Genomic DNA, 56,171 nt, shown 5'->3' on the forward strand with positions numbered 1-56,171 from the left:
ATTCAAATTGTTAAAGAGCGTGGCGCTTGTCGCGCTGAGGTGGCGTATAATACCTTCCTCACTTCGAAAGTCAAGCGCTTGTTTTCGCTTTTCTTTCGGCGCTAGCTTCACGAGGAAGCGAGCTCATCAGGTTGGCGTGTTCTGCCGTGCTGGTGAGGGCGCATTATAGGGAGCGGCGTTTCGATGACAAGACTTTTTTTGAAGAAAATCACGAAAATTTCAAATCTTTCAATTAGAAACAACTTATTCAGTGTATATATACAAGGTTATCCACAAAACAGCGGTTCCACGCCCTTTTAAGCGTCATTTCTGACAACGCAAAGGGCTCCCGGAATGCCATACTGACGTCGATAACCTCTCCCTAGTGGTCCGTGGTAGCGCCAATCAGGAAAGCTGGTTACCATGGAGGTGAATATAGTGTTGCACCTTTTTTGCTTTCATTTACAAAAGGTCTTTTAAGATGAATTTATCCAAATTTCCCGTCTATGTGCAGGCCGCCATCCTTGCACTGGTATTGGCAGTTATCGGTTATCTGGTTGCTCAAGCCCTGCAGTTTTCTTTGAAGGCGGAAGTTATTTTTGCCGTGGGCCTGGCTATCGGTGGTTTTATCGTCCCGCTCTGCCTGAAACGTTCCCCGGCCAATGCCGTAGATGCGGTCGCCAATCAGGAGACATGCACCTTATATGTAGGCAACCTGCCATATCGGGCCAACGAGATCGCCGTGCGCGAATTGTTTGCCGAGCAAGGCCAGGTGATTTCCGTTCGCCTGATGAAAGACAAGGCGACCGGCAAGCGCAGAGGATTTGGCTTTGTGGAGATGCCCGCCGCCGATGCTGCCAAGGCGATTGCAGCCTTGAATGACAAGGAGTATCAACAGCGCACCCTGAAGGTACGTGAAGCCAACGACAAGCGGGATAAAGAAGAGAAGGAAGGTGGCGAGGCTGACGCCTGACCTGAGCGTCGGAATACCTCAGTAACGTACCTCTTCCAGTGATGACAGCCCCCATGCTTGCAAGGGGGCTGTCAGTTTTTGAGCCTCCCCATCCAGCCGGGTGCAATAAGCCCGAGCAATCACCTCATCGCAGTGAATCTGGCCGGAAGCGGCATGGCCCCCGTTGGCCAGCAACCAGGCCACCCGTTTGGCCACCGCGCAACCCGAATCGACGAGCCGGCACCCTGGCATCAGTTGCTGGATCTCCTCATTCAATAACGGGAAGTGAGTACAACCCAGCACCAGCGTATCCGGCATGCACTCCCCTTCCAGCCACTCGGCCAGGACTTCGCGCAACAGCGGCATGTTGACCGGCAGTCCGGCCAGCTTGTGCTCGGCCTCGATGACCAGCTCTGTCGTGCCTTTGAGCAGCACCCGCTTGCCGGGGGCAAACTGGGCGATCAACTCCTGGGTATAGTGGCGGCTGACCGTGCCGGGCGTTGCCAGAAGACCGATGCAACCATTGCGGGTCAGGGCGGCTGCCGGCTTGATGGCGGGCACGACTCCCACGACCGGAATGGCCAGTGCGGCACGCAGCGCGGGCAACGCTATGGTGCTCGCTGTGTTGCAGGCGATCACCACCAGGTCGATGGCATGTACTGTCACCATGTGACTGACGAGACCGGTACAGACCGCGATCAGATCGGGTTCGCTCAGTTCGCCGTAGGGGAAGTTGGCGTTGTCGAAACAGTAGAAATAGTTGTGGGCCGGCAGGACGCGGCGGATCTCGCGATAGATGGTGAGGCCACCCATACCGGAATCAAACACGAGAATATTGGCCACTTGAGCTCCCCCTTTGGTGCAAGGGGGCGATCATACTCCCGGCTGCGGCCAATAGAAAAGGCCCTGCCAATGGCAGGGCCCCGGTTTTTTCCGATCAGACGGATACAGCTTACAGGGAGTAATCCATGGTGATGTAGTAAGCGCGCTCATCAGCCGGATAGCCGACCGCGGTCTGATACTCCTTGTCCAGCAGGTTGTTGATCTTGCCGGACACCTTCAGCGCCGGCGTCACCTTGTAACCCACCGCCAGATTCCACACGCTGTAACCACCCAGCTCGGTGGTGTTGGCCGCGTTGCCATAGCGCTCGCCCTGGTAAATCCAGCTCAGGGAGCCGTCAAACTGCTGCCACTGCGCCTCTGTCACCCACTTGGCGCCCTTGCGGGATATCAGCTGCAGCTGTTTGTCGGTGATCCTGTCTTTGGGATCCTTGTATTCGGCAGAGACCCGATGGCTCAACCAGCCGGTGTCAAACTCCCCTTCCAGCTCGACCCCTTCGATCCGTGCCTTGCCCACGTTTTGCGGCGTCCACATCCCCTGGCTATCGGGAGCCCACTGGATCATCTGCTCGAAATCGTTGCGATAGCCAGTCAGGCGCCACTCCACCCCGGCGGTCTGACCATCCAGCATCAATTCGCTGCTCTTCGACTCTTCCGGCTTCAGCTTGCTGTTGCCGGAGCCCGGATAGTAGAGATCGTTGAAAGTCGGTGCACGGAAGCCGGTGCCGTAACGGGCACTGAGACGGTAATCCTCTGCGAAACGCCAGCCCGCTCCGGTCTGCCAAGTGTTGTGACGGCCAAACTGTTCGTTGTCGTCGCTGCGTCCGCTCAACTCGGCCTGCCAGGTCTGGTTGTCAAACTGGGCGAGGGCATAGAGGCCGGTGTTGTCACGTTCTTTGGCGTCAGCCGGATAGGTGGCGCCGGAGGAGCGGGAGCGATCATCCAGCATGTCGCGCTGCCAGTCGGCCCCGCCACCCAGGGTCCAGAACTCGTTCACCTTGAAGCTGTTGACCCAGTTCAGGCTGTACTGGCGGGTATAGGTGCGGTTAACAGCCTGATCGCGACCGCTGTTGTCCGGATAGTCGTAAGCGTCCTGCTTGGAAAAGGCACCGCGCAGCTCGCTCAGGTAACGATCATCGTGATAGCGGGAACCGAGCTGGTAGCTCTGGTTCTCGGTCCAGGTTTCGTTACGCTGATGATTCGCCGGCCCCCAGGCGGAAGCAGCGGACGAACTGTCGTACTGGGCAACGTTGCGGAACCAGCGGGTCGTCCCGAACAGATCCCAGTTGCCAGTGAGCGCCTGCTGATAGTCCAGCATGGCGTTATAACCGCGGTGGCCATGACGATCGCCATCATTGATACCGGGCAGAGGATGTACGTTGTAGCCGGACTCGTCGTCAAAGCCGCCGGCGACTTTGAGCTGACCCGCCTCGCCCACCTGGCTGGCGCTGCTGAACGCCGCCTGGCGCTGTTGATTGGAACCAGCCCCCAGGTTGAACTTGTGCTGGTTGGTGCCCTGCTCGGGGCGCGTGATGATGTTGATCACCCCGCCGATGGCATCGGAGCCATAGATGGATGCACGCGGGCCGCGAATATATTCGATCCGCTCGACCTGATTGAGCGGCAGGTTGTTGAGTTCGGTCATGCCGGCGGTCAGGGAGGCGCTGCGCACGCCGTCTACCAGCACCAGCGTCTGGGAAGAGGTACCGCCGCGCACCCGCAGCGAGCTCAGTTGACCGCGGCCACCATTGCTGACCACTTCCACGCCGGGCAGGGTCTTGACCACATCGGTCACAGTCTGGGCTTGCAGGCGATCGATCTCGTCCCGGCTGATCACATTGACGGGAGCCAGTACGCTGGAGGCGGGTTGGGCGACGCGAGTGGCGGTCACCACCATGGTAGGATTGACAGGAATGGTCAGCTGCTGGGCAAATGCCGCCGTCGGCAACAGGGCAGCCGCCAATAATTTCTTGGACATGAGAGATCCTTAAGTTCGCGTAAGCATCTACTTCGTGGCCGGTTTCTCTCGGCCCGAAATACGAACTCTGGCAGGTCTTCGGGCTGGGGGGCTGATGACCTACGGCGACGGCTTCCCACCTGACGGCAGTGCCCTGATGTCGCTTCGTTCCCCCTTACCGCTGCGCGCCAGCTCCGGATTTTCACCGGATTCCCTATTAAGCATGATGCGCCAAAGCGGGGGGGATTATAGGCAGACGCATATCGGATGTATAGCCATCCAGATTTCTATTTTTTATTTTCCAGTGCCGCCAATCGCTGGCCGGCCCCCTCCATCACCGCCTTCACGCCGGGGTGGGAGAGATGACGACCAGCCGAGACAAGATAGTAGGAGAGGGTGACCTCGGGCAGGGTGGCAATCCACTCGACACCATAGACGCGGGTTATCTCCTCCCCCATGGCGAGCGGAGCCGGAAAGATCCCCATCCCCGCCTTGCCAAACGACTTCATCAGGGCGGAGTCATCGAACTGGCCGACCAGGTGGGGATGGATACCCTGCTGGTGATACCAGGCCAGCAAGCGATCATGGGTCACCGACTTTTCACCCGGGATCAGCACGGGCAACCCCTCCAGCGCGGCGGGAAACCCCTTGCGGGCCTGCGCCGCCAGCGCCGGGCTGGCAAACAGGGCCAGCGGGCTGCGCCCCAGCTCGTGGTTATAGCCGCGGATGCCGCTGTCGGGGGGCAGCGGGCGGTCGGTCAGCACCATGTCCAATTTGTGTCTGGCCAGCTCGCTGAAGAGCTGGTCTGGCCGTTCCTCATGACAGATCAGCCGAAGCGGGGTCGCCAGTGCCATGGCCGGCGCCAGCAGTTCGAACGCCAGGGTGCGGGGGACTGACGCGGTAATCCCCACCTGCATGGTCAGCTCCTGGCTGGCGTGGCGCAAGGAGTGCTCCAGCTCGGCACCGAGCGAGAAGATGGCCCCGGCCTGTTCGAGCGCCTGGCGCCCGGCCGCCGTCAGCACGAGCCGCCTGCCGACCCTGTTGAACAGCGCCACGCCGAGGGATTGCTCCAGCTCGGCCACCTGGCCGCTGATGGTCTGCGGGGTCAGATGCAACTGCTGCGCCGCCCGCGTCACGCCACCGCTGCGGGCCACATGCCAGAAGTAGTAGAGCTGTTTGTAGTTGAGCATCGGACCCCTTATCAGTTTTTACCGAACAACCATCAATCAAAATCTGATTTTATCGAAGCATCATGCACTCTAGCATGCAACCACCCTGTGGACTGCTCCCGCGAGTCATCATGTTGGATGTTGTTGTTCTCTTTTTCCTGTTTGGCCTGCTGGCCGGTTTGGTGCGTTCCGAGCTCAAACTACCGCCCGCCCTCTACGATACCCTTTCTCTCTTTTTGCTGCTGGCCATCGGCCTCAAGGGCGGCGTCGGGCTGGCCCAGCAATCCCTGCTCCCCCTGCTGCCCCAGCTGGCGCTGGTGATCCTGCTCGGCGTGGTGCAGACCCTGCTCGGCTTTGTCCTGCTGCGCATTAAGATGAACCGGATCGATGCTGCCGCCACCGCCGCCCACTACGGTTCGGTCAGCGTGGCCACCTTCGCGGTCGGGGTGAACTGGCTCACCGAGCGCGGCATCGACTTCGAATCCCAGCTCTCCATCTTCCTGGCGGTGATGGAGATCCCGGCCATCCTGGTCGGCATAGTGTTGGCGCGTGGTGTGAGTCGCCAGACCCGCTGGCGGATGCTGGCCCACGAGACTTTCCTCGGCAAGGGGGTCACCCTGCTGCTCGGCGGCATGGCCATCGGCTATCTGGCCGGCCCGGAAGGGGTCGCTCCCCTCAAACCGCTCTTTGTCGACCTTTTCAAGGGAGCGCTGGCCCTGCTCCTGCTGGAAATGGGCCTCATTGTCGCGCGCCAGTGCCAGGACCTGCGCCGTCACGGTCTGTTCCTGCTCGGCTTCGCTCTGCTGATGCCGCTCGCTTCGGCCGGACTGGGATTGGCCGTCGGCAAGCTGATGGGGCTCTCCCTCGGCGGACTGACCCTGCTTGCCATCCTGGCCGCCAGCGCTTCTTATATTGCCGTGCCCGCCACCCTGCGCATCGCCCTGCCCCAGGCCAATCCCGGACTGTCGCTAAGCGCCGTGCTGGGGGTCACCTTCCCGTTCAACATCATGCTGGGGATCCCGCTCTACCACAGCTGGGCCCGCCACTTCATGGAGTAGCCATATGCAGACCGAGACCCGCACCCTGCTGACCATAGTGACAGAGGCCACCCTGGAACCCACCCTGCTGCGCACCCTGACCCGAGAAGGGTTGCGCGGCTACACCATCACGGACGCCCGGGGCCGGGGAGACCATGGCGAACGCAACGCCAGCTGGAGCGAAAGCGGCAATATCAGGCTGGAGGCGATCTGCACTCGCGAGCAGGCCGAGCGATTGATGGAACATATTAAGATCCGTTACTACCCCGATTACGCTATGATTGCGTTCCTGCAAACGGTCGAAATAGTGCGACCCGAGAAATTCTGAGCCGGCATGCCGGCTTGTTTTGCCAACCAGAGACAAACGTTTGACTGCAAGGAGTAGTAATGAGCACCCCTCCCCTGATCGGCCTGGTAATGGGCTCTGACTCTGACTGGCCCGTCATGCAAGCGGCCGCCCGCATCCTCAAGGAGCACGGGGTTCCCTACGAAGCGCGCGTGGTATCGGCCCACCGCACCCCGGATCTGCTGTTCGAATACGCCGCCAGCGCCCGCGAACGCGGCCTGCGCGCCATCATCGCCGGTGCCGGCGGTGCCGCCCACCTACCGGGCATGCTGGCCGCCAAGACCACGATTCCGGTGCTGGGCGTGCCGATCCCGACCCGCCAGCTCAAGGGGATGGACTCCCTGCTCTCCATCGTGCAGATGCCCAAGGGCGTACCGGTCGCCACCTTCGCCATCGGCGAGGCGGGTGCCGCCAACGCCGGCCTGTTTGCAGTCTCCCTGCTCTCCGTCGCTCAGGACGGCGACGCTCCCCGTTATCATCAGCAGCTCGACGGCTTTCGCGCCAAGGAGCGCGATCGGGTGCTGGCCCTCACCCTGGAGGAGCCGGCATGATACTGCCTCCCGCTACCCTGGGCATGCTCGGCGGCGGCCAGCTCGGCCGCTACTTCGTGATGTCTGCCCACCGCCTTGGCTATCAGGTCATCGTGCTGGATCCGGATCCCGCCAGCATCGCCGGCGCCGCTGCCGACGATCAGATCATCGCAGCCTATGACGACGCCGATGCCCTGGCCGAACTTGCCCGCCGCTGCGATGCCATCACCTGCGAGTTCGAGAACGTGCCGGCCACCTCCCTGGCACTGCTGGAGCAGCACAAGCCGGTGCGCCCGGCCGCGAGCGCGGTGCGCGTCTGTCAGGATCGTCGTGAAGAGAAAGCTTTCCTGGCTCGCGCCGGCGTACCCGTCGCGCCGAACCTGACCCTGCTGCCCCACGAGCCGCTGCCCGAGCTGCCGGATCACCTCTTCCCCGCCATCCTCAAGACCGCCCGCGAGGGTTATGACGGCAAGGGGCAGTGGACCATTCACCAGGCCAGCGAGCTGCCGGCGGCTCTGGCCGCCAGCGGCGTACCCTGCGTGCTGGAAAAACGCCTGCCACTGGAAGGGGAGTTTGCCCTGACGCTGGCGCGCAGCCCGAGCGGTGCCATCAGCGCCCTGCCCCTGGTGCAGAACTGGCACAGCGGCGGCATCCTGGATCAGACCCGCTCCCCGGCCAACGTGCCGGCCCTGGAGGCCGAGGCCCAACGCATCGCCGAGCACATCATCGCCGCCCTCGACTACGTGGGCGTACTGACGGTGGAGTTCTTCCTGGTCGGCGGCCAGCTGCTGGTCAACGAGATGGCACCCCGCCCTCACAACTCGGGTCATCCCAGCATCGACAACGCCGGCTGCAGCCAGTTCGAGCTGCAGGTGCGCGCCCTGTGCGATCTGCCACTGCCGGCACAGGCTGACGTTCAGCCTGCCATCCTGCTCAACCTGCTCGGGGATTTGTGGCAAGACGGCACCCCGGACTGGGCCGGCGCCCTGGCCCTGCCCGGGGTGCACCTGCACCTCTACGGCAAGGGCGAGGCCCGTCCCGGCCGCAAGATGGGCCACGTCACCGTCACCGGCCGCGACTGGCCGGCGGTCGAGGCCACCGCGCATCAGCTGCGCGCCCTGCTGGGCCTGCCGCCGCGCTAAGCGTCGCTGGTACCAACGAAAAGACCCGGGCCTTGGCCCGGGTCTTTTTTATGGTGCTGCCTTCAGACTAGGGATCAGGCCCGTTCGGCAGAGACAGTGACGGGAGCCGGCAGGCGGATGGTGAGGGAGAGCACCAGGGCCACCACCAGCAACACCAGGATCAGGTTGAAGGTCGCCATGAAGCCGCCGAACAGGGAAGCCACGATGGAGCCGATGATGCTGCCCAGACCAAAGCCCAGATAGATGACACCGTAGTTCTTGGTCAGGTTGTTGAGACCGAAGAAGTCGCTCACCAGGGAGGGGTAGACGGTGATGGTGCCGCCGAAGCTGAACGCCACGCAGGCCACCGCCACGAAGAACAGGTTGGCGTTGAGCGGCACGAACAACAGCAGCGCCATGCCGGCCAGGGTAATCAGCTGGGCAATGGTGATGACCCGGATACGGGACATCTTGTCGGAGAGGATACCCAGCACCAGCCGGCCACCCAGGTTGGCCATGGCGATGATGGCGACGGCGTTGGCAGCGACCACGGCCGGCAGGCCCACCATGTTCTCGCCGATGTCCTTGGCCACGCCGATGACGTAGAGACCGCTCATGCAGGCAGTGAGGAACATCAGCGCCAGCATCCAGTACTGCGGCTTGCGCATCGCCTCGGCCAGGGTGAAGTCGCGGCTCTCGCTCTGCTGCACGGCAGCGGCCTGCTTGGGCGCATCCTTCATCAGCATGCCGCCCACCAGCACCATGGACATGGCGATCAGCCCCCACAGCTGGAAGGTGGTCTCCAGCCCGTTGCTGGAGAGCAGCAGCAGGTTGATGTACTTGAAGCCCAGGCTGCCGAGGCCGTAGGCACCGATAGAGCAGGCGGAGATCAACCCCTTGCGCTCCGGGAACCACTTCACGCAGTTAGAGAGGGTCATCAGGTAGCCGGTACCGTCGGCAAAACCGACCAGGATGCCGGCGCAGAGGTAGAGCATCGCCAGATTGCTGGCGTGGGCGGTGAGGAAGAAGCCGATGCCGAGCAGCACGCCGGCACCCAGGGTGACGTTGCGCACCCCGAACCGCTCCTGCAGCTTGCCCGCCAGGGAGGAGGCCACCGCCAGGGAGAGGCTGAGCAGGCCGAAGGCGAAGGCGACCTGGCTGACCGGCTCGTCCAGCTTGTCGGAGAGCTGGGCGTTGAACAGGCTCCAGGTGTAAACGGATCCCAGCGCGAACTGGGTGATGATGGTCCCCAACAGGGTGAGGTAGCGGGTGCGATTCATCTCTTTGGTCATGATACGTCTCGGTCAATGGCCTTAAGGAAACTGGGGCCACTATAGGCAAGACGCCACTCCCGCCGACCGATTAAGGCATGAAATGCAGATCGGCGGGAATGAATGACAATCAGAGCCGCATCAGCTGACGGAACGCTTTGATGTTGCTGCGGCTGACCGGCACCTCGAACGGCAGGTCATGGAGCCGGATGAGATAGGTGCTGTTGAACCAGGGCACTATCTCACGGATCTTGTTGATATTGACGCAGTAGGAGCGGTGGCAGCGGAAGAACCCCTCGGCAGGCAGCCGGCTGACGAACTCGCTGAGGGTCATGGTCATCACGTAACGGTCATCGCGGGTGTAGACATGGGTCAGCTTTTCGTCGGCTTCCGCGTAGTAGATCTGCTCGCAGGGGGTGACGATGATGCGCTCCCCCTTCACCAGGTTGACGGTGCGATTGTGCGGCGTGCCTGGCTCGCTCCCCTGCCCCGCCTGCGACTTACCCGCCAGCTCGAGCTTTTGCAGCAGGCTGATGAGACGCGGCTCGTTGTAGGGTTTGAGGATGTAGTCGAACGCCTCCAGCTCGAACGCCTCCACCGCAAACTCCTTGTAGGCGGTGACGAAGACGATGTGGGGCGGATGGCTCGACTTGTGCAGATTCTTGGCCAGCAGCAGACCATCGATGGCGGGGATCTGGATATCCAGAAACACCACGTCCACCTCGTGATCCTGCAGGTATTTGAACGCCTCCAATCCATCCTCGAAGCTTGCCACTATCTCGATGGTGCTGTGCTGCTCCACCAGAAAGGCCAGCTCCTCGCGAGCCAGGTATTCGTCTTCGACAATAATGGCTTTCAACATGACAACGCCTCACTAGTCAGACACTTAACTTCCACAATGATGGCCTTCAACATGGCATCGCCTCCTGATCCGGCAGATAGAAACTCACTTCGGTACCCGGCTCCAGCCGCGTGAGGCGCAGGCCGTCCCCGTAGAGCAGCTTGACTCGCTGATGCACGTTCATCAGGCCGATGCTGCGGCTCTCCACCCGGCCAGCGGCGACCCCGTCGATCACCGCCTGGCTGATGCCGAACCCCGTGTCCCGCACCGCCACCCGGATGCCACCCGCCAGCTGTTTCACCTCGATGGTGACCTGGCCCGGCGCGCTGCGGGGCTGGATGCCGTGCAGGATGGCGTTTTCCACCAGCGGCTGCAACAGCAGGCTCGGCACCTGGATATGCACGTCATCCACCTCGAACACCACCTCCAGCTTGTCGCCGAAGCGGGCCTGCTCGATGGCCACGTAGTCGCGCACCTGCTGCAACTCCTCCTGGATGTCGATGAGGGTGTCCCCCTTGTTGAGGTTGTAACGCAGGTAGTCCGCCAGGTTGGCGATGAGCTGGCGCGCCTGCTGGGGACGGATGCGGATCAGCGACGAGATGGCGTTGAGGGCGTTGAACAGGAAGTGCGGATTGATCTTGCTCTGCAGCGCGGTGAACTCCGCCTTGCGGGTCATCTCTTTGAGTTGCTCGATGCGCGACACCTCCATCTGGGTGGAGATGAGCTGGGAGAGGCCCACCGCCATCTCCCGCAACGAGCTGGTGATGCTGTGGGTGCGGCGGTAATAGATCTTGAGAGTACCGCTGACGGCGCCATTTTCCCGTAGCGGAATAATGATGACCGAGTGGAAATCGGCCAGGTGATACTGGCGCAGATCGTTGTTGATGATGATCTGGTCCAGCAGCACCGCCTTGCGGGTCATGCCGCTGATGGCGTGATGCTCGTCCAGCGCGTAGTAATCCTTGCCCACCCCCACATAAGCCAGCACGTCATGGGTATCGGTGATGGCCACCGCATCGGCGCTGATCTCGCGCCGGATGACGTCACACACCTGGCTCAGGGAGTGGCGGTCGATGTTCTGGAAAAACGGCAGGGTCTGGTTGGCGATATCCAGCGCCAGCTTGGCCTGCTTGGCGGCGATCAGCTCCTTCTCGTCATCCAGATCCTGCACCAGCTTGATGATGAGGCCGATGCAGAGCGTCCCGGCGATCATCGGATAGGCGATGTGGTTGACGATCTCCACCCCCACCGCATGGGGCTCGGTCAGCTGCCAGATGAGCAGCATGGTCAGCCCCTCGCAGGCCATCCCCGCCAGAATGCCGTAGAGCCAGAGCCGCGACTTGCGGCAGCGCAGGTGCAGCCAGGTGGCCAGCAGACCTGCGATGATGCTGGCGATAAGGCAGGGGATGGAAGTGTGACCATCCATGTCGATGAGGTAGCGGTGCAGACCGGAGATGACCCCGGCCGGAATGCCGACCCAGGGGCCGAACAGGATGCCGCCCGAGATGATGGCGATGATCCGCACGTTGATGAGCGCCCCCTCTATGGGGATGCCGGTGTAGGTGCTGAACACCGCAAACAGGCAGAAGATGGCGGCGACCAGCACCAGTTCGGCCGGGGTGTGATCCCGCTTCTGAAACAGCCGCTGGAACGGCCGGGTACGAGTCAGGAAGAACAGGGTCATCAGCATCAGGGCGGCCCGTTCGAACACCGCTAGCAGCATCATCTGATTTTCAAGCATGGATACCTCAAGAGCGCGACAGGTGGGAGCCCACTATAGGGATTGTGAGCCCGGCCACCGCTGACCGGGATCAAGGAGAGAGGGCGAGTCACCGCGCCAGAAACGAAAAAGCCCCGCGCCAACACGCGGGGCCTGACAAACAATCCTCATCAGGAGAGGGTGGCCAACCTGGCCGCAAACCCCATAAAGAAGAGGCCGATGAGACCGTTGCCCAGCTTGGCGAGGCGCACCTTGCGCGCAAAGAAACGGGCCATCAGAGTACCGCCGAAGATCAGCAGGCTCAGATAGACGAAGCTCATCGCCTCCAGCATGCCCGCCAGCACCAGATAGGAGAGCCAGGTGTGGGCATAGTTGAAGTCAATGAACTGCACGAAAAAGGAGACATAGAACAGGATCGCCTTGGGGTTGGTGAGGCTTAAGGTCAGGGCCTTGCTGAAATAGCGCTCTCCCGCGTCTATCTCGGACTCCTCTCCTTCCCGTCTGGCGATGAAGTTGGCGTGCAGTATCTTCACCCCCAGGTAGAGCAGATAGATGGCGCCGAGGTAGCGCACCAGGGTGAACAGCAGGGGCGTGGTGCGAATGAGGGAGGCAACCCCCAGATAGGCACAGAAGATCAGGATGGCATCGCCGACGAATACCCCGAGAGCGGCACGATATCCCGGCCCTATGCCACGGCTGGCACCGGTGCGCAGCACGTAAAACGAGTTGGGGCCCGGTGCTATGATGATGAAGAAGAGACCCACCAGATAGGTCCAGACGTTGATGACCCCCAGGCTCTCAAACATCGGCCACCTCCGTTCTTGTCATCGACCAGGCCGCGACATCAATGCCATCCAAGCGTTCGTACATGTTGCCCCCGAGAGACGGAGGACACCTGTGCAGAGGCGCCCTCCCGGATGAAAGAGTGAACAACCACTCTATACCAATCTCTGGCAGGTCGGAAACCGTCGCATAAAAAAGCGGCAAACATGCCCTATTCCGTTAGTAAACCGGCGGCAATCACAACGCCGCCGGCGATCAGCAGTATTGACCGGCCACCCAGCCGGAAGACCAGGCCCACTGGAAGTTGTAGCCGCCGAGCCAGCCGGTCACGTCCACCACCTCGCCGATGAAGTAGAGGCCGGGCACCTTGCGTGCCTCCATGGTCTTGGAGGAGAGCTCGTTGGTGTCGACGCCCCCCAGGGTTACCTCGGCGGTGCGATACCCCTCGGTGCCGTTGGGCAGGATCTGCCAGTCTCCCAGCAGGGTGGCGATAGCCTCCAACTCACGCTCGTTGTACTGGCGCATCGGCTTGCTGTCGAGCTGGCCCATCTCCACCAGCTTGTCGACGAAGCGTTTGGGCAGCTCGCGCCCCAGCACGGTTTTCAGCTCCTGGGCCGGATGGGCCTGGGCCCACTCCCGCAGGGCGGCCGCAATATCGAGCTCCGGCAGCAGGTTGATGTGGATCTTCTCGCCGGCGTGCCAGTAAGAGGAGATCTGCAGGATGACGGGGCCGGAGAGGCCGCGGTGGGTGAACAGCATGGCCTCCTTGAAGCGGGTGCCATCCTCGGCGGTCACCGCCACCGGCAGGCTGATGCCCGCCAGATCGGCAAAGGCCTCTTTTTCGGCCTGATGCAGGGTGAAGGGCACCAGACCGGCACGGGTCGGCAGCACCTTGAGGCCAAACTGCTCCGCCAGCTTGAAGCCATAAGGGGTGGCGCCGAGCTTGGGCATGGAGAGGCCGCCGGTGGCCACCACCAGCGAGTGGCAACGCACCTCTCCCTTGCTGGTCGCCAGCACGAAGCCCTCGTCACCCTTGCTGACGGAGAGGATCTCGGTCTGACACTGCAGGGTCACCCCGGCCCAGTCGCACTCGGTGAGCAGCACGTCGACGATATCCTTGGCGCTCTCGAGGCAGAACAGCTGCCCCAGGGTGCGCTCGTGATAGTTGACCCCGTGGCGGTCCACCAGATCGATGAAATCCTGCTGGGTGTAACGGGCCAGCGCCGACTTGCTGAAGTGGGGATTGGCGGAGAGGTAGGCGTGGGCCCCCGCCTGATGGTTGGTGAAGTTGCAGCGGCCACCGCCGCTGATGAGGATCTTGCGGCCCGGTTTCTTGGCATTGTCGAGCACCAGCACGGAGCGGCCCCGATAGCCCGCCTGCGCCGCACACATCAGCCCGGCCGCACCGGCCCCGATCACCACCACATCCACTTGCATCATCACAGCCTTACTCATCAAACGACCAACCAACACGGCCCGGAAAAATACAGCAGGGTCGCCATTGTGCCTGGCGGCCACCACCACTGCGGTTTTCGCCCCGAGACAATAGAAAACGGCCCGTAAAAGGGCCGTCATTGTACTGGCTGAACACTAAGTGTCCACGACTATCAGGCGTTGCTATCCATGATGCTGGCCGGCGCGCCCTTGGCCAACTCGGCCAGCTCCTTGTCGATGAAGTAAAGACCCTTGCCATCCTCGCCCACCAGACCCAGACGATCGACGATGCTCTTGAACAGCTTCTCCTCTTCATGCTGCTCGGCCACATACCACTGCAGGAAGTTGAAGGTAGAGTAGTCCTGGGTGGTGAAGGCCACATGAGCCAGGCCGTTGATGCACTTGGTGATGTGGTATTCATGCTCCAGGGTGGTGCGGAACACGTCACCCAGCGACTTGAACTCGTGGGGAGGCGCATCGATGGCACCCAGCTTGGGCATGGCACCGGTCTCGCTCACATAGGTGAACAGACGCTCCATATGCTGGCGCTCCTCGACCGCGTGCTGGCGCAGGAAGGTGGCGGCCCCTTCGAAGCCCTTGTCTTCGCACCAGGCGCTCATCTGCAGATAGAGATTGGAGGAGTAGAACTCCAGGTTAATCTGTTCGTTCAACTTTTCGATCATGGGTTGGGCCAACATACTGATTCTCCACTGTGATTTGGTATCGATTGTCGCCACAGTCAGGTTGCGAATCAACCCGCCAACGGGAGGGAGATCCCATTTCCTGCTCGCTTAAGGGATCAGCTCGGTCAGCGAGGCGACATCCACGGGCGCACCATAATCCACGCCTGTCAGCTCGAAACCGTTGAGCTGCATGAAATCCCGGCGCAGGCCGACGAAATCCCCCAGGGCGTGGAAGTTGTCCGGCGTTACCTTGGGCCAGAGCGCCGAGACGGCGGCCTGAATGGCCGGATCCAGCTCGTGATCATCCATCCGGATCAGCCGGTTGCCATCGGCCACCACCCCATTGGGGCCATACATCTTGGCGGCAAACAGCCGCTGCATCTGCTCGATGCAGCCCTCGTGCACTCCGCGCTCCTTCATCACCCCCATCAGCAGGCCGAGATAAACCGGCAGCACCGGAATATAGGCACTCGCCTTGGTCACCAGCGCCTTGCACACCGACACCCAGGCGTGGCCACCGATTTGTGCCAGTTGCAGGTTGATGGTCTCGGCGGTGGCATGCAGATGCTCCTTGGCATAGCCGATGGTGCCATCCCGATAGAGGGGATAGGTCGACTCGGGGCCGATATAGGAGTAGGCCACCGTCTGGGCTCCGGGCGCCAGGCAATCCGCCTGCTGCAGCGCCTGCAACCAGAGCTGCCAATCCTCGCCCCCCATCACGGTGACGGTATCGCGGATCTCCTCCGGGGTGGCAGTTGCCAGGGATTGCTGCACCAGGGCATCGCGCTCCAAATCCAGCCCCCAGCCGCTGAAGGGCTGGCCCGTGCTCTTGAGCACGGAGCGCACCTGAGTGCCATCTGCCAGCACCCGGATGCCGCTCGCCAGCGAGTAGATCACCAGATCCACCTGCCCGAGCTGCTGGCGAATGGTCTCGATGGCCTGCTGGCGCATGGTGTCGGAAAAAGCGTCCCCGATCAGGTTGATGGCGATGCGCCCGGCCTGCTCCGCCGCCTGCCGAAACCAGATGTTGTTGTACCAGCCGGCGCTGCCAAGTCCCTTGTCGGAGGGGCCGCGCTCGAACGAGATACCTATGGTATCGGCTCCGGCGCCGAAGGTGAGCGCGATGCGCGACGCCAGCCCGAAGCCGGACGAAGCCCCCAGCACCAGCACTCGTTTGGGCCCGTTGAACGGGCCTGCGGCCCTGACGCTGGCGATCTGCTGCTGCACGGCGGTCCGGCAGCCAAGGGGGTGACAGTTGCGGGCGACGCAACCCTGGATCTGGGGAGTAATGATCATGACGGAGCCTCCAAGGGAATTGGCTACAGCATAACCAAGCGCAGGGAGATTACCTTGATGCCGGACGGATTCCGGAGAAGAAAAACGACAGAAAAACAAAAGGGAGCCGAGGCTCCCCAAAGCGGTATTCAAATGCTTTTTGTTGTTTTGTGTTCATTGCGAAGCACGGGCACATCCTATGCCTCTCCCTGCCGCCGAGCAAGCCGGGGGATGTGACCCGCGTCAAACTATTGTTTATTTAATGTACAAACAATGCTGTTGCTGCGAGCAAGCGCACGCTCCCGGCAACCATTCAAGCCCGTTCAAATCCCTAAACTGTGCCCTCGGCACCATTTTAGTTTCAGCGGAGATTGGTATAGTGGGCTCAGGATCAGTGAGGAGATATCCCATGAGTGGAACCTATTACAAACACATTCTGGCCGCGATCGATCTGTCGGAAGACAACCGCAAGGTGATCGAGAAGGCGGTCGATCGGGCCCGCTCCAACGGCGCCAAGTTGTCGGTGATCCATGTCGATGTGGACCTCAAGGACCTCTACACCGAGATGATCGACATCGACATCGACAACGTGCAGGATCAGGTGATTGCCGAGGCGAAGGAGAAGCTGGAGACCTTCCTGGCCTCGGTGGACTACCCCATCGAGAAGAAGCTGGTGATCTGCGGCGACCTCAGCGAACGGGTCAACCAGGCGGTCAAGGATTACCAGATCGACCTGCTGGTGTGCGGCCATCGCCAGAGCTTCTGGAGCCTGCTCACCTCCAGCGCCCGCCAGCTGATGAATACGGTGCCCTGCGATCTGCTGGTGGTGCCCTTGCAGAAGTGATCAAACAGGCGTAGCTTGATTTGCCATGAATATGACCATCTTCACTCACAACTACTGGTGGTGCTGCTTCTAAACAGGCGGCACTGCTTTTCTATGTGAAATTTTCCCGAAGAAAACACCGTGACCGCCGAGAGGCGGTCAACTGTTTTTACTCCCTTGTCGCCTCCCGGCCCACCCCCAACTGGAGAGAGTGACATGCAAAACCCCGTTATCCTGACCGGCGATCGCCCCACCGGCAAACTGCACATCGGCCATTACGTTGGCTCGCTGCGCCAGCGCGTCGAGGCCCAGCACCATTACCGCCAGTTCGTGATGATCGCAGATCTGCAGGCGCTGACCGACAATGGCCACAACCCGGCCAAGGTGACCGATCACGTGCTGGAAGTGATGGCCGACTATCTGGCGGCCGGTCTCGACCCCGCCAAGACCACTTTCTGCCTGCAAAGTGCCCTGCCCGCCCTCGCCGAGCTCACCAGCTATTACCTCAATTTGGTCAGCGTCGCCCGGCTGGAGCGCAACCCCACCGTCAAGGCGGAGATCCAGCAAAAAGGGTTCGAGCGCAGCCTGCCGGCCGGTTTTCTGGTCTACCCGGTCAGCCAGGCCGCCGACATCACCGCCTTTCGCGCCACCCATGTACCAGTGGGGGAAGATCAGCTACCCATGCTGGAGCAGACCAACGAGATAGTGCGCCGCTTCAATACCCTGGTGGGCAGGGAGGTACTGACCGAATGCCAGCCGATCCTGAGCGACACTGGCCGCCTGCCCGGCATAGACGGCAAGGCCAAGATGTCCAAGTCCCTCGGCAACACCATAGAGCTCGGCATGTCGAGCGACGAGATCAAACAGGCGGTGTTCGCCATGTATACCGACCCGGACCACCTCAGGGTGAGCGATCCGGGGCGGGTGGAGGGCAATATTGTGTTCGTCTATCTGGATGCCTTCCATCCCGACAAGACGCTGGTAGCCGAGATGAAGGCCCACTACCAGCGCGGTGGCTTGGGAGACATACGCTGCAAGCAGGTGCTCAACGACTGCCTGCAAACCCTGCTCGCCCCCATGCGGGAGCGGCGCCAGGCCGCCATCGCCGACAAAGATAGCCTGCTGGCGTTGCTCTATCAGGGCACGGAGCAAGCCCGCCTTCTCACCGGCGAGGTGCTGGCCGAGGTGAAGGGCGCCTTGGGACTCGACTACTTCACCAGGCTACGCTGAGCGGGAGAGCCCAGCGCATCGTCGCCATAGAGGTCGAAGGCTATCCGGTGCAGCAGACTCTTGAACCAGCCGATCGCCTCGTCGTGGGCGGTGAGCGGGTGGCCCGCCATCAGATAGACGATGGGGATGGCGGGATCCAGCTGATGGAGGCGCAGCGGATAGTAGCGGCAGAAGTGGCGCCCGATCATCTCGGGCACCACAACAAGATAGCGGCCGGTCGCCATCAGCGGCGGCACCGCCATAAAGCTCGGCAACCTGACCCCCAGTTCACGCTCCACCCCGAACCGGGCCAGCCAGAGCTCCACCATGGCCTGGCTGTGACCCCAGCTGGAGGTGTGGATATGGGGTCGGCTGACCAGCTCGCGCGGGCCCAGCGCATCGGGCAGTTCACTGCCCAGCGGTGACAGGCAGACCAGCGGGTTGTTGAACCAGTCCTCGCGCCACAGCCGGGGCGAGAGGTGGTTGGCGCCGGCAAACCCGATCACCAGATCCAGCTCTCCCTTCTCCAGCTCCCGTTCGTAGTCGCTGTCCGCCAGCTCGCACACCTCCAGCCGACAGTGAGGCGCCTGCCGGTACAACCGGTCCACCAGCACGGGGACCAGACCATGCTCTACCGATCCCGGGGTGGCGATGCGAAAGATCCGTCGTGCGCTGGCGGGATCGAACCCCTTGGCCTGACGCAACCCCTGCTCCAGCATGGCGAGCGCCTGACGCACCGGCCCGGCCAGCGCCTTGGCCCGCTCGGTCGGCATCATCTCGCGACGGCTCATGACAAACAGGGGATCGTCGAGCGCCGTTCGCAACCGCCCCAGGGCGTGGCTGACGGTGGACTGGGAGAGGTGCAGCCGCTCGGCGGCACGGGTGACGTTGCGCTCCTGCATCAGCATGTCGAACACGGTGAGCAGGTTAAGGTCGAGGCGGGAGAGGGAGGTTTCCATCGATAATGACCATAGTTGAATGCCAACAATTCATTTTTGACATAGTAACAGATTGCCTAGAATGCGCAGGCTCAATACATCGGAGATTAAAATGCGTAGCTATTTGTTATTGCTGGCCATTGGCCTGCTGTGGGGTTCCCAGTTCATCTTCATGCACCAGGCCGTTGCCGAGTTGCCCCCCATACTGGTGGCTGCCGGTCGTGCCCTGTGCGGCAGCCTGACCCTGGGTCTGCTCTGCCTGTTCATGCGTCTCAAGAGCGAGCACACCCCGTGGCGTACCTACATGCTGATCGCCCTGCTGGATGCCACCATCCCCTTCATCATGGTGGCCTGGGGCCAGCAGTATGTGGATAGCGCCATCGCCGCCGTGGTGATGGGTTGTATCCCGTTTGTCACCATCCTGATGGCACCGCTGTTTATTTCTGGTGAAAGAATCACCAAGAGCGGCCTGCTCTCCGTGGTCATCGGCTTTGCCGGTGTGCTCACCCTGTTCTGGCCGAAACTCTCCCAGGGCATGAACGCCGGCCTGCTCGGCTCCATGGCCATTCTGTTCGGCGCCAGCTGCTTCGCCATCGGCCTGCTGATGATCAAGCGCTTTGCCAAAGACCATCCGGTCGTGGTGGCCCGCAACATCCTGATCTCCTCTGCCACCCAGCTGCTGATTGCCGCACCCTTCGTCGCCGATCTGAGCAGCCTGGCCATGCCGAGCAGCCAGGCCATCAACGCCATCGCCGTACTGGGCATCTTCTGTACCGGTCTGGTCTACTTCCTCTACATGGCGCTGATCCAGAAGGCAGGCCCGACCTTCGCCTCCTTCAGCAACTATCTGGTGCCGCTGTTCGGCGTCATGCTGGGTGCCCTGTTCCTCGGCGAGCAGATCCAGTCCACCACGGGTGTCGCACTGGCGTTGATCCTGGGTTCCGTCGCCATGAACCAGTGGGCCCAGCAACGCCGGGTGCAGCGTGAGGCACAGCTATGTCAGGCATCCTGACAACCCTGTGCGGCGGCCTGGTGTTGATTGCCAGCTGGCAATATCGCCAGCGGCTGGCCGGGGTGGTGGGTCTCTTGATGGTGCTGCTGCCCTGGTTCTTCGACAGCAAGCTGCAGGCGATGCTGAGCTATGCGCTAAGTGCCTGAGCTGACCTGAATGTGTGACGAGAGTGTGTCTCTCCTGTTTGTGGGACCGTTTTAAATAAAAAACCTCCGATTTGTCCCCGCTACCGGCGCCTTGCGCCGGTTTTTTTATACCTCTTTTCTTGCCGTCGCCGGCACTCATATCCGGTAGCGATAGCTCAGCCCCTCGTTCTTGCGCGGGCCGGTGATCTGCCAGGTGAGCAGAAAGCCGTTGTCGGTCGGCGTCAGCTCGGCACGGTAGTGATCCTGACCGCACAGGTGGGGCTCGGCGGTGAACCAGCGGCCATCTGCCCCCGGCCTCAGCTCGAACAATTCGACCGGTTTCTCGTGACGCAGGTGGGAGAGACGCACTCCCTGTTCGGTGCGCTGCCACCAGAAGCGATTGTGCATAGCCAAAACCCGGCCATGGGGCGTGGTATAGCGGCCCGTTTCGACAAACAACCAGCCATCATGATGATCGGTCACCTGCACCTCCCCCTCCCCGCGACCATTCCAGTCGGTCGCAGAGCCCACTCCGTTGTTCGCCGCAAAGGCAAATGCTCCGATCTGTGGCAACTGGCACCATAAACGCTGGATCACGGCTTCCATCTCGGCCATCATAGCCCCCTTTCAAATTGACAACTGACGACAAATCAACCACATGAACTACTTGATAGGGGTTACCCTGCTCTGGTCATTCTCCTTTAGCCTGATTGGGGTCTACCTCGCCGGCCAGGTGGATGCCTACTTCTCGGTGCTGACCCGCATCGCCCTCGCCAGCCTGGTGTTTCTCCCCTTCCTGCGCCGCCGCTGGCTGCGACCCGAACTGGTGCTAAAGCTGATGGCACTCGGCGCCATCCAGCTCGGCATCATGTATCTCTTCTATTACCACTCCTTCCTGCTGCTGACGGTACCGGAAGTACTGGTGTTCACCATCTTCACCCCCATCTACGTCACCCTGATCCACGATCTGCTGGAGCGGCGCTTCAAGCCTGCCTATCTGTGGGGTGCCCTGCTGGCAGTAGCCGGCGCTGCCATCATCCGTTTCGACGGGCTGACCGAAAGCTACATCCTGGGATTCCTGGTGGTACAGGGGGCCAACATCTGCTTCGCCCTGGGCCAGGTCGGCTACAAGGTCGTGCTGGCCCGGGAGGCGGAGCAGCCGCCGCAACAGGCGATCTTCGGCAGCTTCTATCTGGGGGCCCTGGCCGTCGCCCTGCCCGCCTGGTGGCTACTGGGCAAACCCCAGTATCCGACCAGCGAACTGCAGTGGGGCATATTGCTGTGGCTGGGGATTGGCGCCTCGGGACTTGGCTACTTCCTGTGGAACAAGGGGGCGACGCTGGTCAGCAGCGGCGTGCTGGCGATCATGAACAACGCGCTGATCCCGGCGGGCCTGCTGGTCAACCTGCTGCTCTGGGGCAAGGATACCGATCTGGTGCGGCTGGCCCTTGGCGGCCTCTTGATGCTGGCCTCCCTCAAGGTGTGCCAGCGCCACGCAACCACCTCCTCCTGACGACCGTCAGCCGACGACTGTGTTGTGTTCCCGTCTGGCCTGACCATGGCAGCTCGCCAGACGGGCCAGCAGGTGATCAAGCATCTCGCCTGGCTGGCTCTGCACCAATCCGACACTGACGGTAACCGGCCGCTGGGGTAGCAAACTGGCATCGGCTATCTCGAGGCGCAGCCGCTCGGCGATCTCCAGGCCGCTCGCCCGCTCGGTCTGGGAGAGCATCAGGATAAAACCGTCTTCGTCCCAACGGGCGAAGGGATCTTCCCGGCGCAACTCGTGACGCACGATACGCGCCAGCTTGGCCAGCATGGCATCGCAGGCCGCCTCGCCAAACAGCTGCTGGATCTTGGTCATGTGATCGACGGAAAACTGCATCAGGCTGAAACTGCCGCTATCGGTCGCCAAACGATCCTCCAACAGCAATTCGAAGCTGTTGCGGCTCTCCAGCCCGGTGAGGGGATCCGTGCCGTGACGCTCTTCAACCGGCTCCTCGACCGAATCAAGATGGCGCACCGCCCCCAGCAGATGGCCGCGCTCGTCACGACGAATGCGCTCTTCCAGCCGGATGTAGTGGCCGTGGTGATGAAGGATGCGGTACTCGAGGCGCAGAGTGGCACTGCGGCCACTCTGGCAGGCGAGCAGCGCTTCCTCCAGCCGGGAGACATCGTCGGGATGCACCCGATCCAGCCAGCCCATGTCATCCGGCCAGCTATCCCCCAGCCCCAACAGATGCAGGCAGCTGGGGTCCCGGCGCAGTCCCTGCTGCACAGACCAGGTCCAAAGCCCCGCCTCCAGCAGATTCATGGCGTCAGACAAGAGACCCGGGTCAAGCCGGGTCGTCACATCCACCAAAGGTGTCTTGAGTGTTTCCATGGGGCACCTCGAAACCAGATCTAAATAGCAGCAGCTCAATAAGTAACATTGGCTCCGGCGGCGAGCAACAGGGTCAGAGCGCTTTTCCCTGATAGCCCTTCATCAGGGTTTGCCAGTTCTCCGGTACGAAGTGGAAACTGGTATGCAATTGGGCCTCTTTATTGAAGGAGCGCAGCAGCCGCTCCAGATTGGCCTTCTGCCACTCCCCCGGTGCGCGGATGGCGCCCTTGTCAAAGTCGATCACCCACACCTTGCCCGCCTTGTCGATCAACAGGTTGTGGCTGTTGAGATCGGCGTGATAGACGCCTGCGTCGTGCAGCTGGCGCACCGTCTGGCCGGCCTTGTGCCAGAGCTCTGGCGCAATCGGTCCCTGTTTGAGCAGGGCGACCATGTCTTTGGCACCGCGGATGCGCTCGATCAGGATGTCGGCACGATAGAAGGGCCCCTGCTTGACCATGCGGGCACCAAACGGACGTGGCACCGGCAGCCCCAGCTCGCTCAACTTGGCGAGCAGGGTGTATTCGGCCATGGCGCGGCTCGATTCCACTCCTTCGAACCAGAAGCGATCCCGTACCACCTTGCCTACCATGCCGCCACGATAGTAGTGGCGCAGCACCAGATGGCGGGATTCATCCTTGACGAACCAGGTCACTCCGCGACCCAGAGAGGTCCCCACCACCTGTCGATTGCTCTGCCACCAGGCAGGATCGAATAACTGGGGAGAGGGGTCTCGAAAGGCCCCTTCGGCATACCAGCAGATTTGGTTGTGTTCGGTCTGTATTCGCATCATGAGCTCCCGCTCGGTGGGTCATTGCTCGCTAGATTTGCAACTGCGATGGGGCTGTCGTGGCAACCGCCTGCAATATGGTCAATATCCTGTGCCGGCACAGGTCAGCCACAACCGGGAGGTCATGGCGAAACCGGGCTGACGATTGCGCGCAATTTTACAATCCACAGGGGAGTTTGCATAATGCCATCCACCCTTTTTGCCAGCCGTGCCGCACATCATGCCGCTATTTCAAACGCCTCCCTCTTCCATCTGCATCCTGCGGCTCTCCGCCATCGGCGATTGTTGCCACGCACTGGCGCTGGTTCGCGTTATTCAACGGGAGTGGCCGCAGACCCGCATCACCTGGATCACCGGTAAAATCGAGGCCACCCTGTTCGCCGATCTGCCCGGGGTGGAGGTCATTGCCTTCGACAAGAGCAAGGGTTGGCGTGGCTATCACGATCTGTGGCGCACCCTCAAGGGGCGCAAGTTCGATGCCCTGCTCCATCTGCAGGCTGCCATGCGAGCCAGCATCGCCACCCTCGGCATCAGGGCAAACATCAAACTCGGTTTCGACAAGGAGCGGGCCAACGACGGCCAGTGGCTGTTCACCAATCACAGGGTGCCCTCGCCTGCCTCTCCCCATGTGCTGGACGGCTTTCTCGCCTTCGCCAGGGAACTCGGCATCCGGGATCTGACGCCGGACTGGCAGTTGCCCATCTGCGCCGAGCACCAGGCCTGGGCCCGGGAGAAGATTGCTGGCAAGCCGACCCTGCTCATCTGCGCCGCCGCCAGCAAGCCTTTCAAGAATTGGACCGCCGCAGGCTATGCTGCGCTGGCGGATCACGCTGCGAGCAAGGGATTCCAAGTCTATCTATGCGGCGGACCGGCCAAACTGGAGCGGGATCTGGCCGCCGACATCCAGCGACTGAGCCACAGCAAGCCGGTGGATCTGGTGGGTCAGACCAACCTCAAACAGCTACTGGCACTGATTGGTGAGGCCAGTCTGGTGCTGGCGCCCGATACCGGCCCCACCCACATGGCGACCCTGGTGGGCACGCCGGTGATCGGTCTCTATGCCCATCACAACCCGGATCGCACCGGCCCCTATCTGTGCCGCGATTATGTGGTCAGCGTCTATCAGGAACTGATTGAGCAGGAGACCGGCAAGCCGCTAGCCGAACTGGGTTGGCGCACCCGCCTCAAGGATCCGGATGCCATGGGCAAGATCAGCAGCGAGCGGGTCATTGCCGCCTTTGACAAGCTGTGTGCCGATAAACATCTGCTCGGGCAATTCGAAAATCCCGAGCAATAAGGCAGGGATAACCTGATGGCCCCGCCCCAATAGCCACGGCAAAATGGCAACCAATGTGGGTTACGCTCCCGCAGCAAGCTACGAATCCTTTGATCGGCTGGAATATGATTCCGGCCGTTTTTTTATTCGCCACCTTCTGTTAAAATTCGCCGCCTTTACATCCCCCTGATTCTGAATTTTTCCGCGTTTTGCGTTGGGCTGTCTCCCTTTCGGGCACAAGACGGCGGCCTCTGCTACAACCAAAAACACGGTTATCGATTAAAGGTAATAACATGGCGCAACAAGGCACTCTCTATATCATCTCCTCCCCGAGCGGTGCGGGTAAATCCAGCCTGCTCAATGCCTTGCTGACTCACCATAACGCGGCTGGCAAGATGCAGCTGTCGGTCTCCCACACCACTCGCGCCACCCGCCCCGGTGAAGAAAATGGCGTTCACTACCATTTCGTCCCGGTGGAAGAGTTCAAGGCGCTGATCGAGCGCGGTGATTTTCTGGAGTGGGCCGAAGTGTTCGGCAACTACTACGGCACCTCTCGCGCCGCCATCGAGGCCTGCCTGGCCCAGGGCATCGACGTCTTCCTCGATATCGACTGGCAGGGTGCCCGCCAGATCCGTGAACTGATGCCGACCAAATCCATCTTCATCCTGCCTCCCAGCCGCGAAGAGCTGGAACGCCGCCTGATTGGCCGCGGCCAAGACAGCGCCGAGGTGATCAAGGGCCGAATGGAGAAAGCCATTGCCGAAATGGTGCACTATGACGAATATGACTATGTCATTATCAATGAAGACTTTGAGCTGGCACTGTTCCAGCTGAGGGCCATTATTGAGTGCCAACGGCTGGAAATGCGTCAGCAACAGCAGGCACAACAAAACTTGCTGCAACAGTTACTGGCAGAGTAAGCCAAAAACGAGTAAACTTTTGCGTCATTTTTAAACACCGCTTTTCTAAACACAGAAAGCCCACATACTGGAGTCCTGCATGGCACGCGTTACTGTAGAAGATGCTGTAAAACAGGTTGGTAACCGTTTTGACCTGGTGCTGGTCGCCGCACGCCGCGCCCGTCAAATCGCGGTTCAAGGCAAAGATCCCCTGGTTGAAGAAGAGAACGACAAGCCGACCGTGATCGCCCTGCGTGAGATCGAGCTGGGTCTGGTAAACAACCAGGTGATGGACACCCAGGACCGTTACGAGCAGCAAGAGCAGGAAGCCGCTGAGCTGGCTGCCGTTGCTGCCATCGCCGAAGGCCGCGGTTAAGTCATTCTTTCGGTTGGCACCCGCCCGGGTGCCGACTGTTCATCCCCATTTACAACCGCTCCAAAACCTCGCAAACTCAGGGCTATACCCTCGATTCCACGAATTGCCGTTTCACCGCAGCGGGGACTGTCTTGTATTTATTTGAAAATCTTAAAGAAATAGCCAGTTCCTACCTGCCGGCAGAGCAGGTCGAGAAGCTCAGGCAAGCCTATGTGGTGGCCCGTGATGCTCACCAGGGTCAGCTGCGTTCCAGCGGTGAACCCTATATCACCCACCCGGTCGCCGTGGCCCGCATCCTGGGCGACATGCGCCTCGATCATGAAACCCTGATGGCCGCCGTGCTGCACGACGTCATCGAAGATACCCCCGTTACCAAAGACGACCTGGCTGAGCAGTTCGGCGACGCCGTGGCCGAGCTGGTTTCCGGCGTATCCAAGCTCGACAAGCTGAAGTTTCGCGATCGAAAGGAGGCCCAGGCCGAGAACTTTCGCAAGATGGTGATGGCCATGACCCAGGATATCCGGGTCATCCTGATCAAGCTCGCCGACCGCACCCACAACATGCGCACCCTGGGTTCACTACGCCCGGACAAGCGCCGCCGCATCGCCCGCGAGACCCTCGAGATCTTCGCCCCCATCGCCAACCGCCTCGGCATCCACACCATGAAGAACGAGCTGGAAGAGCTGGGCTTCGAGGCGCTCTATCCGATGCGCTCCCGGGTGCTGCGCGAATCGGTGCGCCGTGCCCGCGGCAATCGCCGCGAGATCATCGACTCCATCCAGAGCGAAATCAGTGGCCGGTTGCGGGAGGCGGGTATCGAGGCCCAGGTGAGCGGCCGCGAGAAGAACCTCTTCTCCATCTACAACAAGATGGAAAAGAAGGAGCTGCAGTTTCATGAGGTGATGGATATCTACGCCTTCCGGGTCAAGGTGAAGGATATCGATACCTGCTACCGGGTACTTGGCCAGATGCACAGCCTCTACAAGCCGCGCCCCGGTCGCTTCAAGGATTACATCGCCATCCCCAAGACCAACGGCTACCAGTCGCTGCACACCTCCCTGGTGGGACCGCACGGGGTGCCGGTGGAGGTGCAGATCCGCACCGAGTTCATGGACCAGATGGCCGACAAGGGGGTTGCCGCCCACTGGGCCTACAAGCAGGATGGTGACAGCTCGGGCACCACGGCCCAGATCCGCGCCCAGCGCTGGATGCAGAGCCTGCTCGAGCTGCAGCAGAGCGCCGGCAGCTCCTTTGAATTCATCGAAGGGGTCAAGACCGATCTCTTCCCGGACGAGATCTACGTGTTCACACCGGAAGGGCGCATCATGGAGCTTCCTGCCGGCGCCACCCCGGTGGATTTCGCCTACACGGTACACACCGACATCGGTCACGCCTGCGTCGGCTCCCGGGTCGACCGCCACCCCTATCCCCTGAGCAGCCCGCTGCACTCGGGCCAGACGGTGGAAATCATCACGGCCCCCGGCGCCCGCCCGAACGCGGCCTGGCTCAACTTCGTGGTGACCACCAAGGCGCGCTCCAAGATCCGCCAGTTCCTCAAGAACCTGCGCACCGAAGAGTCGGTGGTGTTGGGCCGTCGCCTGCTCAACCATGCGCTGGGCGCCAAGAACATCGAAGACATCCCCGAGCCACGCATCAAGCAGGTGCTGGCCGATACCAAGCACGAGAACCTGCAGGGGCTGCTGGCCGACGTGGGTCTTGGCAACGCCATGAGCGTCATGGTGGCGCGCCGCATGCTGGGTGACGAACTGCCGCCGGAAGATCAACCCAAGTCCAGCAGCAAGAAGATGCCGATCAAGGGTGCCGACGGCATGCTGGTCACCTTCGCCAACTGCTGCCGCCCGATCCCCGGGGACGCCATCATCGCCCATATCAGCCCGGGCAAGGGGCTGGTGATCCACCAGGAAGCCTGCCGTAACATCAAGGGCTACAGCAAGGAACCGGACAAGTACTTGCCGGTCCAGTGGGAAGTGGACAAGGAGCAGGAACAGGAGTTCCGCACTGGCATCAGCATCGAGATCATCAACCATCAGGGTGCCCTGGCCGAGCTGGCCAACGTGATCGCCGCCACTGGCGCCAACATCCACGCCATCAGCACCGAAGAGAAAGATGGCCGGGTTTATCAGGTCAGCTTGCTCATTACCACCAAGAGCCGTATCCACTTGGCCAACATCATGCGCAAGATCCGCGTGATGCCCAACGTGCTCAAGGTGAGCCGGCAGAAGAACTGAACACAGGCGGCGCAAGCCGCCTGCTGTTTTACAGAGACAATGGAATGGCCCACTGCGCTGCCAGCGCGCCACCGGCATGCCAGCCCGATATGACCATCTGCAGCACCAGCCTCATCGCATAGAAACTGATATGACACCTGAACGCTTTAAACGGATTTCCGACATGCTGGCCCAGCGCCAACTCGATTTGACCGTCTGCATGGAAGAGGTGCACAAGCCTCACAACCTGGCCGCCATCGTGCGCACCGCCGATGCCATCGGCATCCACCGGGTACACGCCGTCTGGCCCAAGACCTGGATCCACAAGCGCAAGGGCACCGCCCGCGGCAGCCAGAACTGGGTGGACGTGAAGCTGCACCCGGACATCGGCAGCGCAGTGGCCGAGCTCAAAGCCAGCGGCATGCAGATCCTGGCGACCCACCTCTCCGACAGCTCGGTGGATTTTCGCGCCATTGACTACACCAAACCCACCGCCATCCTGGTGGGCCAGGAGAAGCACGGCATCGGCGAAGAGGCGCTGGCCCTGGCCGATCACCATATCGTCATCCCCATGGTGGGCATGGTGCAGTCTCTCAACGTCTCGGTGGCGGCCGCCGCCATTCTCTACGAAGCCCAACGCCAGCGCGAGCTGGCCGGCTGCTATCAACGCGGCTGCCCGCTCAGCCTGGAAGAGCAGAACAGCATACTGTTCGAGGGGGGTTACCCCGTCTATGCCCAACTCTGCAAAGAGAAAGAGATGCCCTATCCCCAGCTCGGCCCGGCCGGCGAGATCCTGGCGGACGAGCGCTGGTGGCAGCAGATGCAGCTGACCCGCAAGGGCTGGGCTGCCCAGCAGGAAGAGGATGAATGGCAGGAGCAATGATGGAAAATCCATTCGGTAGCTGGCTGGAATCCCAAGTAATACGGGATCACCTGACCAATCCCAATATCGAGGCCGGGGAGTACAGCTACTACTCCGGCTACTACCACGGCAAATCATTCGAAGATCACTGTGTGCGCTACCTGCTCGGCGATGGGTCGACCCGCGCCACCTGGGAGAGTGGCATTTGGGGTGACGTAGATCGCCTCATCATCGGCAAGTTCTGCTCCATCGGCTCGGGGGCCACCTTCTTGCTGGCGGGCAACCAGGGTCATCGCATGGAGTGGGCCTCCACCTTCCCGTTCGATCCGGGCACCTTTGGTGAGGGGGTTCGCAACGGCTTCCAGCGCAAGGGCGACACCCGGGTTGGCAACGACGTCTGGATCGGCTCGGAAGCCATGATCATGCCGGGCATCACCATAGGCGATGGCGCCGTCATCGCCACCCGCGCCGTGGTCACCCGGGATGTTGCCCCCTACACCATAGTCGGCGGCAACCCGGCCCAGCCTATCCGCCGCCGCTTCGACGAGGAGCAGATCGCCATGCTGCAAGCCATGCAGTGGTGGGACTGGCCACTGCCCCGTTTGCAGGCCGCCATGCCCCTGATCTGCTCGAGCGACATAGCGGCGCTCTACCACCATTGGCGAGAGGAGCTTGCCCGATGACATATTTCTCTCTTCCCTTGCTGGCCCTGACCCTGTTTTCTGCCGGAGCCCTTGCCGTGAACAACCCCTATCAGCTGACCACTGAAGCCGACGTACCCACCCTCTATCAACAGACCCTGCCCGACTTCTGGCGCGAGCATGCGGTGGAAGGGGAGTTCAAGGGCAAGGACGGGATCAGCATCCGCTATGCGGCCCTGCGTCAGCTTAAGGTCGATCGCGCCATCCTCATCGTCAACGGCCGGGTAGAGAGCTACCTCAAGTATCAGGAGCTGGCCTGGGATCTGTGGCGCCAGGGCTACAGCCTCTACCTCATAGACCACCGCGGTCAGGGAATGTCGGATCGCATGCTGAGCGATCGGGAGAAGGGATATGTCGACCAGTTCGACGATTATGTGGTCGATCTCAAACAGTTTCATGATGAGGTGATCATGGCGGACAAGCCCGCCAAGCTGTTTCTGCTGGCCCACTCCATGGGCGGCGCCATCTCGGCCCGCTATCTGGAACGCTGGCCGGATGACATCAAGGCCGCCGTGCTCTCCTCCCCCATGATGGGCATCAACCTCGGCGGCCTGCCCAAGTGGCTGGCCAAGGGGCTGGCTGCCACCATGGGTACCGTCGGTGGCTGGTTTGGTGAGGCCCCTTACGGCCCGGGTCAGGGCCCCTATCAGGATCAGGGCTTCGCCGACAACGAGCTGACCCACAGCACGGCGCGCTATCAGGCCTTCCGCCAGATCTACGAGCAGCATCCCCAGGTCAAGCTGGGCGGGGCCACCGCCCACTGGATCCATCAGGGCATTACCGGGGCGGATGCGGCAATTGCCGATGCCGGCGCCATCAGGACGCCGCTGTTGCTGCTGCAGGCCGGTGAGGACAGCGTGGTGGACAACGCCGCCCAGGATGCCTTCTGCGCCATGGCCAACTGTGAAGGGGGCAAGCCGTTGCGTATCGAGGGGGCCTGGCACGAGCTCTTCATCGAGGCGGATCCCCAGCGTCAGGCCGCGCTCAATGCGACCCTGGCCTTCTTCGCGCGCTACTAAAACTGGTTATTTTTTGGATCCCAAAAGAAATGGGGTGACACACGACGCTGGGGTACACTGCGCCAGCGTTCAATAGATGGTGAGGTAATGATGTTCAAGGTAGTTGTATCCGATCTCGATGGCACCCTGCTCAACAAGCAGCACCAGATCTCCCCCCGCACCCGTGACACCCTGCACCGTCTGGTGGAACAGGGCGTGAAGTTCGTGGTGGCCACCGGCCGGCACCATGTGGATGTGCGCAGCATCCGCGATACCCTGGGGCTGGACATCTACCTCATCACCTCCAATGGCGCCGTCGTGCACGACAAGCAGGATCAGCTGGTCTACAACCAGGCGCTGCCGGATACGGTAGCGGCAGAGCTGATCGCGCTGGAGCGGGATCCCTCCATCCACCTCAATGTCTACTATGGCGACGAGTGGCTGGTGGAAGAGGAGCTGCCCTGGCTGCTGCAATTCCATCACGACTCCGGCTTCACCTACCGCCTGACCGATCTCGCCAGCCATCCCATGGACAAGATCAACAAGGTGTTCTACATCGGCGAGCACGAGAAGCTGCTGAAGATCGAGGCGCACCTGAACCAGCAATATGGTGATCGACTCAACGTCACCTTCTCCCTGCCGGATTGTCTCGAGGTGATGCACGCCGGGGTGCACAAGGGCAATGCCGTGCGCGCCGTGCTGGAACAGCACGGGCTGGAGATGTCCCAGGCGGTGGCCTTCGGCGATGGCATGAACGACTTCGAGATGCTGAGCATGGTGGGTCGCGGCGTGGTGATGGGCAACGCCCATGACCGTCTCAAGCTGGCACTGGCGAATCACGAGCAGACCCTGAGTTCGGATGAGGATGGCGTCGCCGTCTATCTGGAGCAGCTGTTCGCCCTCGAGAAGGTCAACGCGGCCTGATCCCCTCACCATGGATACCACACCGGGTGGTATCCATGGGCTCGCCTGTCAACGCTCGAAGCTGTGACCGCACCCCTGGCAGCGGTATTGCCGGGAGATCTGGCGATCCAGGGTGCGGCCAAGCCACAACCCCGCTCCACCGCCGGTCGCCCCACCCAGCAGGGCGCCGCCCAGCGCACCGGCGATGGCGCCGAGAGGCACACCTATCCCCCCCAGAGCGGCCCCCATGCCGGCTCCCACCTTGGCGAAACTGGCAGCACAGGCAAAGCCGCCTGCGGCGCCGAATCCCATGGCACAGGCCCGCCCCACCCGTTCATCCAATGCCTTATCAACCCCCTCTTTCAGACACCTCGGACATCTCATGATGCACCCCCTTGGCCGGCAGAATTGAATTCCCTGTTCATTCCCTGAACAGTTTCGCTCTTATCGGCATTGGCTGCACTCGATTATGTGCCGGTAATAACTCAATTTTTTCCTGATCCCACCCGATAGCGTGATCCTCGTCTGAACCCCTGACACATCCGAAGCCCGATAATGGAACGTCATTCATCGCCTCAGCGAGACTCATCGTCATGACACTTCTCAATCGCTTGTCCCTCACGACCAAAACCCGTCTGCCCGTGGTGATTGTGCTACTCATCATGTCCAGCGTGGTCGCCGTCGCCTACACCAGTTTCACCGAGCAACAACGCGTCAACCGCACCGTCGTCGAGCAGATACTGCCGGTACAAAATTCACTGGAAGATGCCTATCGCGATCTCTATCAGGTCATTGCCGCCGGTCAGGGGCTCATCGTGGGTGGCCTCACCACCGACAACGTGGCGCATCAGAAGGCGGAGTTTCTTGATAATGGCAACAAGGCGAGAGACAGGATGAGCCAGGTGCAGACCCTGATCGATGCGGGCCTCATCGGCAAGCAACACCAGACCACCCTGGACCTGATGCTGGGAGAATTTGACGACTGGCTCGCCCACTATCAGGCCGTCTTTGCCGATCCCCATGAGAGCAGCCATCTGCTCTCCAGCCAGTTCCAGGCCTCGCAGCAGCAGTTCACTACCATCCGCCAGCAGCTCAACCAGCTCAAAGATGCCATCGAGCAGTCCCAGCAGGAGCTCAGACTGGAGGTTCAGGATTCGAGCCAGCACGCGCAGCAGGTTCTGAGCCTGGGCACCCTGATCGCCATTGCGCTGGCCCTGGCGCTCACCTGGGTTGTCACCCGACTCACCCTCAAGCCCCTCAACCAGATGCAACAGGCCCTTGAAGATATTGCCCAGGGCGAAGGTGATCTTACCCGTCGTATCACCATCACCTCCCGCGACGAGATTGGCACCCTCGGCGCCACCTTCAACCGCTTCATCGATCAGGTGCACAGGATCGTCAGCGACGTCAGCCAGACTGCCAGCACGGTGCAATCGGCATCACGCCAACTGTACTCCCTGATGGAGGGGATGGTGACCAACGCAGAGGAGCAGCAGCGCCAGAGCGATCAGATTGCCGCCGCCGTAGAGGAACAGAGTGCCACCAGCGCCCTCATGGTGGCGCACGCCAGCCAGACCGAGAACGCCTCGGCCGAGGCGGCCAGCCAGGTACAGAGCGCCACGACGGATCTGATGAATACAGTCACGGCGATGGAGGCACTGGCGCGGGACATTCACGTGTCGGAGCAGGGGATCCAGCGGCTGGAGCAGGACGTCGGACACATCTCTTCCGTGCTGGAGGTGATCCGCGGCATCGCCGATCAGACCAACCTGCTGGCGCTCAACGCCGCCATCGAGGCGGCCCGGGCCGGAGAGCAGGGGCGCGGTTTCGCCGTGGTAGCCGACGAGGTGCGCACCCTGGCCAGCAAGACCCAGCACAGCACGGGTGAAATCCAGCAGATGATCGAGCGGTTGCAGCAGGGCAGCCAGGAGGCGGTGCAAAAGATGGGGGCCAGCAGCCACAGCGGCACCCAGGCTGTCGCCCAGGCCCACCTGACCCGGGAGAGCCTGGGTCAAATGACCCGGGCTATCACCATCATCAACGAGATGAACGGCCAGATAAGGGACGCCGCCCATGAACAGAGCGGCGTCAGCACCGAAATCAACCACAACCTGAGCGTCGTCGCGGGCAATGGTCGCGCCATGCTGGAGAATCTGGAGAGCATTCGCCAGACCTGTGGCCAGCTGGAGGCCCAGAGCCGGCAACTGGCCACCCGGGTGCAGCAGTTCAAGCTCTGAGGGCTCAGCCGGCGGGCTTGAACTGATCCTTGTCGAGGTTGTGCTTCTTCATGCGCAGATAGAGCTTCTTGCGCGGGATGCCGAGGTACTGGGCTGCCTCGGTCACCCGGCCGGAGAACAGAAACAGGGTATCCTCGATCACTCGCCGCTCAAACTCTTCCACCAGATCGTCCAGCGGCTCCTTGGCATTGGCGAGCGGCATGGCCCGCTCTACCCCGGCCAGCTTGACGATACCCACCGCATAGAGCTCGGCCACGTTGCGAAGCTCCCTCAGGTTGCCTGGCCACTGGTGGCGCTTGAGGGTCTCCAGATAGGCGCGGTCCACCGCCGGCACCGGCTTGCCAATCCGCTTGCACCCCTGGCGCAGGAAGGCACGAAACAGGGGGATGATGTCGCAGCTGCGCTCGACCAGGCGGGGCAGTTTGAGCCGCACCTGGGAGAGGAAGTAGTAGAGCTCGGGCATCAGCTGCTGCTGTTCCACCAGCCCTTCCGGTGACTCCTCGAACAACGCTATGGTGCGCAGCGACTTGCCCCCTCTGCGCTCCTGCTCCAGCAGATGGTTGCCGAGCCAGCGCTGGCACTCGGCCGTCAGCCGGGCCGGCGATTGCAGTACCAGAGTCCCCTGTTCGGCCTGTGCCAGGCTCTCCTGCACTTCGGCCAGCGAACTTGCCGACGCGCAGTCGTGCAGGTGGAAGGCCTGCTCCCGGCGGGCGCTGATCTTGTGCAGCAACAACGCCAGGGTGTGGCGTCCCGAGCCGGCCGACCCCTCCAGCATCAGATCCTTGTCGGTCTGCGCCAGCTGGTTGATCTGGTTGCGGATGGCGACGATCTGCGGGCTGGTGCCGATCAGCTCGTCGTCGATCGTTTCCTGGATCTCGTTGCGCCGCGCCAGCACCTCGCAGCGCTGCTTGCAGGCCCGCTCCAGCAGCCCCAGCAGGGCCTGCGGGTTGAGCGGTTTCTCCAGGAAGTCGAACGCCCCCTGCTTCACCGCCTTCACCGCCAGGGGGATGTCGCCATGGCCGGTGATCATGATGACCGGGATCTCGGCATCTATCTCGTGAACCCGGGTCAACAGCTCCATGCCATTCATGGCGGGCATGTAAATATCGGAGACCACCACACCGGGCCACTGGCTGGCCAGCAGGTCCAGCGCCTCGTGGGGGGAGGTGGTCGCCTTGGGCTGATAGCCGGAAAGCCTCAGCAGGTGACAATAGGACTCCAGCACGTCCTCATCGTCATCCACCAGCAACACGTTGGCCGGGCGGCTACGGGGTAACAACATCGACTGACTTCTCCTCATTCAAATACGCTTCGGATTTGGCGCCCTCCTGCGACCGGGCCGACGGGGGCTCGCCAAACTCCAGGATCACCATGGCCCCTCCCCCCAAGTCGGAGCCCAGCAAGATCCCGGCATCACAGCGGGCCAGCAGGGAGCGACAGATGGTCAGCCCCAGGCCCAGCCCCACCTCCTTGGAAGTGGTGAAGGGGGTAAACAGCCTGGGCAGTATGGCCTCGCCAAAACCGGCGCCGCTGTCGGCGATCCCGATCTTCAGCTGGTTGCCATTCTGCTCCAGCAGCAACAGACGGATTTCGCGGATATCCCGCCCGGCGATGGCATCCATGCCGTTGACCAGCAGATTGACCAGCACCTGCTCCACCAGCACGGGATCGGCCTCGATCCAGAGCCCGGCGGGCAGCTCATTTTTCAGGGCACAACCATCCCGCTTGGCCCGGGTCTCCAGCAGCAGCAGCGCCTGATCCGCCAGCTCCCCGAGATCGAGCCTAACCCGGGTCTCCTCGGTCGGCGACTTGCGGGCAAAGTTGCGCAGGGCATTGATGATGCGGCTCATGCGCTGACCCAGCATCTCTATTTTGCCGAGATCCTTGTCCAGCAACTGAAACTCTCCGGCCCCGAGGGCGGTACGGCTGGTGTAAAGGTACGTCATCATGGCCGACAGGGGCTGGTTGAGCTCGTGAGCCAGGCTGGTCATCGCCTGCCCCACCACCGCCATCTTGGCCGCCTGGATCAGCTCATCCTGGGTCTGCAGCAGGTTGCGCTGGGCCTGCTGGCGCTGCACTACCTCCGCCGCCAGCAGGCGGTTGTTCTCGGTCAGCTCGCGGGTGCGCTCCTCCACCAGCTGGCCCAGCTCCCTGGCAGTCAGCTCCTGGCGGGTCACGTCGGTGACCGTGATGATGAAGCGATAGCCGCGCCCCTGCTCGAAGCGGCGCAGGTTGAAGTGCAGGAAGCGCGGCTCGTCGTGGGGCCCTGTGGCCACGGTGCATTCACTGTGACCCAACCGGTGCAGCGGCTGATCAGGCTCAAACTGGCTGGCCAGCACGGCGCCAGCCTCCTCGGGGAAGACTTGCCACAACGGCAGATCCGGGCTGATGGTCGCCTGCCGGAACAGGGTCAAGGCGCTCGGGTTGACCGATTCTATGGTGCCGTCCGGATAACAGGTGATGAGGCAGGCCTGGGTGTTGTTGATGAGGTTCAGGGCGTTGGAGCGCTCCATCTGCTGCAGCTGCTGGCAGAAGTGGCGCAGGTTCTCGCCCAGCTGGCCAATCTCGTCCCGTCCGCTGGTCTGGATCGGCACATCCATCTTGCCGGCCGCGACCCGGGCCAGATCCTGGCCCAGCACATCGAGCCGCCCGATCAGCCGCCGCCCGATCAGCACCACCAGCACGAAGATGCTGAGCAGGATGGCGAGGGCCAGCACCACCAGGATCACCAGCTTGCCGGTCGCCACCATCTGGCTGCTGTTGTTGCCGAGCACGTGGAGAGAGCGGTTCGCCTCGCTCACCGTCTGGCTGACCTTCCGGTGATAACGCGAGACGGCATCATCCAGCTTGGGGCGCAAGGCCATCAGCCGCTGATGGGTCAGGGCGTCGGCTTGCAACAACCGGTGCAGCTGGCCATTCGGTTTCACCAGGGTGACTATGTCCTGCAGGATCTGGCGATAGCTGACGGTAGAGGGGTACTCGGCCAGACGGGAGGTGAGTTCGTCCATCTCGTCGATCTTGTAGCCGATGAACAGAAAGGCACTCTCCAGATCCTGCTGGTAGCGCTGGTCGATCACCTCATTGACCAGCGATTGCAGCTCGTTCTCCTTGAAGGTGAGATCCTGCAGGGCGGAGAACTCCTTGATGACATTGCCAAATTCGCTCATGTCGTCGGAACTGTTCACCATGCTGGTCAGGTGCCACTCCACCTCCTGCAGCAGGGGCGCCACGTCATCCACCAGATCCTGATGCAGCCAGTTGCTGCGCTTTTGCAACTGCTGCAGGGTTTCGGCATGGACGATTTGCTGCTTCAGGTAGCGGGCGTGATCCGCCACCAGGGCACTCAGCTCCTCGAACGCCCGCTGCTGGGAGAGCGCCTCGTCATCATCTTGCGACCCCAGCAGGTAGGCATTCTGGATATCCTGCAGTGTGGTGGAGACCGAGAGGGAGAGCCGCTTGTACTGCACCGGGTCCCGGGTATCCCGCAACTGCGCCAGCAGCAACAGCAGACGGGAACTGGCCCGCTCCAGCTGGTAGGCACTGCCGATGGCGGGCAAGCTCTCCCTGACAATCTGGTTGACCTGCTGCCCCAGCCGATCCCACACCATGTAGGCCGCCATCCCCATGATCCCGGTCAGGGTCGTGATGGCCAGAAAGGCGAGGATCAGCCGCCGTCCAAGGCTGCTCGGCAGACGCAGGCTGCGCCCCAGGCGACTCATGGCTTGCTGGCCTGTTCGACCAGCCGCTGCGCTTCGTTCAGCCGCGCCTCCGTCGTCTGGCGCCACTGGTGCATCACGCGCTCGGCCCGGGGGTTGCTCTGATCCCGCTCGTACATGCCGTCAAACAGCGCCAGCAGCGCCGGATCCCTGGCCTCTTGCTCGCTCAAAGGCGGCGTGCTCGCCAGCACCTTCGCCTGCTCGACCAGCTTGATCCGTTCGGGATCGTTTCGGGTGTCCGCCCCGTTGATCCCCCGCCAGGTCATCTTCAGTTTGGGCAACTGCTGGGTGATGGTCTGTTCGAACAGGGCCTTGAGCAGGCCCGCCCGCCGGTAGAGCAGCGCCTTGTCGGTCACGTAATGGGTCTGCCTGGCCAACTCGGGCTGACTCAGGGTCGCCTTGGCCATGCCGGGAGTGCCGATAATCGCCTGCCCCTTGTCGGAGAGCAGGTACTGGATGAACAGGGCACCGTTTTGCGGATTGTCCGTGCTGCGGGGCACCCCGAGGTAGGTCGGCAGGATCACCGAATCCGCCATGGTACTGAAGCCGATGTGCTTGAAGAGTGCCTGGCTGTTGAGGGCATAGCTGTCGATCACCGGGCCGGCCCCCGCCAGACCGCGGGCAATACCGTCACTTACCCCGAAGCTGCGCGCCGTGATGGCGGAGAGGTTGCTGCCAAGGCGCATCAGCAAGGCCCAGCCCCGATCCCAGCCATATTGTTGCAGTATGCTCTCCACCATCATGTGGGTGGTGCCGGACTGGGAGGGAGAACTCATCATGACGTGGCCCATGAACACCGGCGACGCCAGCTGCTGCCAGCTGCCGGGTTGTGGCAATTGATATTTGGCCAGATAGTGGCGGTTATACATGATGCCGCTGCTGGAATATCCCACCACCGCCACCTTGTTGCTTAATCCCAGGGTATGGGGACTCAACCAGTCCGGTGGAATGGTGGCCGTTGGCAAGGGAGCCAGTAAACCTTCTTTATCGAGGGTGTTAAAAAATGTCGGTGACGATGACATGATAATATCGACCGACGGCGCCTCAGCCTCCGTTAATAAGCGCAAAGAGGGGATGGTTCGCCGATAAATAACCTCGACCCGGATCCCGGGATATTGCTGAACGAATCCGTCTATCACCGATTTGACCGGCGTCTCCGAAAAAGAGGTGAGCACGGTCAGTGACCCGGCCTGAGGGGCGCCAAAGGGCAACAAAATAGCCACCAGACTCACAGGCAGCAGTCGAAAAAATAGAGACATGGGGGTCGTTCTGCTCACTATCAAAAACGGATTATGTGCGGTACATCTAATAATTGGTAGTTCACATTATTTTTATTAGAGAGGGGATGAGCCAATTCTGACTCATATCTCTCCGGTGATATGACTATTGTTATTCATCGCTTATCAATAGGACAGTCAGAATATGCCATTTCTGACTCATGGTTTTCCCTTGCTCGAGTCACAAGTGACTCATTTCCGACTTTTTGCCGCCTTAATTTCTCCCTTCATATCATGGCATCCGTGATCAGAGCTTCCTCTGAAACCATGCTGCCAAAATAGAAACGGAGAACACCATGTTCAACTTCTTCAAGACGCGAGCAGACCTACCGGTCATGGATGCCGCGCCAGATAAAATTCGCTCGATTTACCGCAAGTACCAATGGCAGGTCTTCCTGGGCCTGGTACTCGGTTATGCCATGTTCTACGTGGTTCGTATGAGCCTTAACGTAGTCAAGAAGCCCATGCTGGACTCCGGCGTGGTCACCCTGGAAGAGCTGGGCGTCATCGGTTCTGCCTTCCTGTTCACCTACGCCGTCGGCAAGTTCTCCAACGGCTTCCTGTCCGACTACGCCAACATCGGCCGCTTCATGTCGGTGGCCCTGGGCCTGTCGTCCATCTGTACCATCCTGATGGGCATGAACACCGCCACCTTCTTCCTGGTCCTGATGTGGGGTCTGAACGGCTGGTTCCAGTCCGTCGGCTCGGCGCCGTCCTGCGTCTCCATCTTCCAGTGGTTCTCGCCCAAGCAGCGGGGCTCTGTCTACTCGGTCTGGGGCGGCTCGCGCAACATCGGTGAAGGCATCTCCTGGATCCTGACCGCTACCATCGTCAGCTACTTCGGCTGGAAAGCCGGCTTCATCGGCGCCGGTATCGCCTCCCTGATCGCCGCCCTGTGCATGTACCTGGTGCTGAAGGATCGCCCGCAGACCTACGGCCTGCCGGAACCTGCCGTTGCCTTTGGTGAAGAGCCGGAGATCTCCAAGAAAGTGGAGCCGGCCGAAATTCGCCGTGCCCAGCTGTTCGTGCTCAAGCAGCCCACCGTGTGGCTCATCGCCGCCGCCTGTGCCTGCATGTACATGTCCCGCTACGCCATGAGCTCCTGGGCCGTGCTCTATCTGCAGGAGCAGAAAGGCTACAGCCTGATCGATGCCGGTTTCGCCATGTCGGCCTACCCCATCGCCGGTTTCCTCGGAGCCATCCTGGCCGGGATCATCTCTGACAAGGTGTTCAACGCCAACCGCCACATCCCGACCCTGCTGTACGGATTGGCCAACATCGCCGGTATGTGCCTGATGTTCTGGGGCCCGCAGAGCCGCATGATGGATGCCGTCGCCCTCGCCCTGATCGGTTATGCCATCGGTGGTCTGGTGGTGTTCCTGGCCGGTCTGACCGCCTGTGACCTGATGCCCAAGACTGCGGTCGGTGCGGTGAAAGGCTTCATCGGCCTGTGCTCCTACATCGCCGCCTCCATTCAGGAACTGGTTTCCTCCGCGCTGATCAAGACCGACGTGATCGACGGTGTGACCCGCTACGACTTCAGCAACGCCCAATACTTCTGGCTGGGTGCCTCCGTGGTCTCCATGCTGCTCGCCATGACGGTGTGGAACGCCAAGAAAGTCGTCAACTACTGATATTTGCCCATAAAAAGGGTGGTCCGGTGACCACCCTTTTTCACGTCGTCGCAACAGGAGTAACCCATGCGCAAGACCAAAATTGTTGCCACTCTGGGCCCCGCCAGCTCATCGGAAGCCATGGTGGAGAAGCTGATCCTGGCGGGAGCCAACGTCTTTCGGCTGAACTTTTCCCACGGCACTGCGGAGCAACACTTGGCGCTGGCCACACGGATCCGCGCCACCGCCGCCCGCCTCAACACCCATGTCGGCATTCTGGCCGACCTGCAGGGCCCCAAGATCCGCATCGCCTGCTTTGCCGATGACAGCATCCGGCTGCAGATCGGCGATTCCTTCGTGATCGATGCCGGCCTCGGCAGCCATCAGGGCGACCAATATCGGGTCGGTACCGACTACCCGGCGCTGGTTCAGGAAGTGCAGGCAGGCAACACCCTGCTGCTGGACGATGGCCGCATCCAGCTGCATGTCGAGCGGGTGGAAGGGGAACAGGTCGTGACCCGCGTGCTGGTGGGCGGCATCCTCTCCAACCGCAAGGGCATCAACGTACTGGGTGGTGGCCTGAGCGCCCCGGCCCTGACCACCAAGGACAAGGAAGACATCCTTACAGCGCGCCAGCTGGAAGCGGACTTCGTGGCCGTCTCCTTCCCCCGCAGCGCCGCTGACCTCGAAGAGGCGAGAACCCTCATCCGCGCCACCGGCAGCAAGGCGGCCATCGTCGCCAAGGTGGAACGGGCCGAAGTGGTGGCATCCGTCGAAGCCATGGACGAGATCATCCAGGCTTCCGACATCATCATGGTCGCCCGTGGCGATCTGGGGGTGGAGATCGGGGATGCCCGCCTGCCGGGGGTACAGAAGAAGCTGATCAAGCGCTGCCGCGCCCTGGGTCGCCCCGTCATCACCGCCACCCAGATGATGGAGTCCATGATCGGCAACCCCATGCCGACCCGCGCCGAGGTGCTGGACGTGGCCAATGCGGTCATGGATGGTACCGATGCCGTGATGCTGTCGGCCGAATCGGCGGCGGGACTCTACCCGGTCGAGGCGGTCGAGGCCATGGCGCGCATCGCGCTGGGTGCCGAGCAGGAGATGGAACCCGTACAGCCACGCTGGCGCCGGGAGAGCAGCCAGGCCGACCACTCGGGCCGCTGCATGGCGCTGGCCGCCATGACCTCCGCCTTCAGTCAGGATCGCTCCTGCGGCATCGCCGTGTTGACCAATCAGGGAGAGGCGGTGATCGCCATTTCGCGCGGGGGTCTCCACAACCCGATCTGGGCGCTGTCGGACAATCCGCAGCTGCTCAACCAGATGACCATACTGCGCGGGGTCACACCGATTTTCTTTCAGGAAAATGCTCCCCAGCCCCATCACGAGCACCTGATCGCGGCCCTGCAACAGGCCGATCAGCTGGATGGCATCCACTCCCTGCTGATTAGCCGCCTCGATTCCCTTGAAGGGGCAGGCCATGAGGATGTCTGCCGTCTGGTCTCCCTGAGCGGCATCGCCCATCAACCCGTACCGGCGGCCCCCGCCGCGGTCGCTGTCAGCCACTCACACTGAGTTCAAGTCACCCCGAATGGACGAAAAGCCTCAACGGATGAGGCTTTTCAACTCCAGCTGCTCCAGCAGACTCTCTTCACGCTTCCACTCGAAACTCTGGTTGGCCCCGCCAAAGCACTCCGCCAAGCGCAGCGGGGTACCCGGCTTGTGACGACGTCCTGCCACATCCAGGCAAAGCGCGGCCTGCCGATTGAACAGGCGATCCCCCTGCCACTGCCATTGATGGCTCGTCTCCTGGCACTCGGCCACGGCCAGTTCGCTCCGGCCGCTGGCGACCAGGCAGCCTCGGGCCAACTCCAGCGCACCGGCATCCCAGCTGAACTGCTGATTGGCGCTCTCGTCACAGGGTTGGGTAAGCAGCTGCTGGCCACTCAGGGTCACGCAGAAGCCTGCACTGGTTACCAAAGCGGATGTGATATCGGTGCGCTGCATCGGTGCAGAGCCCATCAGGAGATCGTCTGGCGTGGGCTTGTACGAACAGCCGCTGATCACCACGACAACCAGCGCCAGCATACTGACGCGAATGGAATGAGGGTGCATATGAGATATCTGCCTGATATGTGATCCATGATGCCCGCTTGCTGCGGATCTGCGCCCAGCATACGCGAAGCCGGGTTGGGAGGAACCAGCAAAAATGTAAACAGACGTGACGGGGAAGTGGCAGGAAATGGCGATGCCGGAAAGCAAAAAACCTCGCCGAAGCGAGGTTTTTCTGAAATTGGTCGGTGATAAAGGATTCGAACCTTTGACCCTCTGGTCCCAAACCAGATGCGCTACCGGGCTGCGCTAATCACCGAGACTATTTTAAAAATAGTGTTTTTCAAAAAACAAAGACGACCAAAAGGTCATCCTCGTTATACAGCAAGTATGGTGCGAAGAGAGGGACTCGAACCCTCACACCCGGGGGGCACTAACACCTGAAGCTAGCGCGTCTACCAATTCCGCCACCTTCGCGTACCTGACAAGCTGTAAAATGGGGTGGCTGATGGGGCTCGAACCCACGACAACCGGAATCACAATCCGGGACTCTACCAACTGAGCTACAGCCACCACAGCTGTTTTCGTTCCACAACACCGCCCGTTTAACCGGCGCACTTTTGATGGTGCGCCCGACAGGATTCGAACCTGTGACCTCTGCCTCCGGAGGGCAGCGCTCTATCCAGCTGAGCTACGGGCGCTACGCTGTCGAACGGGGCACGATATTAATGATGGGGGGCATGCTTGTCTACACTTTTTTTCTTTTGCTGAATCAACCGTTGTTTTTTCAAACACATTGAGCACTTTTTTAGCGTCTGTGACGAGATATTCCACCGGGCAGGGATATTTTTCGGCTTCACCCCCCGTGTAGCCAATACGAATCTGTTTGCTGCCTTGACTTGGTTTAAGGCCCATCTAGAATGAATGAACGTTCATTCACAAGGTGATGCCGATGAGTCAGGATAAAAACCAGGACAAAAAAGAGAGCATCTTCAACGCAGCCCATGAAGTGCTGGGTGAACGGGGTTTTCACGGCCTGTCGATCGCCGAGGTAGCCAAAAAAGCCAATGTGGCGACCGGCACCATCTACCGCTACTTCAGCGACAAGGATGACCTGATCCGGCAACTGTATCAGCACACCATATTGCGGTGCGTTCCCATGGTGATGGCCGGTGTGGATGTTGAAAAGGTTTCATTTGAGCAGTTTCAAAAGATATGGCGAAATATCCACACCATCTTTGTCAACGACCCCAACGCCATCAAGTGCAAATTGCAGTATGAAAGCTCTCCTTTGGGAGCCGCACTGGAAACCGAGCCGGTCATGCTGGCTGCATGGGGGCCACTGGACAGTTTTTTTGCCCGGGGCGTTGAGCAGAAGCTGTTTGTGGATTTACCCATACGGGCACTGCAGGTGTTGAGCCTGGATTGTGTCATGCATCTGGCCCTGCAATGCAGGGTTCACCACTTTACGCTGACCGAGGAGCAGTTGGAGACTGCCATTCGTGCCAGCTGGAATGCCATTTTATCCCCCCACATTTCCACCTCAGGAGCCTGTTCATGAAAAAATGGATGGCCATTATGTTGCTGATCGCGATTGCCCTGTTTGGTAGCGTGATCGGCTTCAATGTGTTCAAGCAGAAGATGATTGCCGACTATCTGGCCAACCGGCCGGAGCCCGAGTTCCCGGTGACGTCCATGGTCACCAAGGCACAGGACTGGGTGCCCACTATCGAAGCCATCGGCTTCATCGAGCCCAATCAGGGGGTCACTCTCTCCACCGAGCTGGCGGGCACCATAGATGCCATCAGCTTCGAATCGGGCAAGCCGGTCAAGGCAGACCAGCTGCTGCTGAGCCTGGACTCCAGTGTGGAAAAAGCCAATCTGCGCGCCTCCCAGGCCAAGCTGCCGGCTGCGAAGGCCAAGTTCGATCGTTTCCAGAACCTCTACAAGACCAGCTCCATCTCCAAGGAGCAGCTGGATGAGGCTGAAGCAGCCTATCGCTCGCTGGAGGCCGACATCGAGAGCCTGAAGGCCACCATAGCCCGGCGCGAGGTGCGTGCCCCCTTCAGCGGCATGGTCGGCCTGCGCAACGTCTTCCTCGGCCAGTATCTGCAACCGGGCACAGATATCGTGCGGCTGGAAGATACCAGCGTGATGCGCCTGCGCTTCACCGTGCCCCAGACTGACATCTCCAAGATCACCCTGGGCCAGCCCATCGAAATCAAGGTGGATGCCTACCCCCAGACCCGGTTTGATGGCCATATCTCCGCCATCGAGCCCGCCGTCAACTTCCAGAGCGGCCTGATCCAGGTCCAGGCGGACATCCCGAACAACGATGGCCAGCTGCGATCCGGCATGTTTGCCCGCGCCAGCATCATTCTGCCAACGGTGAAAGATCAGATCGTGATCCCGCAGACCGCCATCTCCTTCACCCTCTACGGTCAGAACATCTACGTGATCAAGGAGAGCGAGGAGACCGACAAGGATGGCAACAAGGTGAAGGTCAAACGAGCCAAGCAGGTGGTGGTCAAGGCGGGCGAGCGTCGTGGCAACGACGTGCACGTGCTCTCCGGCATCCAGGCTGGCGACGAAATCGTGCTCTCCGGCCAGGTACGCCTGAGCAACGACACCAGGGTGCGCGTGGTCCAAAACGATGCCCTGGCCGTCCCGGCACAAACCCCGATGCTGTAAGCGCGGAGATCAGCGATGCGATTTACTGACATTTTCATCAAACGGCCTGTGCTGGCGATCTCGCTCAGCTTTCTGATCGCCCTGCTGGGCTTTCAGGCCATCTTCAAGATGCAGGTACGGGAATACCCCGAGGTGACCAATACGGTGATCACCGTCAGCACCAGCTACTATGGCGCCGGTGCCGACCTGATCCAGGGGTTCATCACCCAGCCGCTCGAACAGGCGGTCGCGCAAGCCGACAACATCGACTTCATGACCTCCTCCAGCCAGCTGGGCAGCTCCACCATCACCGCCTACATGAAGCTCAACACCGACCCCAATGCCGCGCTGTCCGACATCCTGGCCAAGGTCAACTCGGTGCGCTCCCAGTTGCCGAAAGAGGCGGAAGACCCCTCGGTCACCTCCTCCACCGGCTCCACCACGGCAGTGCTCTACCTCGGCTTCACCAGCCCGGAGCTCAACTCCAGCCAGATCACCGACTATCTGGAGCGGGTCATCAAGCCGCAGCTGTTTACCGTGGGGGGCGTCTCCAAGGTGGATCTGTATGGCGGCGTCGAGTTTGCCCTGCGGGTGTGGCTGGATCCGGCCAAGATGGCGGCTTTCAACCTGACCGCCAGCGACGTGATGACGGTGCTCAACAGCAACAACTATCAGTCCGCCACCGGCCAGGCCACCGGCTACTTCACCCTGTTCAACGGCAATGCCGAGACCCAGGTGAGCGACACGGACGAGCTCAAGCGGCTGGTGGTTGCGACTCGCGACAGCAAGGTGATCCGCCTCTCCGACATCGCCAAGGTCACTCTGGAGAAGAGCCACGACATCTACCGCGCCAGCGCCAACGGCCGCGAGGCCGTGGTCATGGCGGTCAACGCCGCCCCGACAGCCAACCCCATCAACATCGCCCACGATGTGCTGGAGCTGCTGCCGAGCCTGAAGCGCAACATGCCGAGTACCCTGCAGGCCGACGTGCTGTATGACTCCACCATCGCCATCAACGAATCCATCAGCGAGGTGATCAAGACCATCCTCGAGGCGGCCGCCATCGTACTGGTGGTGATCACCCTGTTCCTAGGTTCGTTCCGGGCGGTCATCATCCCCATCATCACCATCCCCCTGAGTCTCATCGGCGTGGTGATGGTGATGGACATGTTCGGTTTCTCCATCAACCTGATGACCCTGCTGGCCATGGTGCTGGCCATCGGCCTGGTGGTGGACGATGCCATCGTGGTGCTGGAGAACGTGGATCGCCACATCAAGGAGGGTGAGGAACCGTTCCGTGCCGCCATCATAGGTACTCGCGAGATCGCCGTGCCCGTCATTGCCATGACAGTCACCCTGGCGGCCGTGTATGCGCCGATCGCCCTGATGGGGGGCATTACCGGCTCCCTGTTCAAGGAGTTTGCCCTGACCCTGGCTGGCGCCGTGTTCGTCTCGGGCATCATCGCCCTGACCCTGTCGCCCATGATGTGCGCCAAGATGCTCAAGGCCAACGAGCAGCCGGGCAAGTTCGAGAGCAAGGTGCACCACCTGCTCGACCGCATGACCGATCGCTACGACAGCATGCTGCACGCCGTGATGCAAAAGCGTCTCGTGGTGGTGGTGTTCGCCGTTATCGTGTTCGCCAGCCTGCCGCTGCTGTTCAAGTTCATCCCGAGCGAGCTGGCCCCGTCGGAGGACAAGGGGGTCATGGCAGTGCTGGGCACGGCGCCTTCCAACGCCAATCTGGACTACATCGAAAACACCATGGCGGACGTGAACAAGATCCTGGACGACCAGCCGGAGATCGCCTTCTCCCAGGTCTTCTCCGGGGTGTTCAACTCCAATCAGGCGTTCGGTATCGCCTCCATGGTGCCCTGGAGCCAGCGTGAAGCGAGCCAGAAAGAGGTGCTGGACCGGGTCGCCGGCCTGGTGAAGGATATCCCCGGCATGGCCATCACCACCTTCCAGTTCCCGGAACTGCCGGGTGCCTCCAGCGGCCTGCCGATCCAGTTCGTCATCACCACGCCGAACAGCTTCGAGAGCCTGTTCCTGATCGCCGGCGAGATGCTGGCGGCGACCCAGGCCAACGGCCAGTTCGTCTATTCGGATCTCGATCTGAACTACGACTCCGCTACCATGAAGATCCGCATCGACAAGGACAAGGCCGGCGCCTACGGTATCACCATGCAGGACATCGGCATCACCATGGGCACCATGATGGCGGATGGCTACGTCAACCGGATCGACCTGGATGGCCGCTCCTATGAGGTGATCCCGCAGGTCGAGCGCAAATATCGTCTCAACCCCGAGTCTATCAAGGGGTATTACGTGCGCGCCGCCGATGGCAAGTCGATCCCGCTCGGCAGCCTCATCAGCATCGAAGTGGTCGGCGAGCCCCGCGCCCTGCCCCACTTCAACCAGCTGAACTCGGCCACCATTGGTGCCGTACCCGCTCCGGGCGTCGCCATGGGGGATGCGATCAACTGGTTCAAGGCCACCGCCGAAGAGAAGCTGCCCCAAGGTTACCGCTACGACTTCATGGGGGAAGCCCGCCAGTTCGTGACCGAGGGTAACGCGCTCTACGCCACCTTCGCCCTGGCCCTGGCCATCATCTTCCTGGTGCTGGCGATCCAGTTCGAATCGGTCCGCGACCCGCTGGTGATCATGGTGTCGGTGCCGCTCGCCATCAGCGGCGCCCTGATCGCCCTGGCATGGGGACTGGCCACCATGAACATCTACTCCCAGGTGGGCCTCATCACGCTCGTGGGTCTGATTACCAAGCACGGCATCCTGATCTGCGAAGTGGCGAAGGAGCAGCAACTGCTGCGCGGCGTGAACCGGATGGAGGCCGTCATGCAGGCCGCCAAAGTACGTCTGCGTCCGATCCTGATGACTACGGCCGCCATGATTGCGGGCTTGATCCCGCTGCTCTACGCCACCGGCGCAGGGGCGGCCCAGCGCTTCAGCATCGGCATCGTGATCGTGGCGGGGCTGGCCATCGGTACCCTGTTCACCCTGTTCGTGCTGCCGGTGATCTACACCTTCCTGGCTTCCACCCACAAGCCGCTGCCGGTATTCGACGAGACCATTCCGCCCAAGGCCAACGGCGGACACTGATCGCGTCCATCACCAAGAGGTCCGCCGTGGACCCCAGCAACAAAACACCCCGCCAGAAGCGGGGTGTTTTTTTATCGAGGCTTGAGTAAGGCCACGCCGTAGTTCATGAGTGGCGGCAGTGAACTAACGGGGAAGGCCCCTGATATCAGATGAACTCGTAGGCATCGCCGAAGATGCGCTCCGGCTCGGCGCCGAGGATCTTGAACTCCTCTCGCGCGGCCCCCGCCATCTCGAAGCGACCGGCCACATAGATGTCGTAGTCGTGCAGGCTGACGAAGTCATCCATGATGGCCTTGTGCACCAGCCCGGTCTTGCCGGTCCAGTTGCTTTCCGGCTCCTGCACCACGGGGATGTAGGTGAGCGGCGCATAGTCGCGCTCCCACTGCTGCATCTGCTCCTGCTCGTAGAGCCAGTGTGCCTGACGCACGCCCCAGTAGAAGAACACAGGACGCTTGCTGCCGGTCGCGATCAGGTATTCCAGAATGGATTTGGCGTAGGAGAAACCGGTGCCGCCAACCATCAGGATCAGCGGACGGGGGGATTCGTCGCGCAGGAAGGCCTTGCCAGCCGGCAGTTCAACCTCGATCTCGCCCTGCTCGCGCATGCGGGCCAGCACCTGGCCGGCGTAGGCGTTCTCGGGGGTGGCACCGATCTGCAGCTCCAGCACGCCGGAACGGGTCGGCGAGTTGGCGATGGAGAAGGGACGCTTGTCCGAATCGCTCATCACCACCAGCAGATACTGGCCCGGCTTGAAACTGACCTCTTGCAGCGGCGTCAGGGCCACGTGCCAGATGGTGTCGACATATTCGCGCAGTTCCTCTACGCGGCACTTGATACGTTGCATTCTTGTCCTTGTAACGGGCTCGCTCGGCCCGTTTTCGCTCATTGATTCACTGTGAACGGGTGACCAGCGACCCGGTCTTGCCCGTCGAGAATACCCAATTCAGGCGAAATGGCATCTCTCTTTTGCGGCGCGGTGGCCGGTCAGGCCACCGCTCACTCTTCTCAAAGGATATTCAGCTCATCCCAGATGGCATCGATCTTCTGTTTCACCGCCTCGTCCTGGACGATGGGCTGACCCCACTCACGGTTGGTCTCGCCAGGCCACTTGTTGGTGGCGTCGAGCCCCATCTTGGAGCCGAGCCCGGAGACCGGCGAGGCGAAGTCCAGGTAGTCGATCGGCGTGTGCTCGATCAGGGTGGTGTCGCGGGCCGGGTCCATCCGGGTGGTGATGGCCCAGATCACGTCTTTCCAGTCGCGGGCGTTGACGTCGTCATCGCACACCACCACGAACTTGGTGTACATGAACTGGCGCAGGAAGGACCAGACCCCCAGCATCACCCGCTTGGCGTGGCCCGGGTAGCGCTTCTTGATGGTCACCACCGCCATCCGGTAGGAGCAGCCCTCCGGCGGCAGGTAGAAGTCGACGATCTCGGGGAACTGCTTCTGCAGCAGCGGCACGAACACCTCGTTGAGCGCCAGCCCCAGCACCGCCGGCTCATCGGGCGGACGGCCGGTGTAGGTGCTGTGATAGATGGCATCACGACGCTTGGTGATGTGGGTGATGGTGAACACGGGGAACTCGTCCACCTCGTTGTAGTAACCGGTGTGATCCCCGTACGGCCCTTCCGGTGCCATCTCGCCCGGCTCCAGATAACCCTCCAGCACGATCTCGGCACTGGCGGGTACCTCCAGATCGCAGCTGATGGCCTTGACCACCTCGGTACGGCTGCCCCGCAGCAGCCCCGCGAAGGCGTATTCGGAGAGGGTATCCGGCACCGGCGTCACGGCACCGAGTATGGTCGCCGGATCGGCACCGAGCGCCACCACCACGGGGAAACGCTCGCCCGGGTGGGCCTCCTGCCACTCGCGAAAATCGATGGCACCGCCGCGATGATCGAGCCAGCGCATGATCAGCTTGTTCTTGCCGATCTTCTGCTGGCGGTAAATGCCGAGGTTCTGGCGCTTCTTGTAGGGGCCGCGAGTGATGGTCAGACCCCAGGTCACCAGCGGGGCCACGTCACCCGGCCAGCAGTGCTGGATCGGGATCTGGTCCAGGTCGACCGCATCCCCCTCCAGCACCACCTGCTGGCAAGGGGCGGACGAGAGACGCTTGGTCGGCATGTTGAGCACCTGCTTGAAGATCGGCAGCTTCTCCATCAGCTCCTTGAGGCCGCGGGGCGGCTCGGGCTCCTTCAGGTAGGAGAGCCACACCCCGACCTGACGCAGGGCGCTCACATCCGGCTGTCCCATGCCCATGGCGACCCGATCCGGCGTACCGAACAGGTTGGTCAGCACCGGCATGGTGTGGCCTTTGGGGTTTTCGAACAGCAGGGCCGGGCCCCCCGCACGCAGGGTGCGATCGCTGATTTCGGTCATCTCCAGATAGGGATCTATCTCGCGCGTGATGCGCCTGAGTTGTCCGTTTTGTTCCAGCTGCGCGATAAAATCACGCAAGTCCTTGTATTTCATGCGGGTTCCCAACCGGATTCAGGGTGTGCTGCATTATAACCCTGGTGTCACACCGGGTGTACCCGAATCGGGTAACAGGCTCGGTGCAATGGGGGGCATGTCACGGCGTCCCAGGTGTTTCGCCAACGCCGAGAGCATCAGGGGTTCGTCCACCTCCAGCAACAGGGCAACCACCTGGGCGCCATACTGGCGATTGGTGAGCTCGGCCAGCAGATAGCTCCTCGCCTGCTCCGGCAAGGGGGAGAGGGTACCCAGCTGATGCAGGGCAGCGCCTTTCAGCTGAGGGTTGGCGCTGGCCTCGATCAGCAGCCTGCTCGCCACCACGCCCTGATGGAAACGGTTGATGGTGGGCAGCGCCGCCAGGGCATCCTGATCCACCGGCTGGCGCCACAATCTGGCATAGAGCCCGGGCTCCCCGGTGCGCTGCAACAGCTGCAACAACAGACGGTTGTCGGGCAGGTAGATGTTCTGGGAAGCCAGCTGACGCGCCTCCCGCAGCCAGACTGGCAACGGCAGTTGCTCGAAGGCCTGCAGCAGCGCCTGTTGCTGCTGGGCCAATTCGGGGTTGGCCCGGTAATAGATGGATTTGAACTGGAAGCGGCCGAGGGCCAGTTGCTGGCGATACTCTTCCTGCCAGGCCTGCTGCTGCCAGCGCGACAACAACAAGCGCGCCTGGGCGGCAAAATCATAGGCAGGCTGCTGCACCAGAAAACCGTTCTTCTCCTTTTCGACCAACCAGCCGGGCACTCTGGCCGACTGGGCTCGCACCCAGACCAACTGGTCCGCACTGGCGGGAGCCGATTGTTGCTGGAGGGTCGCCAGCAGCTTGCTCAGCAGGTACTCCCGTTGACCGAGGGCCAACGAATCCAGCAGCGCATCGATGGCTGCATACTGCTCCTGTTGCAAGCGATCCGTGAGATAGGTGAGATGCTCGGCCACCCCTTCGTCGGCCACCAGCACAGGAGCCGTGGCAGCGGTCAGCTGGGGCGGTGCGCCGGCCAGGGCTGCGAGCAACAAGATGATGCGGATTGTCATGACGTCTCCATCCTTGTGACATCGAAAATAGAGGGGCCATCTCTGACATATGGCCGGCATCCCTGCGCCCGGCCATACACACTCAACGCCTCAATGGCCTTCCATAGTACTCAGGCGAGCGGCCAATCCATAAACAAAAACCGCGACCTGGGCCGCGGTTTCGTCATTTCTTGACCGGATTACTTCTGCTGGCGCCGCATGGCGTCGAAGAACTCGTCGTTGGTCTTGGTCATCGCCAGCTTGTCGATGAGGAACTCGATGCCGTCAATCTCGCCCATCGGGTGGACGATCTTGCGCAGGATCCACATCTTCTGCAGCTCGTCGCCGGTGGTCAGCAGCTCTTCCTTGCGAGTACCGGAGCGGGTGATGTCGATGGCCGGGTAGACTCGCTTCTCGGCGATCTTGCGCGAGAGGTGCAGTTCCATGTTGCCGGTACCCTTGAACTCTTCGTAGATGACTTCATCCATCTTGGAGCCGGTATCGATCAGCGCGGTGGCGATGATGGTCAGGCTACCACCCTCTTCCACGTTACGGGCCGCACCGAAGAAGCGCTTCGGACGGTGCAGGGCGTTGGCATCCACACCACCGGTCAGTACCTTGCCGGATGACGGGATCACGGTGTTGTAGGCGCGTGCCAGACGGGTGATGGAGTCCAGCAGGATCACCACGTCCTTCTTGTGCTCGACCAGACGCTTGGCCTTCTCGATCACCATCTCGGCGACCTGGACGTGACGGGATGCCGGCTCGTCGAAGGTGGAGGCGATCACTTCACCCTTCACCATCCGCTGCATCTCGGTCACTTCTTCCGGACGTTCGTCGATCAGCAGGACGATCAGTTCACAATCCGGGTGGTTGTAGGCGATGCTCTGGGCGATGTTCTGCAGCAGCATGGTCTTACCGGCCTTGGGCGGAGCGACGATGAGGCCGCGCTGACCCTTACCGATGGGGGACGCCAGATCCAGCACGCGGGCGGTGATGTCTTCGGTCGAACCGTTGCCACGCTCCATGCGCAGACGCTCGTTGGCGTGCAGCGGGGTGAGGTTTTCAAACAGGATCTTGTTGCGGGAGTTTTCCGGACGGTCGTAGTTGACCTCGTTGACCTTGAGCAGTGCGAAATAGCGTTCGCCCTCTTTCGGTGGCCGGATCTTGCCGGAGATGGTGTCGCCGGTGCGCAGGTTGAAGCGGCGGATCTGGCTCGGGGAGACATAGATGTCATCAGGACCCGCCAGGTAGGAGCCGTCTGCACTGCGCAGGAAGCCAAAACCATCGGTCAGGATTTCCAGCACACCGTCGCCAAAGATATCTTCACCACCCTTGGCGTGCGCCTTGAGGATGGCAAAAATAATGTCTTTCTTGTGCGCCCGAGCCAGATTTTCCAACCCCATGGATTCGCCGAGCTTGACCAGCTCAGACACAGGAGTGTTCTTTAATTCAGTCAGATTCATAGTGGTGAAAGTCTGTAAGCAAGGATTGAAATGAGGAGACAGTCTGCTGGATTGATGCTGATCGGATTTGATTTGCCGGGCTGATGTGTGAGCAAAGAGTCAGGCAAAAAGGTTAGCAAACGAGCGATAAATTAGCACCAATCGGGGTGAGCGTCTAGGTGATAAAACACAAGGAGCGCATTATTGCAATGCGCTCCTCTTGGATTATTACAGGTTGCCGTCCAGGAACTCTTTCAGTTGAGTTTTGGACAGTGCACCGACCTTGGTCGCTGCCACTTCGCCATTCTTGAACAGCAAGAGGGTCGGAATACCACGAATGCCGTACTTGGGCGGAGTATCAGAATTATGGTCGATGTTCAGTTTGGCAACGGTCACGCGACCGGCGTACTCTTGGGCAACTTCTTCCAGGATCGGGGCAATCATTTTGCACGGACCACACCATTCGGCCCAGAAGTCTACCAGAACGGCACCATCGGCTTTGATTACATCTGCCTCGAAGCTGGCATCGCTCAGCTGAACAATCTTGTCACTCATCTCCAACTCCAGTCAGTAAATAAGACTTTATTGACATGTCAATAAAGGCAATAGTTGCCCTATTTGAAATGATCCTGTTTATTATTGCAAGCCTAACCTGATAACCTACCGCCATGAGCAAAACACACTTAACGACCGACAAATTCGCCCAAATGGGCCTCGAACCCGAAGTTCTGGCTGGTCTGGAAGCAAAGGGATTTCATTATTGTACGCCTATCCAGGCACTGTCTCTGCCACTGCTGGTAGAAGGTCATGATCTCGCTGGTCAGGCCCAGACAGGTACCGGCAAGACCATTGCCTTCCTGGCGGCGACATTCAACTATCTATTGACTCATCCACTGACCAAGCCCCGCCTGGTAAACCAACCCAGAGCCATCATCATGGCCCCCACCCGGGAGCTGGCAGTACAGATTTACAACGATGCCGACAGCATGGCTGCGAGCACCGGCCTGAAACTCGGCCTCGCCTACGGTGGCGAAGGATACGACAAGCAGCTGGCCGTGCTGGAGCAGGGCGTCGACATCCTGATCGGCACCACTGGCCGCATCATCGACTACTTCAAGTCCAAGGTGATCGATCTGAGCAACATTCAGGTCGTGGTGCTGGACGAAGCGGATCGCATGTTCGATCTCGGCTTCATCAAGGACATCCGTTTCCTGTTCCGCCGCATGCCGCCCGCCACCGAGCGTCTGAGCATGCTGTTCTCCGCCACCCTCTCCCTGCGCGTGCAGGAGCTGGCCTACGAGCACATGAACCATCCGGAGCACGTGCAGGTCGAGCCGGAGCAGATGACTGGCGTGCGGATCAAGGAGGAGCTGTTCTACCCCTCCAACGAAGACAAGATGTTGCTGCTGCTCTCCCTGATGGAAGAGGAGTGGCCGGAGAAAGCCATCGTCTTCGCCAACACCAAGCATGTCTGTGAAGACGTCCATGCCTGGCTGGAAAACGACGGCCACCGTGTCGGCCTGCTGACCGGTGACGTGCCGCAGAAGAAGCGGATGAAGATCCTGGAAGAGTTCACCAAGGGCTCCCTCGACATTCTGGTCGCCACCGACGTGGCCGCCCGTGGTCTGCACATCCCCGACGTGACCCACGTCTTCAACTACGACCTGCCCGACGACTGCGAGGACTATGTTCACCGCATCGGTCGTACCGGCCGTGCCGGCAAGAGCGGTCACTCCATCAGCCTGGCCTGTGAAGACTATGCCTTCAACCTGCCGGCCATCGAGGAGTACATCCACCACCCGATCCCGGTCAGCAAGTATGATCGCGAGGCGCTGCTGGATGACGTGACTCCGCCAAAGCGGGTGTTCCGCAATCGTCAGCCGGTGAACCGCAACATGCGGGATCGCCAGGGTGGTGGCAACAGCAACAATCGCCGTCGTCCGCCCCGCAAGAGCTGAAGGATCGGCCCAGTTGCACAACTCGCCTCTCTATGCGGCCATCGACCTCGGCTCCAACAGCTTTCACATGCTGGTGGTGCGCGAGGTCGCTGGCGCTCTGCGCACCGTCACCAAGGTCAAACGCAAGGTACGCCTCGCCGCCGGACTCGATGCCGAATTTCGTCTCAGTCGTGCCGCCATGGAGCGGGGCTGGGACTGTCTGCGCCTGTTCGCCGAACAGCTGCAAGACATTCCGGCCGACAACATCCGGGTAGTGGGTACCGCCACCCTGCGTCTGGCCACCAACGTCGATGAATTCCTTAGCGAAGCGGAACGGGTCCTCAACCACAACATCGAGATCATCTCGGGTGAGGAAGAGGCCAAGACCATCTATGAGGGGGTCTCCTGGACCTCGGCGGGGGAAGGCAACCGGCTGGTGATCGACATCGGCGGCGCCAGCACCGAGTTGGTGATCGGCGAGCACAGCGAGGCGAAACTGCTCAACAGCCTGCACATGGGCTGCGTCACCTGGCTCAACAACCACTTCGGTGACGGCGAGCTCTCCGAAACCCGCTTCAATCAGGCCATCGCTGCCGCCAAAACGGTGCTGGAGAGAGTGGCTGACGAATATCGCACTCTCGGCTGGCGTACCTGCGTCGGCGCCTCCGGCACGGTCCAGGCGCTGCAGGAGATCATGATGGCCCAGGGCAAGAGCGAACGGGTCACCCTGCCGAAATTGCAGGAACTGATGGCACAGGCCATCGCCTGCGGCCGGCTGGATCAACTGCAGTTGGAAGGGTTGGCGGCCGAACGGCTGACCGTGTTCCCCTCCGGCCTCGCCATCCTGATCGCCATCTTCGAAACCCTCGACATCGAGAGCATGACGCTGGCCGGCGGCGCCCTGCGCGAAGGCTTGATCTACGGCCTGCTCGGCAACAATCACGACTGTGACGCCCGGGATCGCACCGCAGACAGCCTGATCAATCGCTACCAGCTGGACAAGGAGCACGCCGAGCGGGTGCGCGATACCGCCATCGAGGCGTTCACCCAGCTGCAACCGGCCTGGCGCCTCTCCAAGCGCTATGGTCGGCCGATCCTGCGCTATGCGGCGCTGCTGCACGAGATCGGTCTGTGCATCGAGTATAAAAAGGCGCCGCAAC

Annotated in this window: 50 protein-coding genes, 4 tRNA genes and 1 riboswitch (1 of these 55 running past the window's edge); of the genes, 26 read left to right on the forward strand and 28 right to left on the reverse strand. The window is 61.2% G+C overall.

The window, feature by feature from the left end:
- Positions 1-460: 460 nt before the first annotated feature.
- Positions 461-952, forward strand: a complete 492-nt coding sequence (locus BN1123_RS10025) for an RNA recognition motif domain-containing protein (protein ID WP_042026776.1) — start codon at positions 461-463, stop codon at positions 950-952.
- 18 nt (positions 953-970) lie between these two features.
- Here BN1123_RS10025 and murI read toward each other — a convergent pair whose 3' ends face one another.
- The 3 genes from murI to BN1123_RS10040 all read right to left on the reverse strand — a co-directional run bounded on the left by murI (position 971) and on the right by BN1123_RS10040 (position 4,918).
- Positions 971-1,774, reverse strand: coding sequence for a glutamate racemase (gene murI / locus BN1123_RS10030; protein ID WP_042026778.1), 804 nt, complete (start codon positions 1,772-1,774; stop codon positions 971-973).
- Positions 1,775-1,883: 109 nt separating this feature from the next.
- Positions 1,884-3,749: a TonB-dependent receptor domain-containing protein gene (locus BN1123_RS10035; RefSeq protein ID WP_042026779.1), complete on the reverse strand. Its 1,866-nt coding sequence runs from the start codon at positions 3,747-3,749 to the stop codon at positions 1,884-1,886.
- Between the two features lie 52 nt (positions 3,750-3,801).
- Positions 3,802-3,979: riboswitch (cobalamin riboswitch) on the reverse strand.
- A gap of 36 nt (positions 3,980-4,015) precedes the next feature.
- Complete coding sequence (locus BN1123_RS10040) at positions 4,016-4,918, reverse strand: LysR family transcriptional regulator (protein WP_042026781.1); 903 nt, start codon at positions 4,916-4,918, stop codon at positions 4,016-4,018.
- A gap of 110 nt (positions 4,919-5,028) precedes the next feature.
- Between BN1123_RS10040 and BN1123_RS10045 the strand changes: the two genes are divergently transcribed.
- From BN1123_RS10045 to BN1123_RS10060, 4 genes are read left to right on the forward strand one after another with little or no spacing between them, the layout of a single operon-like run.
- Complete coding sequence (locus tag BN1123_RS10045; protein WP_042026782.1) at positions 5,029-5,955, forward strand: sodium-dependent bicarbonate transport family permease; 927 nt, start codon at positions 5,029-5,031, stop codon at positions 5,953-5,955.
- A gap of 4 nt (positions 5,956-5,959) precedes the next feature.
- A complete protein-coding gene (locus BN1123_RS10050; protein WP_026456329.1) occupies positions 5,960-6,262 on the forward strand; it encodes a P-II family nitrogen regulator in 303 nt (100 codons plus the stop codon).
- A 59-nt stretch (positions 6,263-6,321) separates the two neighbouring features.
- Positions 6,322-6,831 (forward strand): 5-(carboxyamino)imidazole ribonucleotide mutase, encoded by a 510-nt coding sequence (gene purE / locus BN1123_RS10055; RefSeq protein WP_042026785.1) that lies wholly within the window; start codon positions 6,322-6,324, stop codon positions 6,829-6,831.
- Positions 6,828-7,952 carry a 5-(carboxyamino)imidazole ribonucleotide synthase gene (locus BN1123_RS10060; RefSeq protein WP_042026786.1) on the forward strand — a complete coding sequence of 375 codons (1,125 nt, stop codon included), beginning with the start codon at positions 6,828-6,830 and terminating at the stop codon, positions 7,950-7,952. Before purE ends, BN1123_RS10060 begins: the two co-directional genes overlap by 4 nt.
- 74 nt (positions 7,953-8,026) lie before the next feature.
- Here BN1123_RS10060 and BN1123_RS10065 read toward each other — a convergent pair whose 3' ends face one another.
- The 7 genes from BN1123_RS10065 to fabV form a co-directional block, all read right to left on the reverse strand.
- Positions 8,027-9,223, reverse strand: coding sequence for an L-lactate MFS transporter (locus tag BN1123_RS10065; protein ID WP_042026789.1), 1,197 nt, complete (start codon positions 9,221-9,223; stop codon positions 8,027-8,029).
- 109 nt (positions 9,224-9,332) lie between these two features.
- Entirely contained in the window at positions 9,333-10,064 is a 732-nt protein-coding gene (locus tag BN1123_RS10070; RefSeq protein WP_042026790.1) for a LytR/AlgR family response regulator transcription factor, read from the reverse strand.
- Positions 10,065-10,110: 46 nt separating this feature from the next.
- Positions 10,111-11,784, reverse strand: a complete 1,674-nt coding sequence (locus BN1123_RS10075) for a sensor histidine kinase (protein WP_042026791.1) — start codon at positions 11,782-11,784, stop codon at positions 10,111-10,113.
- 149 nt (positions 11,785-11,933) lie between these two features.
- Complete coding sequence (leuE, locus tag BN1123_RS10080) at positions 11,934-12,569, reverse strand: leucine efflux protein LeuE (RefSeq protein ID WP_026456335.1); 636 nt, start codon at positions 12,567-12,569, stop codon at positions 11,934-11,936.
- Between the two features lie 232 nt (positions 12,570-12,801).
- Positions 12,802-13,986 carry a BaiN/RdsA family NAD(P)/FAD-dependent oxidoreductase gene (locus tag BN1123_RS10085; protein ID WP_042026792.1) on the reverse strand — a complete coding sequence of 395 codons (1,185 nt, stop codon included), beginning with the start codon at positions 13,984-13,986 and terminating at the stop codon, positions 12,802-12,804.
- A gap of 167 nt (positions 13,987-14,153) precedes the next feature.
- Positions 14,154-14,678, reverse strand: a complete 525-nt coding sequence (gene ftnA / locus BN1123_RS10090; protein ID WP_042026793.1) for a non-heme ferritin — start codon at positions 14,676-14,678, stop codon at positions 14,154-14,156.
- A gap of 93 nt (positions 14,679-14,771) precedes the next feature.
- Positions 14,772-15,959 (reverse strand): enoyl-ACP reductase FabV, encoded by a 1,188-nt coding sequence (gene fabV, locus BN1123_RS10095; protein ID WP_042026794.1) that lies wholly within the window; start codon positions 15,957-15,959, stop codon positions 14,772-14,774.
- Positions 15,960-16,347: 388 nt separating this feature from the next.
- Here fabV and BN1123_RS10100 point away from each other — a divergent pair, with 388 nt between their 5' ends.
- Together BN1123_RS10100 and trpS are read left to right on the forward strand one after the other, a co-directional pair.
- On the forward strand, positions 16,348-16,782 hold the full coding sequence (locus tag BN1123_RS10100; protein ID WP_026456230.1) for a universal stress protein: 435 nt from the start codon (positions 16,348-16,350) through the stop codon (positions 16,780-16,782).
- 195 nt (positions 16,783-16,977) lie between these two features.
- Positions 16,978-17,991 (forward strand): tryptophan--tRNA ligase, encoded by a 1,014-nt coding sequence (gene trpS, locus BN1123_RS10105; RefSeq protein ID WP_042026795.1) that lies wholly within the window; start codon positions 16,978-16,980, stop codon positions 17,989-17,991.
- Here the strand turns inward: trpS and BN1123_RS10110 are convergent.
- The gene (locus tag BN1123_RS10110) at positions 17,970-18,929 is read right to left on the reverse strand and encodes a LysR family transcriptional regulator (RefSeq protein ID WP_042026797.1); all 960 of its coding nucleotides are present in this window, start codon (positions 18,927-18,929) and stop codon (positions 17,970-17,972) included. The two genes, trpS and BN1123_RS10110, sit on opposite strands and share 22 nt — an antisense overlap.
- A 91-nt stretch (positions 18,930-19,020) precedes the next feature.
- Here BN1123_RS10110 and BN1123_RS10115 point away from each other — a divergent pair, with 91 nt between their 5' ends.
- Entirely contained in the window at positions 19,021-19,920 is a 900-nt protein-coding gene (locus tag BN1123_RS10115) for a DMT family transporter (protein WP_042026798.1), read from the forward strand.
- Positions 19,905-20,066 (forward strand): hypothetical protein, encoded by a 162-nt coding sequence (locus BN1123_RS21345; RefSeq protein WP_124238287.1) that lies wholly within the window; start codon positions 19,905-19,907, stop codon positions 20,064-20,066. The genes BN1123_RS10115 and BN1123_RS21345 overlap by 16 nt, the downstream gene beginning before the upstream one ends.
- 135 nt (positions 20,067-20,201) lie before the next feature.
- On the opposite strand, the gene BN1123_RS10120 is transcribed toward BN1123_RS21345, so the two are convergent.
- Entirely contained in the window at positions 20,202-20,660 is a 459-nt protein-coding gene (locus BN1123_RS10120) for a DUF6314 family protein (RefSeq protein WP_042026800.1), read from the reverse strand.
- 43 nt (positions 20,661-20,703) lie between these two features.
- Between BN1123_RS10120 and BN1123_RS10125 the strand changes: the two genes are divergently transcribed.
- The gene (locus BN1123_RS10125; protein WP_042026801.1) at positions 20,704-21,558 is read left to right on the forward strand and encodes a carboxylate/amino acid/amine transporter; all 855 of its coding nucleotides are present in this window, start codon (positions 20,704-20,706) and stop codon (positions 21,556-21,558) included.
- Between the two features lie 6 nt (positions 21,559-21,564).
- Here BN1123_RS10125 and BN1123_RS10130 read toward each other — a convergent pair whose 3' ends face one another.
- Together BN1123_RS10130 and BN1123_RS10135 are read right to left on the reverse strand one after the other, a co-directional pair.
- Entirely contained in the window at positions 21,565-22,428 is an 864-nt protein-coding gene (locus BN1123_RS10130) for a GGDEF domain-containing protein (protein ID WP_042026802.1), read from the reverse strand.
- Between the two features lie 73 nt (positions 22,429-22,501).
- A complete protein-coding gene (locus tag BN1123_RS10135; protein ID WP_026456237.1) occupies positions 22,502-23,215 on the reverse strand; it encodes a 3-deoxy-D-manno-octulosonic acid kinase in 714 nt (237 codons plus the stop codon).
- A gap of 220 nt (positions 23,216-23,435) precedes the next feature.
- On the opposite strand from BN1123_RS10135, the gene BN1123_RS10140 reads away from it, so the two are divergent.
- From BN1123_RS10140 to BN1123_RS10175, 8 genes are all read left to right on the forward strand, one after another.
- Complete coding sequence (locus BN1123_RS10140) at positions 23,436-24,512, forward strand: glycosyltransferase family 9 protein (RefSeq protein ID WP_042026847.1); 1,077 nt, start codon at positions 23,436-23,438, stop codon at positions 24,510-24,512.
- A gap of 272 nt (positions 24,513-24,784) precedes the next feature.
- Positions 24,785-25,411, forward strand: a complete 627-nt coding sequence (gene gmk, locus BN1123_RS10145; RefSeq protein ID WP_026456239.1) for a guanylate kinase — start codon at positions 24,785-24,787, stop codon at positions 25,409-25,411.
- A 79-nt stretch (positions 25,412-25,490) separates the two neighbouring features.
- Entirely contained in the window at positions 25,491-25,766 is a 276-nt protein-coding gene (gene rpoZ / locus BN1123_RS10150; protein ID WP_026456240.1) for a DNA-directed RNA polymerase subunit omega, read from the forward strand.
- Positions 25,767-25,897: 131 nt separating this feature from the next.
- Positions 25,898-28,015 (forward strand): bifunctional GTP diphosphokinase/guanosine-3',5'-bis pyrophosphate 3'-pyrophosphohydrolase, encoded by a 2,118-nt coding sequence (spoT, locus tag BN1123_RS10155; protein WP_042026803.1) that lies wholly within the window; start codon positions 25,898-25,900, stop codon positions 28,013-28,015.
- A 130-nt stretch (positions 28,016-28,145) separates the two neighbouring features.
- Positions 28,146-28,877, forward strand: coding sequence for a tRNA (guanosine(18)-2'-O)-methyltransferase TrmH (gene trmH / locus BN1123_RS10160; RefSeq protein ID WP_042026804.1), 732 nt, complete (start codon positions 28,146-28,148; stop codon positions 28,875-28,877).
- Entirely contained in the window at positions 28,877-29,539 is a 663-nt protein-coding gene (locus tag BN1123_RS10165) for a CatB-related O-acetyltransferase (RefSeq protein WP_042026806.1), read from the forward strand. The genes trmH and BN1123_RS10165 overlap by 1 nt, the downstream gene beginning before the upstream one ends.
- Positions 29,536-30,576 (forward strand): alpha/beta fold hydrolase, encoded by a 1,041-nt coding sequence (locus BN1123_RS10170; RefSeq protein ID WP_042026808.1) that lies wholly within the window; start codon positions 29,536-29,538, stop codon positions 30,574-30,576. The genes BN1123_RS10165 and BN1123_RS10170 overlap by 4 nt, the downstream gene beginning before the upstream one ends.
- A gap of 90 nt (positions 30,577-30,666) precedes the next feature.
- Positions 30,667-31,479 (forward strand): Cof-type HAD-IIB family hydrolase, encoded by an 813-nt coding sequence (locus BN1123_RS10175; RefSeq protein WP_026455751.1) that lies wholly within the window; start codon positions 30,667-30,669, stop codon positions 31,477-31,479.
- A 48-nt stretch (positions 31,480-31,527) separates the two neighbouring features.
- Here the strand turns inward: BN1123_RS10175 and BN1123_RS10180 are convergent, their stop codons facing one another.
- Positions 31,528-31,842, reverse strand: a complete 315-nt coding sequence (locus tag BN1123_RS10180; RefSeq protein WP_026455752.1) for a hypothetical protein — start codon at positions 31,840-31,842, stop codon at positions 31,528-31,530.
- A 209-nt stretch (positions 31,843-32,051) separates the two neighbouring features.
- Between BN1123_RS10180 and BN1123_RS10185 the strand changes: the two genes are divergently transcribed.
- Positions 32,052-33,695 (forward strand): methyl-accepting chemotaxis protein, encoded by a 1,644-nt coding sequence (locus tag BN1123_RS10185; protein WP_042026809.1) that lies wholly within the window; start codon positions 32,052-32,054, stop codon positions 33,693-33,695.
- Between the two features lie 4 nt (positions 33,696-33,699).
- On the opposite strand, the gene BN1123_RS10190 is transcribed toward BN1123_RS10185, so the two are convergent.
- From BN1123_RS10190 to BN1123_RS10200, 3 genes are read right to left on the reverse strand one after another with little or no spacing between them, the layout of a single operon-like run.
- Entirely contained in the window at positions 33,700-34,977 is a 1,278-nt protein-coding gene (locus tag BN1123_RS10190) for a sigma-54-dependent transcriptional regulator (RefSeq protein ID WP_042026810.1), read from the reverse strand.
- Positions 34,961-37,414: an ATP-binding protein gene (locus BN1123_RS10195; protein WP_042026812.1), complete on the reverse strand. Its 2,454-nt coding sequence runs from the start codon at positions 37,412-37,414 to the stop codon at positions 34,961-34,963. The genes BN1123_RS10190 and BN1123_RS10195 overlap by 17 nt, the downstream gene beginning before the upstream one ends.
- Entirely contained in the window at positions 37,411-38,670 is a 1,260-nt protein-coding gene (locus BN1123_RS10200; RefSeq protein WP_082037524.1) for an ABC transporter substrate-binding protein, read from the reverse strand. Before BN1123_RS10200 ends, BN1123_RS10195 begins: the two co-directional genes overlap by 4 nt.
- Positions 38,671-38,984: 314 nt before the next feature.
- Between BN1123_RS10200 and BN1123_RS10205 the strand changes: the two genes are divergently transcribed.
- Both BN1123_RS10205 and pyk read left to right on the forward strand, forming a co-directional pair.
- Positions 38,985-40,322, forward strand: coding sequence for an MFS transporter (locus BN1123_RS10205; protein WP_042026813.1), 1,338 nt, complete (start codon positions 38,985-38,987; stop codon positions 40,320-40,322).
- A gap of 66 nt (positions 40,323-40,388) precedes the next feature.
- Positions 40,389-41,879, forward strand: a complete 1,491-nt coding sequence (gene pyk / locus BN1123_RS10210) for a pyruvate kinase (RefSeq protein ID WP_042026814.1) — start codon at positions 40,389-40,391, stop codon at positions 41,877-41,879.
- Between the two features lie 30 nt (positions 41,880-41,909).
- Here pyk and BN1123_RS10215 read toward each other — a convergent pair whose 3' ends face one another.
- From BN1123_RS10215 to BN1123_RS10235, 5 genes are all read right to left on the reverse strand, one after another.
- Complete coding sequence (locus BN1123_RS10215) at positions 41,910-42,419, reverse strand: ricin-type beta-trefoil lectin domain protein (protein ID WP_042026816.1); 510 nt, start codon at positions 42,417-42,419, stop codon at positions 41,910-41,912.
- A gap of 179 nt (positions 42,420-42,598) precedes the next feature.
- A tRNA-Pro gene (locus tag BN1123_RS10220) sits at positions 42,599-42,675 on the reverse strand.
- 72 nt (positions 42,676-42,747) lie between these two features.
- Positions 42,748-42,833: transfer RNA gene (locus BN1123_RS10225), tRNA-Leu, on the reverse strand.
- Between the two features lie 20 nt (positions 42,834-42,853).
- Positions 42,854-42,929 (reverse strand) — tRNA-His (locus BN1123_RS10230).
- A 51-nt stretch (positions 42,930-42,980) separates the two neighbouring features.
- Positions 42,981-43,057: transfer RNA gene (locus tag BN1123_RS10235), tRNA-Arg, on the reverse strand.
- Positions 43,058-43,308: 251 nt separating this feature from the next.
- Here BN1123_RS10235 and BN1123_RS10240 point away from each other — a divergent pair.
- The 3 genes from BN1123_RS10240 to BN1123_RS10250 are packed head-to-tail and all read left to right on the forward strand — an operon-like array spanning position 43,309 to position 48,143.
- Positions 43,309-43,917 (forward strand): TetR/AcrR family transcriptional regulator, encoded by a 609-nt coding sequence (locus BN1123_RS10240; protein ID WP_042026817.1) that lies wholly within the window; start codon positions 43,309-43,311, stop codon positions 43,915-43,917.
- Positions 43,914-45,047 (forward strand): efflux RND transporter periplasmic adaptor subunit, encoded by a 1,134-nt coding sequence (locus BN1123_RS10245; protein ID WP_042026818.1) that lies wholly within the window; start codon positions 43,914-43,916, stop codon positions 45,045-45,047. Before BN1123_RS10240 ends, BN1123_RS10245 begins: the two co-directional genes overlap by 4 nt.
- A gap of 15 nt (positions 45,048-45,062) precedes the next feature.
- On the forward strand, positions 45,063-48,143 hold the full coding sequence (locus tag BN1123_RS10250) for a multidrug efflux RND transporter permease subunit (RefSeq protein ID WP_042026819.1): 3,081 nt from the start codon (positions 45,063-45,065) through the stop codon (positions 48,141-48,143).
- A gap of 145 nt (positions 48,144-48,288) precedes the next feature.
- Here BN1123_RS10250 and fre read toward each other — a convergent pair whose 3' ends face one another.
- The 5 genes from fre to trxA form a co-directional block, all read right to left on the reverse strand.
- Positions 48,289-48,987 (reverse strand): NAD(P)H-flavin reductase, encoded by a 699-nt coding sequence (gene fre / locus BN1123_RS10255; protein WP_042026821.1) that lies wholly within the window; start codon positions 48,985-48,987, stop codon positions 48,289-48,291.
- A gap of 161 nt (positions 48,988-49,148) precedes the next feature.
- A complete protein-coding gene (gene ubiD / locus BN1123_RS10260) occupies positions 49,149-50,615 on the reverse strand; it encodes a 4-hydroxy-3-polyprenylbenzoate decarboxylase (RefSeq protein WP_026455763.1) in 1,467 nt (488 codons plus the stop codon).
- Positions 50,616-50,648: 33 nt separating this feature from the next.
- Positions 50,649-51,650: a hypothetical protein gene (locus BN1123_RS10265; protein WP_042026822.1), complete on the reverse strand. Its 1,002-nt coding sequence runs from the start codon at positions 51,648-51,650 to the stop codon at positions 50,649-50,651.
- A gap of 179 nt (positions 51,651-51,829) precedes the next feature.
- Positions 51,830-53,095 carry a transcription termination factor Rho gene (rho, locus tag BN1123_RS10270; protein WP_005342418.1) on the reverse strand — a complete coding sequence of 422 codons (1,266 nt, stop codon included), beginning with the start codon at positions 53,093-53,095 and terminating at the stop codon, positions 51,830-51,832.
- A 207-nt stretch (positions 53,096-53,302) separates the two neighbouring features.
- A complete protein-coding gene (gene trxA / locus BN1123_RS10275; protein WP_026455765.1) occupies positions 53,303-53,629 on the reverse strand; it encodes a thioredoxin TrxA in 327 nt (108 codons plus the stop codon).
- A 113-nt stretch (positions 53,630-53,742) separates the two neighbouring features.
- On the opposite strand from trxA, the gene rhlB reads away from it, so the two are divergent.
- Positions 53,743-55,032, forward strand: coding sequence for an ATP-dependent RNA helicase RhlB (gene rhlB, locus BN1123_RS10280; protein ID WP_042026823.1), 1,290 nt, complete (start codon positions 53,743-53,745; stop codon positions 55,030-55,032).
- A 13-nt stretch (positions 55,033-55,045) separates the two neighbouring features.
- Positions 55,046-56,171 carry the 5' portion of a guanosine-5'-triphosphate,3'-diphosphate diphosphatase gene (gene gppA, locus BN1123_RS10285; RefSeq protein ID WP_042026825.1) on the forward strand. 365 nt of this gene lie beyond the right edge of the window, so the window shows 1,126 of its 1,491 coding nt (coding positions 1-1,126); it begins with the start codon at positions 55,046-55,048; its stop codon lies beyond the right edge, outside the window.

The organism is Aeromonas enteropelogenes (assembly GCF_000819845.1).
Taxonomy (GTDB): Bacteria; Pseudomonadota; Gammaproteobacteria; order Enterobacterales; family Aeromonadaceae; genus Aeromonas; species Aeromonas enteropelogenes.

What these genes read in the sequence shown, in the direction of transcription:
- BN1123_RS21345 (WP_124238287.1), top strand. Translation starts at nt 19,905, where the DNA reads ATGTCAGGCATCCTGACAACCCTGTGCGGCGGCCTGGTGTTGATTGCC.
- ftnA (WP_042026793.1), bottom strand. Translation starts at nt 14,678, where the DNA reads ATGTTGGCCCAACCCATGATCGAAAAGTTGAACGAACAGATTAACCTG.
- trpS (WP_042026795.1), top strand. Translation starts at nt 16,978, where the DNA reads ATGCAAAACCCCGTTATCCTGACCGGCGATCGCCCCACCGGCAAACTG.
- BN1123_RS10240 (WP_042026817.1), top strand. Translation starts at nt 43,309, where the DNA reads ATGAGTCAGGATAAAAACCAGGACAAAAAAGAGAGCATCTTCAACGCA.
- leuE (WP_026456335.1), bottom strand. Translation starts at nt 12,569, where the DNA reads ATGTTTGAGAGCCTGGGGGTCATCAACGTCTGGACCTATCTGGTGGGT.
- fabV (WP_042026794.1), bottom strand. Translation starts at nt 15,959, where the DNA reads ATGATCATTACTCCCCAGATCCAGGGTTGCGTCGCCCGCAACTGTCAC.
- BN1123_RS10035 (WP_042026779.1), bottom strand. Translation starts at nt 3,749, where the DNA reads ATGTCCAAGAAATTATTGGCGGCTGCCCTGTTGCCGACGGCGGCATTT.
- BN1123_RS10185 (WP_042026809.1), top strand. Translation starts at nt 32,052, where the DNA reads ATGACACTTCTCAATCGCTTGTCCCTCACGACCAAAACCCGTCTGCCC.
- BN1123_RS10100 (WP_026456230.1), top strand. Translation starts at nt 16,348, where the DNA reads ATGAGTGGAACCTATTACAAACACATTCTGGCCGCGATCGATCTGTCG.
- pyk (WP_042026814.1), top strand. Translation starts at nt 40,389, where the DNA reads ATGCGCAAGACCAAAATTGTTGCCACTCTGGGCCCCGCCAGCTCATCG.
- BN1123_RS10265 (WP_042026822.1), bottom strand. Translation starts at nt 51,650, where the DNA reads ATGACAATCCGCATCATCTTGTTGCTCGCAGCCCTGGCCGGCGCACCG.
- BN1123_RS10070 (WP_042026790.1), bottom strand. Translation starts at nt 10,064, where the DNA reads ATGTTGAAAGCCATTATTGTCGAAGACGAATACCTGGCTCGCGAGGAG.
- rho (WP_005342418.1), bottom strand. Translation starts at nt 53,095, where the DNA reads ATGAATCTGACTGAATTAAAGAACACTCCTGTGTCTGAGCTGGTCAAG.
- BN1123_RS10060 (WP_042026786.1), top strand. Translation starts at nt 6,828, where the DNA reads ATGATACTGCCTCCCGCTACCCTGGGCATGCTCGGCGGCGGCCAGCTC.
- purE (WP_042026785.1), top strand. Translation starts at nt 6,322, where the DNA reads ATGAGCACCCCTCCCCTGATCGGCCTGGTAATGGGCTCTGACTCTGAC.
- BN1123_RS10110 (WP_042026797.1), bottom strand. Translation starts at nt 18,929, where the DNA reads ATGGAAACCTCCCTCTCCCGCCTCGACCTTAACCTGCTCACCGTGTTC.
- BN1123_RS10075 (WP_042026791.1), bottom strand. Translation starts at nt 11,784, where the DNA reads ATGCTTGAAAATCAGATGATGCTGCTAGCGGTGTTCGAACGGGCCGCC.
- BN1123_RS10175 (WP_026455751.1), top strand. Translation starts at nt 30,667, where the DNA reads ATGTTCAAGGTAGTTGTATCCGATCTCGATGGCACCCTGCTCAACAAG.
- rpoZ (WP_026456240.1), top strand. Translation starts at nt 25,491, where the DNA reads ATGGCACGCGTTACTGTAGAAGATGCTGTAAAACAGGTTGGTAACCGT.
- trxA (WP_026455765.1), bottom strand. Translation starts at nt 53,629, where the DNA reads ATGAGTGACAAGATTGTTCAGCTGAGCGATGCCAGCTTCGAGGCAGAT.
- BN1123_RS10250 (WP_042026819.1), top strand. Translation starts at nt 45,063, where the DNA reads ATGCGATTTACTGACATTTTCATCAAACGGCCTGTGCTGGCGATCTCG.
- BN1123_RS10215 (WP_042026816.1), bottom strand. Translation starts at nt 42,419, where the DNA reads ATGCACCCTCATTCCATTCGCGTCAGTATGCTGGCGCTGGTTGTCGTG.
- BN1123_RS10025 (WP_042026776.1), top strand. Translation starts at nt 461, where the DNA reads ATGAATTTATCCAAATTTCCCGTCTATGTGCAGGCCGCCATCCTTGCA.
- trmH (WP_042026804.1), top strand. Translation starts at nt 28,146, where the DNA reads ATGACACCTGAACGCTTTAAACGGATTTCCGACATGCTGGCCCAGCGC.
- BN1123_RS10170 (WP_042026808.1), top strand. Translation starts at nt 29,536, where the DNA reads ATGACATATTTCTCTCTTCCCTTGCTGGCCCTGACCCTGTTTTCTGCC.
- fre (WP_042026821.1), bottom strand. Translation starts at nt 48,987, where the DNA reads ATGCAACGTATCAAGTGCCGCGTAGAGGAACTGCGCGAATATGTCGAC.
- BN1123_RS10130 (WP_042026802.1), bottom strand. Translation starts at nt 22,428, where the DNA reads ATGGAAACACTCAAGACACCTTTGGTGGATGTGACGACCCGGCTTGAC.
- BN1123_RS10180 (WP_026455752.1), bottom strand. Translation starts at nt 31,842, where the DNA reads ATGAGATGTCCGAGGTGTCTGAAAGAGGGGGTTGATAAGGCATTGGAT.
- BN1123_RS10200 (WP_082037524.1), bottom strand. Translation starts at nt 38,670, where the DNA reads ATGTCTCTATTTTTTCGACTGCTGCCTGTGAGTCTGGTGGCTATTTTG.
- BN1123_RS10050 (WP_026456329.1), top strand. Translation starts at nt 5,960, where the DNA reads ATGCAGACCGAGACCCGCACCCTGCTGACCATAGTGACAGAGGCCACC.
- BN1123_RS10045 (WP_042026782.1), top strand. Translation starts at nt 5,029, where the DNA reads ATGTTGGATGTTGTTGTTCTCTTTTTCCTGTTTGGCCTGCTGGCCGGT.
- BN1123_RS10245 (WP_042026818.1), top strand. Translation starts at nt 43,914, where the DNA reads ATGAAAAAATGGATGGCCATTATGTTGCTGATCGCGATTGCCCTGTTT.
- ubiD (WP_026455763.1), bottom strand. Translation starts at nt 50,615, where the DNA reads ATGAAATACAAGGACTTGCGTGATTTTATCGCGCAGCTGGAACAAAAC.
- BN1123_RS10140 (WP_042026847.1), top strand. Translation starts at nt 23,436, where the DNA reads ATGCCGCTATTTCAAACGCCTCCCTCTTCCATCTGCATCCTGCGGCTC.
- BN1123_RS10040 (WP_042026781.1), bottom strand. Translation starts at nt 4,918, where the DNA reads ATGCTCAACTACAAACAGCTCTACTACTTCTGGCATGTGGCCCGCAGC.
- rhlB (WP_042026823.1), top strand. Translation starts at nt 53,743, where the DNA reads ATGAGCAAAACACACTTAACGACCGACAAATTCGCCCAAATGGGCCTC.
- BN1123_RS10120 (WP_042026800.1), bottom strand. Translation starts at nt 20,660, where the DNA reads ATGGCCGAGATGGAAGCCGTGATCCAGCGTTTATGGTGCCAGTTGCCA.
- BN1123_RS10085 (WP_042026792.1), bottom strand. Translation starts at nt 13,986, where the DNA reads ATGATGCAAGTGGATGTGGTGGTGATCGGGGCCGGTGCGGCCGGGCTG.
- BN1123_RS10065 (WP_042026789.1), bottom strand. Translation starts at nt 9,223, where the DNA reads ATGACCAAAGAGATGAATCGCACCCGCTACCTCACCCTGTTGGGGACC.
- BN1123_RS10190 (WP_042026810.1), bottom strand. Translation starts at nt 34,977, where the DNA reads ATGTTGTTACCCCGTAGCCGCCCGGCCAACGTGTTGCTGGTGGATGAC.
- BN1123_RS10195 (WP_042026812.1), bottom strand. Translation starts at nt 37,414, where the DNA reads ATGAGTCGCCTGGGGCGCAGCCTGCGTCTGCCGAGCAGCCTTGGACGG.
- BN1123_RS10165 (WP_042026806.1), top strand. Translation starts at nt 28,877, where the DNA reads ATGGAAAATCCATTCGGTAGCTGGCTGGAATCCCAAGTAATACGGGAT.
- BN1123_RS10205 (WP_042026813.1), top strand. Translation starts at nt 38,985, where the DNA reads ATGTTCAACTTCTTCAAGACGCGAGCAGACCTACCGGTCATGGATGCC.
- BN1123_RS10125 (WP_042026801.1), top strand. Translation starts at nt 20,704, where the DNA reads ATGAACTACTTGATAGGGGTTACCCTGCTCTGGTCATTCTCCTTTAGC.
- BN1123_RS10115 (WP_042026798.1), top strand. Translation starts at nt 19,021, where the DNA reads ATGCGTAGCTATTTGTTATTGCTGGCCATTGGCCTGCTGTGGGGTTCC.
- BN1123_RS10135 (WP_026456237.1), bottom strand. Translation starts at nt 23,215, where the DNA reads ATGCGAATACAGACCGAACACAACCAAATCTGCTGGTATGCCGAAGGG.
- gmk (WP_026456239.1), top strand. Translation starts at nt 24,785, where the DNA reads ATGGCGCAACAAGGCACTCTCTATATCATCTCCTCCCCGAGCGGTGCG.